Raw genomic sequence first — 57,671 nt, forward strand, 5'->3', positions numbered from 1 at the left:
GCTTGCGGCCGCGCATGCCGTACTCCAGCGAGACGTCCACGACGGTGCCGCGCCCGCCGGGGCCGTCGGTGAAGCTGACCAGGCCCGCGTTGCGGACGCCCTTGCCGGGCACCGAGCGCCAGGCGATCAGGTCGCCGGCCCGCTCGTCGATGATCTCGGCCTCCCATTCCAGGTCGACCACCGGGCCCTTGGCCCGCCAGCGGGAGCGGCCCCCGCCGAGGGTGCGGACGGACTCCAGATGGGTCATGAAGGTCGGCAGGTTCTCCAGGTCGCGCCAGAAGCGGTAGACCTCGGCGCGCGGCTTGTTGATGGTGATGGAGGCGCGTACCTTCAGCGGGCCCTTGGTCTTGGCGGTGCCGCCCCGGGCGCAGGCGGCGTCCAGAGCGGTGAGCCCGGCGACGGCGCCGAGCGCGGCCAGCGCGCGGGTGCGGCGGGCGCCGGTGCGGTTGGCGGCGGCCCTGCCCAGGACGCCGAGGTCCATCGTGTCGCCGGCGACCCTGGTCCACGCCCACCGGGCGGGGTTCTTGGCGCCGAGGAGCAGCGCGGCGTGCAGCAGCTCGCGCCCGCCGACGAGCCTGGCGACGGTCGTGGCCCCTGGCGCGTCGTCGACGCCGCACAGACGGGTCACGGCCCGGGGCGCCGCCAGTTGCGCCGCGCCGAGCGCGAGGCTGGTCCACCCGAGCGCACGGGCGAATCTGTCGGTCATCATGCGTCCTAACGCAGGTTGTGGTGGTGTGTGGGTTCGCTGCGGGCGGTCACGCCGGGTGTTCGGCGGCGGCGGCCTTCGGGCCTTTGGCGAACTCCTGGACGATGCGCTCGCAGAAGGCCGGCAGGTCGTCGGGCGACCGGCTCGTGGTGATGTTGCCGTCGGTGACGACCGGCTCGTCGACCACTTCGGCCCCGGCGTTGCGCAGGTCGGTGCGCACGCTCGGCCACGAGGTCAGCCGACGGCCCCGCGCGACATCGGCCTCGACGAAGTTCCACGGGCCGTGGCAGATCGACGCGACCGGCTTGCCCGACTGGACGAAGTCCCGGACGAACCGCACCGCAGCGGGTTCCATCCGCAACTTGTCCGGGTTCACCGTCCCGCCCGGCAGGAGCAGCGCCTCGTAGTCGTCGACCGACACCTCGCCGACCAGCCGGTCCACCGTGAAGGTGCCGGCGTCTTCGAGGTCATGGTCGCGTGCCTGGATCTCGCCGCTGGTGATGGAGACCACGACGGTGCGGGCGCCGGCGTCGTCCAGCGCCTGCCGCGGCCGCTCCAGTTCGACTCGCTCCACCCCGTCGGCCGCGAGGATGGCGACCCGGCGTCCGTTCAGCTCTCCGGCCATGTCAGGCACCCGCCCCCGCCATCGCCGGGTGCAGGACGACCTTCGTCCAGCCCTCGTCTCGCTTGTCGAAGTGCTCGTACGCCTCCGGCGCGCGGTCGAGGGGCAGCTCGTGGCTGACGATGAAGGACGGTTTGGCCTTGCCCGCGGCGATCAGGTCGCGCAGCTGCCGGTTGTACTTCTTGACCGGGGCCTGGCCGCTGCCGATGTGCTGGCCCTTGAACCAGAACATGCCGTAGTCGAAGGCGAGTTTGCCCTGTTTGGCCAGCTCGTCGCTGGCCCCGGGGTCCTGCGGGGTGAAGACGCCGACATTGCCGATCTTCCCGGTGAAGCGTACCGAGGCGACCAGCCGGTTCATCGTCAGGTTGGGCTGCTCCCGGCCGTCGGGGTCGTGCGCCTGATAGCCGACGCACTCGCAGCCGTTGTCCGCGCCCAGCCCCATCGTCTCGTCCAGAACGGCCTGCACCGGGTCGACCTTGGAGTCGTCGATGGCGATCGCGCCGATCGATTCGGCCAGCCGCAGCCGGTCGGGGTGGCGGTCGACGACCATCACCTTGCTCGCCCCTCTGATGGTCGCCGAGAGGGCGGCCATCAGCCCGACAGGCCCCGCGCCGTAGATGACCGTCTGGTCGCCGGGCTGCACGCCGGCCATCTCGGTGGCGTGGTAGCCCGTCGGGAAGATGTCGGCGAGCATCACGTAGTCGCTCTGGCGCTGCTCGGCGTCCTCGCCCAGCCGCAGGCAGTTGAAGTCGCCCCAGGGCACGCGCAGCAGCTCGGCCTGCCCGCCGCCGTACGGGCCCATGTCGGCGAAGCCGTAGGCGGCGCCGGCCATGTTCGGCTCAGGCTGAGCGGTCAGGCAGTAGTTCGTCAGCTGACGCTCGCAGTTCTTGCAGTGCCCGCACGAGATGTTGAACGGCAGGACGACCCAGTCGCCCATCTGGACCTTGTCGACTCCGTCGCCGACCTCGACCACCTGACCCATGTTCTCGTGCCCGAACCAGCGGCCGGGCTCGAAGTCGGTCCGGCCCTCGTACATGTGCAGGTCGGAGCCGCAGATGTTCGCGGACGTGATCCGTACCAGGACGTCGGTCGGCCGCTCGATCCGCGCGTCCGGTACGTCCTTCACACTGACCTGCCGCGGCCCCTCGTACACCACTGCCTTCATGACGATCCCCCCGTCGCCGGTGCCTCCCACCCCACGGGCAGCCCCCAGACCGATACCCCCCGAAAACCCCCTGAACCCACAGCCGGACGCGTTAAGTGATCTTATGGGCACCAACCGTCACGTAAATAGAGGGTTCGGCCCCCGCCGTCGGCCGGTTGCTGTTCTGCAAGCCGGCCGCCTCGCCCTGTTCGCCCGCATCGACCCGATACAGCCCGCATGTGTCGCGCCACGAAGGGTATTCACTGCCGGGATTCCGCCCGGCTACCGGCGAGGAGCGCCCATGGCCATCAGTCAGCAGCGTCGGCCGGAGATCGTCGTCGGACTCGTGGCGACCCCGCCGGACTATCCGGCGCAGGTGGTCGCGCGGCTCGCCGTCGAGCTGGCCGCCCGGCTCGCCGAGCGGGTGGACCCGGACGTGCGGTGGATCGTCCGGGCAGGCTGGGGCGACGTGGCTCCGCGCCGCGACGGCGGCGTCGAGGCGCTGCTCGACGATCTCGCCCGCCGGCGTGCCGACGCCCGGTGGGACGTCGCGATCTGCCTGACCGACCTGCCGCTGCACACCGATCGGGTGCCGCTGGTCGCGCAGACGTCTGCCCGGCGCCGCGTCGCGCTGGTGTCCTTGCCCGCGCTGGGGCTGCGCCAGCTGCGAGCGCTCCGCGCGGCTGTCCCGGATCTCGTGGGCCGGCTGCTCGCTGACACGTCCGAGGAGCGGGTGCCGCCGGTCGGCCGGGCACCGGCCGAGCTGACCGGCCAGGTCGCCGCCATCCACCGAGTGGTCGGCGAAGCCGGGGCCGGGGAACTGGGCTACGTCGCCTCGCGGCTGGCCGGCCGGGTGCGGCTCCTGATCGGAATGGTCCGGGCCAACCGCCCGGGGCGCGCCCTGCTGGGCCTGTCCAAACTCCTGGCCGGCGCCTTCGCCACGGCCGCGTTCGCGCTCACCACCAACACCATCTGGGAGATGGGAGTCGCGCTCGGCGGACTCCGCCTCACCGTGATCATGCTTCTCGGACTGACCGCGCTGGTGACCTGGCTGATCATCGCGCACGACCTGTGGGAGAAACCGAGCCGGGAGACACCGGCCGAGCTGGCCCGGATGTTCAACCTCGGCACGATCCTCACCCTCACCCTGGCCGCCGTGGCGTCCTATCTGGTGCTGTTCGCCGGAACGACACTCGCCGCGGCGCTGCTGATCGACACCTCCGTGCTGGAGCAGGACCTGCAGCGGCCGGTCGGCCTCACCGACTACCTGACCCTGGCCTGGATCAGCAGCTCGCTGGCAACCGTCGGCGGCACGATCGGCTCCGGGCTGGAGGACGAGGACACGGTGCGGGCCGCCGCCTACGGTTACCATCCCGAACCCGGCGGCTGGCGGGACGAGAAGGACACGTAGCTTCCGCCCCGGGCCAGGGCCCGGGGCTCGTGAAACTCCTGCCCATCGTCGCCGTTCAACCGTACGGTGGACAAGACGAACCGCGTTCTGCGGGAGAGCGAGGATCTGATCAAGAAGGTTTTGGACTCGCCTGCCCTGATCGCCGATTGGCGACACGCCCACCGGGCCCCCGTCAGCGGCAGAGCTCGCCGAGGTTGTTGCGGGCGGCCCATTCGCGCAGCTCGTGGAAGGCCTGCCGGAGGTCCTCGCCGACCGGGGTGAGCCGGTAGAGGACGGCCGTGCTCGGCCCGTCGGCGAGCTGCCGCTCCACCAGGCTCGCCGCCATCAGCTCGCGGAGCCGGTCGGAGAGGATGCCGTCGGTGATGCCGGGGATCATCTTGGCGAGCTCGCCGAACCGCGCGGGCCGCTGCATCAGGGCCACGATGATCATGCCGTTCCAGCGTTTGCCGAGCACCTTGAACACGTCCACGAACTGCACGTCGCACCCGCTGACCTGCGCGTGCTGATCCGCGGCCACGACGGGGGAAGGACGCTCGGTCATGGCCGCCAGCCTACCCGCCCCCGCCGCTCCGGCCCGCCGCTCCGGCCTTTACCGGCCTTGGCCGGTCGTTCACCGGCGCTGGGGGCGGCGGCTGGCAGCCTGGGAGAAGGAGTGGAGGTGGTGGTCATGCCGGGACTCGCCGTCACGGGGTGCGCGCTGCTGCTGGCCGGGACCGCGCAGGTCCCCGCCGCCGCGCCGACGTCTCCGTGCCCCACGCCCGCCGCCGGGCGGCCCACCGTCGTGCTGGTGCACGGCGCCTGGGCCGACACCTCCAGCTGGAACGGCGAGATCAAGGCCCTCCAGCGGGCCGGGTACGACGTGCGGGCCGTGGGCAACCCGCTGCGCGGCCTGACCGAGGACGCGCAGACCGTACGCGACTTCCTCAACGGGCTGAGCGGCCCGGTCGTCCTCGTGGGCCACTCCTACGGCGGCTCGGTGATCACGAACGCCGCCGCGGGCGACCAGGACGTCAAGGCCCTGGTGTACGTGGACGCGGCGGTCCCGGACGTGGGCGAGACCACCGCCCAGCTCAGCGGCGCCGGGTCCGCGCTCGGCGGCGACCCGGCCACGCTCTACGACCGGGTCCCGCGATCCGGCGGGGCGGCCGACCTGTACCTGAAGCGGCAGGTCTTCGTGCGCTCCTTCGCCTCGGACCTGCCCAGGGGCGAGGCCCGGCGGCTCTGGGCGGCGCAGCGGGCCGCCTCCACCGCCGCCTTCCAGACGCCGTCGAAGGCGGCGGCCTGGAAGACGATCCCGTCATGGTCCTTCATCGCCACCGGTGACAAGATCATCGTCCCGGCGTCGCAGCGGGCCATGGCCGAGCGGGCCGGCTCCCGGGTGACACAGTTCGCGGGCGGCTCGCATCTCGCCCTCGTCTCGCAGCCGGCCGCCGTGACCCGGGTGATCCAGGAAGCGATCTGTTCCGTACGCTGACCGCGGGTCAGGCGCCGGCGGCGTGGCGGGCGGCGCGGTAGCCGAAGACGACGGCCGGGCCGATGGTGGAGCCGGGGCCCGGGTAGGTGCGGCCCATGACGGAGGCGGTGGTGTTGCCCGCCGCGTACAGGCCGGGGATGGCGGCGCCGTCCTCGCGCAGCACGCGGGCGTGCTCGTCGGTGAGCAGGCCGCCCTTGGTCCCGAGGTCGCCCGGATAGACGCGGAACGCGCGGAACGGCCCCTTCTCCAGCGGCCCGAGGTTCGGGTTGGGCTTGACCCGCGGGTCGCCGTAGTAGTTGTCGTAGACGGTGCGGCCGCGGCCGAAGTCCGGGTCCACGCCGGTGCGGGCGAAGCCGTTGAAGCGCTCGACGGTCGCGGCGAGGCGTACGGGGTCGACGCCGATCTCGGCGGCCAGCGCCTCCACGGTCGGGGCCTCGGCCAGCAGGCCCGCCCGCTTCCACTTGCCCGCCTGCCCGGCGACGGCGGTGTTGAGGTAGCGGCGGGTGTGCCGGACGTCGGTGATCAGCCACATCGGGCCGGCCTCGCCGTGCTTGAGCATGTCGTGCCCGACGTCGATGTAGGACGCCGACTCGTTGGTGAAACGCTCGGCGGCGGCGTTCACCATGATCGAGAACGGCAGGGAGCGCTCGGCGACGAGGAATCGCGGCTCGCCGTCGGGGCCGAGCAGGGACGCGCCCCACCAGGCGTCGTCCATGAGCGCCAGCGCGCCGCCCGCCTTCGCGCCCATCGCGATGACCGTGCCCTGGTCGCCCTCGGGGGCCGAGGAGTAGCCGGGGATGCCGTGGTGCTCGCGCCGCCAAGCGCCGTTGCTGGCGAACCCGCCGGCGGCCAGGACGACGCCGCGCCGGGCGCGGATCCGGCGGGCGCGGCCGCCCCGTTCCACGACCGCGCCGACGACCGCGCCGTCCTCGATGACGAGGTCGACGATCGGGGCGGACAGCCAGACGGGGGTCTGCTGGGTGCGGACGATGTGCATGAGCGAGGCGGCGAGCGAGCCGCCGATGCCGGTCGGCCGCCTGCCGCCGGCGTACTGGCCGAGCGTGCGGAAGACGAACCGGGCGCCGCGTACGAAACCGCTCGGAGTGGACCAGGCGCGCGACAGCAGCCACACGTCGTCGGTCATGAGCGGCAGCGGGATGCCGCTCTCCTTGGAGCGGGCGCTGTCGTACCAGGCGCCGAGCAGCTTGGTGTCGAACGGCGCGACCTCGAGCGCCCGGCCCACCTTGCCGCCCGGCCGGTCGGGGTAGTAGTCGGGGTAGTCGGGGGACCTGCGCCAGCGCACGCCGAGCCGGCCGAGGAAGGCGACCACCTCGGGGGCGGTCCGCACGTACGCCTTCCTGCGCTCCGGTGAGGAGGCGGGGCCGGTCTCCTCGATGACCTCGTCCATGTACCGCAGCGCCTCCTCGGCGGAGTCGCGGACGCCGGCGCGCAGCATGAGCGGGTTGGCGGGCATCCAGAGGCCGCCGCCGGAGACGGACGTGGTGCCGCCCCAGCGCGGGGTGCTCTCCACGACCAGGGCGTCCAGTCCGCGGTCGGCGGCGGCGATGGCGGCGGTCAGGCCCGCCGCGCCGGAGCCCGCGACGAGCACGTCGACGATGCTGTCCCAGTGGTCGGTCAACTCGGCCCCTCTCGGCTCGCGGAAGTCGCCCTCCTCGAACCGGACGCAATTGTCCGGTTGGGACCGTAGTCTGGGCGATGACCGCCCACCGGGTCAATACGCCTCAGACCGTCTTGACGGCACCGCCGTCGATCACGTAGTCGGCCCCGGTGACGCTGGCGGCGTGGGGCGAGGCCAGCCACGTCACCAGCGCGGCGACCTCCCCGGGCTCGACGAGCCTGCCGGTGGTCATCCCGGTGCCGGCCGGTAGCTGCGCCAGGAGCTGCTCGTGCTCGACGCCGAGCGCGCCGGCCAGCGCCGCGCCGTACCCGTCGGGGGACTCCCACAGCGCGGTGCGGGTGGCGCCGGGCGAGACGGTGTTGACCCGCACGCCCTGCGGCCCGAACTCCTCGGCGAGGGCCTTGCCGAACGCCGTCAGCGCCGCCTTGGCGGTCGTGTACGTGACCGGCCCGGCGTGCGGCAGGCGCGCACCGTTGGACGAGATGTTGATGACCGTGCCGCGGCTGCGCACCAGGCCGGGCATGGCGGCCCTGGTGGCGCGTACAGCGCTCAGGAAGTTCAGCTCGTGGTCGCGCAGCCAGTGGTCGTCGGTGGCGTCGAGGAAGCCGCCGACGGGACGGTCGCTCACGTCGCCCCCTCCCACGTTGTTGACCAGCAGGTCGAGCTCGCCCAGCTCGGCCAGGGCACGCTCGATCAGCGCGGCGGGGCCGTCAGGGGTGGACAGGTCGGCGGCCAGCGCGATCGCCCCGGTCTCCTTGAGCTCGGGCGTGATCGTGCGGGCCGCGGCGACGACCCGCACGCCCTCGTCGCGGAGCGCCCGCACGATGGCGAGCCCGATGCCCCTGCTCGCGCCGGTCACGACGGCGGTCTTGCCCGTGAGTCGCAGATCCATGACGTTCTCCTTCGCAAAGTCGCGTCACTCCAGATGCGATCACCCTAGGACTTGCAACACCTATGATGCAAGTTAGGGTTGAGTGGCGACCATGGCGTAACCTGTACGGATGAGCGGAACGACACGGGCGCTGAGGTCCGACGCCGAGCGGACGGTCAGGACGATCCTCGCCGCGGCCGAGCGCGTGCTCAGCAGGAACCCGGCGGCGAGCATGGAGCAGATCGCGGAGGCCGCCGGGGTGGCGCGCACCACCGTGCACCGCCGTTTCGCCTCCCGCGACGCGCTGGTGGCCGCGCTGGCCTCCTGGGCCACCCGGCAGTTCGCCGAGGCCGTGGACGCCGCCCATCCCGAGACCACGCCGCCGCTCGTCGCGCTCTACCAGGTCACCGCCAACGTGCTGCGCGTCAAGATCGACTGGGGTTTCGCCATGAACCTGGCGTTCACCACCGACGCGGCCGCCCAGGTGCACGCCGACGTGGCCGAGCGCTGCGAGCGGCTGTTCGCCAGGGCCCGCGACACCGGGACGTTCCGCGCCGACGTCGATCTGAGCTGGGCGCGGCGGGTCTACTACGCGCTGCTCCACGAGTCGGCGCAGGACCGCGACGGCGACCCCGAGGCGCTGGCGGCGCGGCTGGTGGACACCCTGCTGCGCGGCATGGGCACCGGGCAGGGGCTCTGACCCCGGGCGGAAAAGCATTGGCGCCGCGGATCGGCGGCTGGCTAGCGTGACGTGCGCGGGGCGGAGACGTGTGCCCGCCCGCGGCCGCCGTTCCGCCAGATGGGAGATCTGATGAGTTCGCAGCTCGCCGCGCTCTGCTTCGGCGCGCACGACCCCGTAGGACTCGGCCGGTTCTGGGCCGGGCTGCTGGGCAGGAAGCTCACCGACGGCCGCCACGACGGCGTCGTGCTCCCGCCGGACGACGAGACCGGCTTCGAGATCCGCTGCCTGCCGACGCTGGAGAAGAAGGTCGGCCAGAACCAGGCGCACTTCGACCTGACCAGCGACTCCCCCGAGCACCAGCAGCGGACGGTGGCGCGGGCCCTGGAGCTCGGCGCGCGGCACATCGACGTCGGGCAGCGCCCGGAGGAGGGCCACGTGGTCCTCGCCGACCCCGAGGGCAACGAGTTCTGCGTGATCGAGGCGGGCAACAAGTTCCTCGCCGGATGCGGGTTCATCGGCGCGCTCGCCAGCGACGGCACCCAGGCGGTCGGCTACTTCTGGAGCCAGGCGCTCGGCTGGCCGCTGGTCTGGGACCAGGACGAGGAGACCGCCATCCAGTCGCCGCGCGGCGGCACGAAGATCACGTGGGGCGGCCCGCCGGTCGCCGCGAAGCACGGCAGGAACCGGCTGCACTTCGACCTCGCTCCCCCGGAGGGCGGCGACCAGCAGGCCGAGATCGAGCGGCTGCTCTCCCTCGGCGCGAGCCTCGCCGGCGGCGACCGGCCCGGCAACCGGCACGGAGGCGGCCTGGTGGAGATGCTCGACCCCGACGGCAACGAGTTCTGCCTGCTCGCCCCCCAAGGATCAGCCCAGTGATCAGCCGAGTGCGTGGTCCAGGTTGAAGGCCGCGCTGATGAGCGCCAGATGGGTGAAGGCCTGCGGGAAGTTGCCGAGCTGCTCGCCGGTCTGCCCGATCTGCTCGGCGTACAGGCCCAGGTGGTTGGCGTAGGTGAGCATCTTCTCGAAGGCCAGGCGGGCCTCGTCGAGGCGGCCGGCCCGCGACAGCGCCTCGACGTACCAGAACGAGCAGATCGAGAACGTGCCCTCGGGGCCCTCCAGCCCGTCCGGGCTCTGCTCGGGGTCGTAGCGGTAGACCAGGGAGTCGGAGACCAGCGCGTCGCCGAGCACGTCCAGCGTGGACAGCCACTTGGGGTCGGTCGGCGAGACGAACTTCGCCAGCGGCATCATCAGCACGGCGGCGTCGAGCACCTCCTCGCCGGCGTGCTGGACGAACCCCTGCAGCCGTTCCGACCAGCCGTGCTCCATGATGTCGCGGTAGATCGCGTCGCGGCTCTCGCGCCAGCGCGGTATGTCGGCGGGCAGGCCCCGCTGGATCGCCATGCGCATGGCGCGCTCGATCGCGACCCAGCACATCAGGCGGGAGTAGGTGAAGTTCTTGCGCCCGCCGCGCGTCTCCCAGACGCCCTCGTCCGGCTGGTCCCAGTGGGCGCAGACCCAGTCGACCAGCGTGCACAGCTCGTCCCAGCGCCGGCTGGAGATGGGCGTGCCCCACTTGTTGTACAGGTAGACCGAGTCGATGAGGGCGCCGTAGATGTCGAGCTGGAGCTGGCCGACCGCGTCGTTGCCGACCCGGACGGGACGCGAGCCGCGGTAGCCCTCCAGGTGCGGCAGCTCCTCCTCGGGCAGCTCGCGGCGGCCGTCGATGCCGTACATGATCTGCAGCGGCCCGGCGGGGCAGCTGCCGTCCAGCCGGACGTGTTTGTCCAGGAAGCCCATGAACGCCTCGGCCTCCTCGGTGAAGCCGAGGCGGAGCAGGGCGTAGACGCAGAACGCGGCGTCGCGCACCCACACGTACCGGTAGTCCCAGTTGCGCCGGCCGCCGATCTGCTCGGGCAGGCTCGTGGTGGGCGCGGCGACGATGCCGCCGGTCGGCGCGTACGTGAGCAGCTTGAGCGTGAGCGCCGAACGGTGCACGATCTCCCGCCAGCGGCCCCGGTAGCGGGAGGCCGACAGCCACTTGCGCCAGAACGCGACCGTGGCGGTGAACAGCTCCTCGGCCTGCTCCAGCGGGCAGCCGCGGGGCTCGACGCCGGGAGCGGCCCGGTCGAGCGCGAACACGGCCCGCTCCCCCTCGCGCAGCACGAACCGGGCGGCGGCGTCGCGGCCGTCGTGCTCGACGGGCACGCTGGAGAACAGCGTCAGGCCGAGCGTCGGTGACGTGAACACGGTCAGGCCGCCGTCCTGGGTGACGGTGTGCGGCAGGCGGCCGTAGTCGAAGCGGGGCGCGACCAGGGCGCGGAAGGGCAGCCGGCCGCGTACGACGGTGACCCGCCGGATCAGCCGGTGCCGGTCGACCTCGGCGTTGTCACGTTCCACGGGCATGAAGTCCTGGATCTCCCCCACGCCGTCGTCGGCGAAGAACCGGGTGATCAGGACGTTGGTGTCGGGGAAGTAGAACTGCTTGGTCGTGTACGGCACGTCGGCGGCCAGCTCGAACGAGCCGCCCCGGTCGGCGTCCAGGATCGAGCCGAACACCGACGGGGCGTCGAAACGGGGGCAGCAGTACCAGTCGATGGTGCCGTTGGTGCCCACGAGCGCGACCGTACGCAGATCGCCGATCAGCCCGTGTTCGCCGATCGGCAGGTAGCGGGGGTCGCCCCGGCGCCCATCTGCCTGCATGTTTCCAACATAAACCGCGAAAAGCCCCAGGTCTCGCCGGACGCGCCCGGTGACGACCCGCCGTCAGGCGCCGGCGAGACGCCAGAGCGAGGTGACCTCCGCGGCCCGGGCGGCATGGAGGGGATCGGCGGTGTCCCGCACCCGTGGATGCCGCGGCCGGATGTCGGTCCTGCCTACCACGCGCAGGCCCGCCGCCTCGACGGCGGCGAGCAGTTCGCCGCGCGTCCTGAGCCCGAGGCGTTCGGCCAGGTCCGACAGGATGAGCCATCCTTCACCGCCCGGTTCGAGATGCGCGCCGAGCCCGGCCAGGAAGTCGCGGAGCATGCCGCCGCCCGGGTCGTAGACGCCTCGCTCCAGGGCGGAGGTGGGCCGGGCCGGGATCCAGGGCGGGTTGCAGACCACGAGGCCCGCCCGCCCGTCAGGGAAGAGGCCGGGCCCGACGACGTCGATCTGCCCGGTGAGACGCAGCCGGCGGATGTTGTCGCGTGCGCAGTCCAGGGCACGCGGGCTGATGTCGGTCGCCACGACGCGGCCGGCCCCCCGGCGGGCCAGGACGGCGGCGAGCACTCCCGTCCCGGTCCCGAGGTCGAACGCGGTACGGCGGCCCGCCGGCGCGGGGAGCGGCGCGCGGGCGACGAGGTCGACGTATTCGCCCCGCACCGGGGAGAACACGCCGTAGTGCGGGTGGATGCGGGCGCCGAGGGCCGGCACCTCCACGCCCTTGGTGCGCCACTGGTGCGCGCCGATCACGCCCAGGAGCTCGGTGAGCGAGACGGCCGTCGGCCCGGACGGCGGACCGTACGCCTCGGCGCACGCCTGCCGCACGTCGGGGGCTCGGCGCAGGTTCAGGCGGTAGTCGTCCTCCAGCAGGACGAGGAGCCTGCCGAGCACGCGGGCCCGGTGGCCGCGTGCCCTGCGGTGCAGGTGGAAGGACTCGGCCGGGCTGCCGCCCCGCCGGGGAGGTCTCCTGTCGACGCGGCGGCCCATCGCCGCCAGCAGGTGACGGGCGCCGGGGAAGTCGCCCCGCCACAGCAGGGCCGTTCCTTCGCAGGCCAGCCGGTGAGCGGTGTCGGCCTTCATGCGGTCGTCGGCGCGGACGACCCGGCGGGGAGGCGGGGTCGCGCTCTCGGAACGCCAGCGGGCGGAACGGGGGGTGTTGGTCTCGGTCCAGTGGATCGTGGACACGTCGTACTCCTCGTGGTCGAACGTGCGGGGACACGAAGAGCACTTCGACGAGGAGCAGCACGAACGGCCCGTGCTACGGCACGGGCGCGTGGGTCAGGGCAGGTGAGGCTACCGCTCCCGCGTCGAAGCGCGGGAGACGGCGTCGCCGAGAACCATGCCGAGCGTCACGACCAGCCCTTTCGGAGAGGTGAGGCGAGGTGGTGAAAGGCTCGCACACCCCGCTCTCCGCGGGCAAACCGGCCTCACGGAGGCAGGCGTTCGAGCTTCGACCAGCCGGTCCAGCCGCGTTCCCTGAGCAGTTCCATCAGCCGGCGGGCCGTGGGGAGCGTGTCGAGCGCCCGCGCGTCCATCAGCGTGATCAGCGGCGGGTCCAGATCGACGTCGCCGAGGTAGTCCTCGCCCTTCTCCTCCGCGAGCCGGGTGAGCCACGCGGCCAGCTCGTCGGCCCGCTCGGCCGTCCCCGGGTCGTCAGGGGCGTGGTCCAGGGCCCGGCCCAGGGTGAGGTAGAAGCCGGCGAGCCGCGGGTCGGCGAGCTGCTCCCGCTTGCGGGCGATCCACTCCGCGACCCGCTCGGGCGCGTGCGCGGCCAGCAGGACCCAGCCGTCGCGCTCGGCCCGTACGAGCCGTTCGCCGACGCCCAGCGCCCGCAGCCGGGCCAGGTATCCCGCCACCTCGGGCGGCAGGGCCAGGCCGTCACCGGCGGTGAGCCCGGCCAGGTGCTCGCGGCGTCGCTGCCGCTGCCGGATCTCGGCCTCCAGCCGCCGGTCGATGTCCGCGACCGCCGCGGCGAACTCCTCCTCGCCGGCCCGCAGCAGTTCGCGCGTCCGCGCCAGCGGCACCCCGGCGCGGGTGAGGGTGCGGATCCTGATCAGCTCGACCACGGCGCCCGCGTCGTACCTGCGGTAGCCGAGGTGGTCCCGCTCCGGCTCCGGCAGCAGCCCCTTGGCGTGGTAGTGCCGGACCGTGCGCACGGACACCCCCGCGTACGACGCCAGCTCCCCGATGGTCAGCACCGTTCCAGCCTCCCACGGATGATCCTGGCGATCTCCGGCGCGTGGGTGTGGACCAGCCCGTGATCGGCGTCGAGCCAGGACACGGCGACCTGCGGCCGCTCGCGGGTCAGCCGCTCGACGCCCGAGCGCCAGTTCCGGTTGAGCCGCGGCATCGGCTCCTCGTCGCCGTCACCGGCCATCGCGGTGGACATGATCATGCTGATCGGGCAGCCGATCCTGCGGTAGCGGTCGAGGACGGTGGAGCGGACCTCGTCGATCTCGGCGTTCAGCGCCTCGATCTCGGGGGCGGTGAGCAGCACCTGGCGCGCGGTGCCCCGCAGTGCCTCCTGCTGTGCCGCCTGGTCCTCCCACATCACGCGCAGCCGTGGCAGGAGGTCATCGGTGAGGAACGGCTCCGGCACCGGGTTCGCCCCGTCGATGAGCACCAGCCCGGCGACAGAGCGGTCGGCGGTGTGGTCGGCCGCGTGGTGGACGGCGAGGTCGGCGCCCATCGAGTAGCCCACGAGCACGGGCGCCACGCCCGGCTCGCGGCGCGCCAGGTCCGCCAGCACGGCGGCGAGGTCGGCGCCGAACGCCGCGAAGGAGTACCGGTCGGCGGGCGAGGCGAGGCCGTGGCCCCGCAGGTCGAAGGTGACCACGTCGTGGTCGAGCCGCAGCAGCCCGGCCAGCTCGCCCAGGTCCGCCTGGGTGGAGCTCAGCCCGGGGCACAGGACCAGCAGTCGTCCCGTGCCGCCGCGCGACACCGGGATGGTGACGCCGTCGTGGTGGATCGTGTGCTGCCGGAGCGTGGGGGTCGTCGTCATGCGCCCATGGTGGGAGGTTGACCCCGCGTCAGGGCCAAATCCGGCGCGCCCCCGCCACGCAGGAAGGCACGGTCACCGCTCAGCGCGGTGGCCGTGCCCTCTCCGTCCGTCCAGGCGGGCGGGTGCCTCACTTGGGCATGAGGACCTTGTCGATGACGTAGAGCGTGGCGTTGCTGGTCGGGATGCCACCGCAGACGATCTTGGCGTCGTTGATGGTCATGTCCTCGCCGGAGCCCTTCACGGACAGCTCGCCGCCCTGGAGCGTCTTGAGCATGTCGCCGTCCTTCAGGTCGGTCGGGTTCACCTTCCCCTCGACCACGTGGTACGAGAGGATCTTGGTGGCGGCGGCCTTGTCGGACATCGCGTCCTGCACGTCCGTCGGGGCCGCGTTGAAGGCCGCGTCGTTGGGCGCGAAGATCGTGATGTCCTTCGCGGAGTTCAGCTTCTCCTCCAGTCCGGCCTGCTTGACCGCCTGCGAGAGCTTCGACAGGTCCGGGATCTTCGTCAGGGCGGTGCCGGCCGGCTGGTCGGCGACGCCGGAGAGGCTGTCCTTCATCGCCGCGCACCCCGGCCCCATCGGGCTGGTGGTCGCGCCGGGCGTCATCTCCCCCGTCGCGGTCGCCTCCGGACCGCCGGGAGCGCCGGGCTCACCGGTCTCGCCGGGTGTGGTCTCCTCCGGCATGCCGCCGTCCGGCGAGGTCTCCTCCGGCATGCTGGTCATCTCCGGTGCCGGTGAGCCCTCGGGCTCAGGAGTGCGGGCGGAGGCCGCGCTGGTCCCGGCGGTGGCCGCGGTCAGCGCGAGCGCCGCCGCGAGAAGCACTCGTTTCACAGTGTCCCCCGAATCTCTCGTGCCGGCGGGGTTGGCCCGCGGCGCGATCGAAGCAGATCTCACGTACGTTCCGAGCGCTTCCAGTCTCTCTGGCAGAAGGAGAAGAAGAAGTACTATCCCCACCAAAGCGGGACAAAAGGTGGATTTCACGCGTCAGTCGGCCGAACGCCTTTACAATGTAGATCATAGAGAAGTGGGAATACCTTTGCGCACGGTCGGAGTAGAGTGTCATACAGCACCCCCGACCCCCGCGTACGCAAAGGATCCAGGATTGGCCAGCCCTCCAGAGCAGGTGGCGCGCCCGGCGACCATCAGGGACGTCGCCGCCGCGGCCGCCGTGTCGATCGGCACCGCCTCCAAGGCGCTGAACGGCCGGGGCAGGATGCGGGACGAGACCCGCGACCGCGTGCTCGCCGCCGCCGAGCGGCTCGGCTTCCGGCCCAACCCGCTCGCGCAGGGGTTGCTGGCCGGCCGCACGTACACCGTCGGCCTGGTCACCGGTGACAGCTACGGCCGCTTCAGCATCCCCGTGATGCTCGGCGCGGAGGACGCGCTGGGCGCCGGGCAGATCTCCGTCTTCCTCTGCGACACCCGCGACGACCCGATCAGGGAGCGGCACTACCTGGAGCGGCTGCTGGCCCGGCGGGTCGAGGGGATCATCGTGACCGGCCGCCGCACCGAGCCGCGCCCCAGCATCGGCCACGACCTGCCGGTCCCGGTGGTGTACGCGATGACGCAGTCCACCGACGAGTCCGACTACTCGATCATCCCCGACGACCGGGGCGGCGGCGTCCTCGCCACCCGCCACCTGCTGGCGACCGGCCGCACGCGCGTCGGGCACGTCACCGGCCCCGAGGGGTTCCAGGCGGCCCGCGAGCGCGCCGCGGGCCTCACGGCGACGCTGGCGGAGGCGGGCCTGGAGCCGGCCGGGGAGATCCTGTTCGGTGAGTGGAGCGAGGAATGGGGGCGGCAGGCCGCCGACATCCTGCTGCACGCCGCCCCCGACGTGGACGCGGTCTTCTGCGGCAGCGACCAGATCGCCCGCGGGGTGGCCGAGACGCTGCGCGAGCGGGGGCGGCGGGTGCCGGACGACGTGGCGCTGGCCGGCTTCGACAACTGGGAGCCGATGGCGCTCGGCTGCCGGCCGCCGCTCACCACGGTCGACATGAACCTCGGGGAGATCGGCCGGCTGGCCGCCCGCCACCTGCTCGACGCGATCGCCGGGAAGCCGGTCCCGTCCGGCGTCCACACCGTCCCGGCCGCGCTCGTGCCGCGCGCCTCGACCCGGCGCAGCATCTGACATGAAGGCCCCTTTGGGAAACGGGTTTCCCAAAGGGGCCTTCAGTCAGTTCTTGATGCCGGTGAGGGTGACGCCCTCGATGAAGTAGCGCTGCAGGAAGAAGAACAGCGCGATGATCGGGGCGATGACGGCGGCCGAGGCGGCCATCAGGTAGCCCCACTGCGTGATGTAGATGCTCTGGAACGACGCCAGCCCCAGCGAGAGCGTGTACTTCTGCTCGTCGTTGAGGTAGAGCAGCGGGCCGAGGAAGTCGTTCCAGGTGCCGATGAAGGTGAAGATGGTGACGACGACGATCGCGGGCTTCGACAGCGGCATGACGACCGTCCAGAACACCCGCCAGGGCGAGGCGCCGTCCATGTAGGCGGCCTCGTCCAGCTCGAACGGGATCGTCAGGAAGAACTGCCGCAGCAGGAACACGTTGAACACCCCGCCGCCCGCCCCGGCGAACCAGCTCGGCACGGTGAGCGGGACGAAGCTGTCGAGCGCCCCGAGCTCCTGCCACATCACGAACGTCGGGATGAGCGTGACCGCGTACGGCAGCATGACGGCGCTCAGCAGCAGCGCGAAGACCACGTTCCGGCCGCGCCAGCGCAGCCGGGAGAAGCTGAACGCGGCCACCGAGCAGGTGATCACCGTCCCCAGCACGCTGATCACCGCGACGATCACGGTGTTGACGAAGTACAGCCCGAACGGCTGCGCGGTCAGCGCCTCCCCGAAGTTCGACCACCGGAACGGCCGCGGGATCCACTCCGGCGGCGCGGTGAACATCTGCGCGTCCTCCATGAGCGCGCTGCGCACCAGCCAGACGAACGGCAGCAGCGTCGGCACCGCCCCGGCGACCAGCGCGAGGTAGAGCAGCGCCTTGCCGTACGGGCGCCGCCGGCGCAGCCCGCCGGTGGGCGCCACCCGTCCGGTGCGGCGCTCGCGGGGCGGCGCGGCCACGGCGGTCACCTCGCGCCCGCCATCTCGTAGTGGACCCAGCGGCGGGCGTTCCTGAACAGCAGGAACGTGATCACCACGATGATCATGAAGAGCACCCACGCGAGCGCGCTGGCATAGCCCATCTCGCTCTCTCTGAACGCCTTGCGGAACAGGTAGTAGACGTAGAAGAGGGTGGCGTTGTTCGGGCCGCCCTCGGTCATCACGTACGCCTGGTTGAACACCTGGAAGGTGCCGACCACGCCGACGACCAGGTTGTAGAAGATGGTCGGCGTCATCATCGGCAGCGTCACGTGCCAGAAGCGCCGCCAGGCGCCGCCGCCGTCGATGGAGACCGCCTCGTACAGGTGGCGCGGCACCCCCTGGAGCCCGGCCAGGAAGATCACCATCGTGTTGCCGAAGCCCCAGGTGCTCATGACGATCAGCGACGGGATCGCCGTCGACTCGTCGTAGATCCACTGCCCGGCCGGCAGCCCGGCCTGGCGCAGCAGCGAGTTGAGCAGCCCGAAGTCGGGGTTGAAGATCCAGATCCAGAGCACCACGTTGGCGATCGAGGGCACCAGCGTCGGCAGGTAGAAGATCGTGCGCCACAGCGCGAGGCCGCGTACGCGCTGGTTGAGCAGCATCGCCACCGCGAAGGACACGATGAGCACCAGCGGCACCGCGCCGAGCGTGTAGTACGTGGTCGCGCCCAGCGACGTCCAGAACAGCTCGTCGCCCGCCATCTTCGTGTAGTTGTCCAGCCCGACGAACGACGGGGTGCCGCCCACCTGCCAGTCGGTGAGGCTGAAGACCAGCGAGGCCACCATCGGCCCCGCCGTGAAGATCAGGAACCCGAGGATGGCGGGCAGCGCCAGGAGCCAGCCCCAGCGCCGCTCCAGGCGGCGCTGACCCGACAGGCCGGCCATGTCAGACCTCCTGAACGTGCTGCCAGCCCTGCAGCATGCCGGTGATCTTCGGGGCGACGGCCTTCAGGATCTCGGCGGCGGGCCGCTTGCCCGACTCGATCTCCTGCAGCGCCGGGGTGAGGACGTCGCTGGAGATCGCCGACAGGTTCTTGACGCGGTTGCGCAGGTCGGGCACGCCGTGGTCGCGGGCGTAGTCCACCACGGCGGTGCGGAACTCCGGCGGGTGGCCGTCGTTCTTCGTCCAGGAGTCGATGGCGGCCTGGTCCTCGTAGTACTTGCGCTCCTGCGGCATCCACAGCCCCTGCCGGTACAGGTCCACGTAGCGCGGGTCGATGTGGAAGGCGAACAGCTCGACCGCCTCCTCGACGTGCTTGCCGCCGGCGAACACCGACGAGGCGCCCGCCACCTGGGAGGTGGTGAACGGCTCCTTGTACGTGGGCAGCACGCCGATGCCGTAGTCGACCTTGCTCTCGTTCATGTCGAGCAGCGCCCAGTGGCCGTCCACGACCATCGCCACCCGCTTGGTCTTCAGCAGGATGTTGGTGCCGGGAACGTCGTCGCCGGTCGCGGCGAGCTGGCCGGGACCGGGCGCGACGCGGTGCTTGTGGATGAGGTCCTGCAGGTTCTGGAACACCTGAACGGCCTCGGGGGTGTCCAGCAGGCAGCGCTTGCCGGCCTCGTCGGCGAAGTCGGCGCCGTTGCTGCGCAGGAAGCCGTACCAGGCGGCGGCGTAGGTGATGCTGACGGAGACGCCGAACTGGCGGACCTGCTTGGGGTCGAAGCCGGACTCGTCGGGGTGCTTGCCGTTCTGGTCGACGGTGAGCTTGTAGGCGTTCTCGACGAACTGGTCCCAGGTCCAGGCGGAGGAGGCGACGGCGGGCGGCGCGGTGATGCCGGCCTCGGCGACTGCGGCCTTGCTGTACCACAGCAGCTCGATCTCGTTGGCGGTGGCGACGCCGTGCAGCTTGTCGGGGCCGTACCAGAGGTAGGCGTCCGGCAGGTAGCCGGCGAGCTGGGGGTACTTCTTCAGGTACGGGAACAGGTTGACGAGCTTGCCCTGCTCGGCCAGGCGGAACGACATCGACATCGGCACGTATCCGAGGTCGGGCACGTTGCCGCCGGCGATGAGGCTGTTGAGCTTGACGTCGTACTCGTCGGGCGTGAACAGCGGCTTGACCTCGACGCCGGGGTTCTTCTCGGCGAAGGAGCGGAGCATCTTCTCCACGGCCGTCTTCTCGAACGTCGAGCCCCAGTACATGAACTGCAGCCGCTTGTCCCCCGCGCCGGCCGCCCCGCCCCCCGATCCGCAGGCCGCGGCGGCGGCGCCGAGGGCGGCCAGGCCGCCCATCCTGAACAGGTCTCTTCTCTTCATGGGGTGCTTCCTTACAGGTGGGGGGTCCAGACCCGCATGACGCCGCCGTCCCTGTTGTCCCACTGGTAGTAGGGAACGGCGGTCGCGGTGACAGGGGCGGGCGCCGGCCGGTCGGCGGCGGCGCCGGTCGAGGGGAAGTAGGGCAGTCCTTCGGCCGGGGCGGGCGGCAGCCGGACGGCGTCCGCCTCGATCACCACGGTCGGGCCGAGGCCGGGCACGTCGCGCTCGACGGCGCGGAGGCGCGGCTCGGCGGCGAGCGCCAGGTCCTCGAGGTCGGCCTCCTGGTCGATCTGCTCGAAGCAGTAGACCAGCGGGCCGCGCTCGACGGCGGCGCAGCCGCGCAGCGCGTCGATCCTGCGGTGCGGCAGGACCAGCAGGGGCGTCAGGTCCAGGTCGAGGTCGAACACGTCGCCGGGCTTCCAGTCGCGCCGGACGCGGGCGTAGCCGTCGGCGTCGGGGACGAGCCCGCCCTCGCTCCAGGAGGGGATGCGGAGTTTGAGGGTCCACGGGCCGCCGGGGGTCTCCCTGACGGTGAACCGGACCCGGCCGTCCCACGGGTAGCGGGTCTCGACCTCCAGCGTGACCGCGCCAGCGCGGATCTGGCCGGGCACGTACTGGTGGACCGACAGGCCCTCGTCGTCGGTGCTGGCGACGTAGTGGCCGAGCGAGGCGACCAGGCGCATGATGTTCGGCGGGCAGCAGGCGCAGGCGAACCACTCCCTGCGCCGCCCCAGGTAGCGGTCCTCGAACAGGTCGGCGCGGCGCTGCAGCGGATTGACGTAGAAGAAGCGGACGCCGTCGGCCGAGGTGGAGGCGGCGAAGGCGTTGTAGAGGGTGCGCTCGATGAGGTCGGCGTAGCGGCCCTGGCCGGTGGCCAGCAGCAGCCGCCAGTTCCAATGGACGCTCGCGATGGCGGCGCAGCTCTCGCTGTAGGCGCGGTCGGAGGGCAGCTCCCAGCGCTCGCCGAACGCCTCGCCGTCGTGGCGGGAGCCGAGGCCGCCGGTGAGGTAGGTCTTGGTGGCGACCATGTCCTCCCAGCGCCGCACCGAGCACTCCAGCAGCGACTCGTCGCCCGTCTCCAGGTAGAGGTCGACGACGGCGGCCTCCAGGTAGAGCTGGCGCACCGCGTGGCCGACGGCGGTGTCGGCCTCACGGACCGGCAGGTGGTCCTGCGAGTAGAGCGGGCCCATGCCGCTGTCGGCGATCAGGCCCTTGCCCCGGTTGTCGACGAGCTTGCGCGCCAGCTCCAGGTAGGCGCTCTCGCCCGTGTGCCGGTAGAGCTCGACCAGGGCCGTCTCGACCTCGGCGTGCCCGTCGATGCCGTCGTCGCCGCCGGTCAGGAACCGCTCCACCAGCAGGTCGGCGAAGCGGCGGGCGACCGCGAGCAGGTCGTCGCCGCACCCGGCGCGGGAGGCGGCGACCGCCGCCTGGAACAGGTGGCCGGCGCAGTACATCTCGTGGCTGTACTCCAGCTCGGCGAAGATCTTGCCGGGCTTGACCACCTGGTAGTGCGAGTTGAGATAGCCGTCGGGGCGCTGCGCGCGGGCCAGCAGCGCGGCCGAGCCGGCGACGAACTCCGGGTAGGCGGCGTCGGGAGCGCGCAGGTGCTCCCAGGCGATCGCTTCGAGCTGTTTGTACAGGTCGGAGTCCTGAAAACGGTAACCGCGGAAGTCGCCCTCGCCCTCCCCCGCCGCCAGGCGCAGGTTGGGCAGCGCGCCGGACGCCTCCATCTGCTCCAGGCCGAGCGGGATGCTGGCCGATCGGTTGATCTCCTGCCAGCGGGCGAACGGGCCGCCGGTGATCGTGACGTCGTGCACGCCCAACGGCCGCAGGACTCCGGTGCTGGGGGCGAGCGGCCCGCGGACAGGGTCGGGGAAGCCGGACATCGAGCTCCTCGTCGAACTGAGAATAGGTTTTCTCGCAGGCAATGTAAGGTGTGATACAGCACTCGTCAATAGAGGCACCGGTGCAGACCGCCCACTTCCGGGGCGGTGAGGCACGAAGAGAAAACGGTTGCGCTGCACCGTGAGGCAGAGGTAGGCCCGGGCGGGGGCGAGGTGGACCGAAAACCTTTGTGCTGGAGTTGCAGTCGGCTCTTGACAGCGTGGTTGACGGTGCGGTTCGCTGCCGAAAACCTTTCAGTCATTTTCGAGTACACCGGCGTCCGCACGCGCACCCGGGCGCCACCCGCAGGACCTGTTCCCCCCGCTCGTCCCGCCGCGCTATTTGTTAGCGCTAACACAGAGAGGTGCCGCCGATGAGACGACCGGCCGTGCTGGCCACCCTTCTCACCGTCCTTCTCGCGTCCTTCCTCACCGCCGCGCCGCCCGCCGCGCACGCCGCGCCCACCGCGCAGGTCGTGGACATGTTCGGCCGGGTCGTCAACGACTACGGCGTCAAGCTCGTCGACTGGCAGGGCTACCTGGCCAACCCGTACGTCGAGCTGACCGTCCGCCCGCCCGCCGACGTGCGCTACCCGATCACCGTCGACCTCAAGGCCGAGGGCACCTCCCGGCTGATGATGGACCTGCCGAGCCAGCTCACCGCCACCGGCGCGACCAAGACCCTGACCTTCGCCTCCGCCTCGGAGGAGAAGCTGTTCCGGCTGGCCATCCACTCCAAGCGGGGGCCCGGCGCCGACGAGCTGCACACGCTGCGCCTGACGATCAGGGACGCGGGCGGGGCGACGTACCAGCAGTCGATGCCCATCCGGGTCCAGCAGGACGAGAAGACCGCGCTGGAGCCCTCGCTGCCGCTCACGTTCGACTACCGCTACGACACCATCACCGGCTACTTCAACGCCCCGGCCTTCCGGACGGCGGCCGAGGAGGCGGTCAAGGACTGGTTCCGCTTCTTCGACATGGCGCCCTTCGACACCGTGGCGGCCGGCGCGGAGACCAACCACCTGCCCGGCAACGACTGGCAGAACTCCGTCACGGTCACGAACAACGCCGCCTACAACGGCATGTACGTGTTCTTCCGCGGGATCCAGACCCCGTACTCGACCGGCTACCCCGCCGCCAACGGCCGCTACAGCACCCGGGGCGGCCAGCAGCTCGCCGGCCCGCTGCACCGCTCGACCGCGATGATCTTCGAGTACGACGAGGCGGGCAAGCAGCTGTTCACCTCCCTGGCCGACGAGGACTGGTACAAGACCGACATCGCCGGCTCCGTGCTCGACGTGCACGGCCTGGTCATGCACGAGTACGGCCACGCGGTCGCCTTCCACAGCGACTGGGCCGGCATGCGCGCCTACGTCGCCTCCGGCGGCACCGATCCCGACGTGGTCGCCTACCAGGGGCGCGCGGTCCCCCTGGACTCCAGCTACCACATCCCCGGCGACCAGCCCAACTGGGACCGCCTCAGCGGCCAGAGCGGCGGCTGGACGCACCTGTTCCCGACCCGGCGGTGGATGCTGACCAAGCTGGCGCTGCTCGTCGCCGAGAACGCCGGCTGGAAGCTCAACCGCAACCTCACCCCGTTCCTGCCGCCGTCGATCACCACCACCTCGCTCCCCCAGGCCGCGGCCGGGACCGCCTACCAGCAGACCCTCCAGGCCAAGGGCGGCGTGCCGTTCTACGACTGGCAGGTCACCAGCGGGTCGCTGCCGGCCGGGCTGAGCCTCGACCGCTTCACCGGCGCGATCACCGGCACCCCGACGGCGGCCGGGACGTCCACCTTCACCGTCAGGCTGCGTGACTACGACAAGCTCAGCACGCCGGTGACCAGGACGTACACGCTGACGGTCACCGGCACCGCCCCGTCGAACCTGGCCCGCTCGGCCACCCCGTCGGCCTCCTACACCTCGGCGTGGGAGAGCGTGGCGGCGATCAACGACGGCATCGACCCGCCTCGCTCGAACGACACCGTCAACCGCCGCTGGGGCACCTGGCCCCAGACCGGCACGCAGTGGGCCGAACTGACTTGGCCGGCCACGCAGACGATCAGCTCCGCCGACGTGTACTTCTTCGACGACGGCGGCGGCGTGCGTGTCCCTGCGTCGTGGAAGCTCCAGTACTGGACCGGCAGCGGCTACGCCGACGTGCCGGGGACGTACCCGGTGGCGGCCGACGCCTACAACCGGGTGAGCTTCCCCTCCGTCAGCACCACGCGGCTGCGGGTGGTGCTGCAGAGCGGCCAGGGGTCGGTCGGGCTGCTGGAGGTGAAGGCGTACGCCTGACCCCGCCCCTGTGCGCCCCGGACGCACGGCGGCGTCCGGGGCGCGCGGCCTTTTGTGCGGGGTGACACCTTTTGTGAGGTGAGGCACACTACTGGCATGCGGACCCCTGCCGTGGCGGTGTTGTCGGCTCTGGCTCTCGCCGCGGCGGTGGCGTGCGCGCCCGCCCCGGCCTCGCCGCCCCCCAAGCCCTCCCCCACGACCCCGCAGGGAATCCTCCGGCAGACGGCCGACGAGATCGCCCGCACGTCGGCGAGCATGCGCCTCCTCGACGACCTGCCGCTGTACGAGATGACCTACCACGGCACTTACGACGCCGAGGCGCCGCTCACGGACGCGGAGCTGGCGCGCAAGGGCGACGGCTGGGCCTGCTCGCTGTTCCACCGCCCCGGCGAGTTCGGCAGGAACTTCGACTGGCAGCCCAACCCGGCGATGGTCGTCCACAACCGCCCGCCGGGCGGCTACGCCTCGATCTCGCTGGTGGACGTCTCCTACCTGTTCTACCCGCGGATCAAGCCGAAGCTGACCAAGGCCGAGGACCGGCGGCGGCTCGCGCACGCGGTGCTGATCCCGTTCGACGGCATGAACGAGAAGGGGCTCGTCGTCGGCCTGGCCCAGGCCCCGGACGCCGAGCTGCCCGCGCCCGGCGCGGGCCGCGTCACGGTGAGCGGGGTGCGGATCATCCGGCTGATGCTGGACAGGGCCGCGACCGTGCCGGAGGCGATCGAGCTGATGCGCCGCTACGACCTCGACTTCACCGGCGGCCCGCAGCTCCACTACCTGATCGCGGACCGCGCCGGCAGGTCGGCGGTCGTCGAGTACGCCGAGGGCCGCATGAACGTCATCGACGACCGCTACCTCACCAACATCACCATGACCGGCACGGACCGGGCCGCCAGAATGGCCGACCGCCGCTACCGGCTCCTCGCCGAGGGCGGCGGCACGGAGGCGATGAAACTGCTCCGGAAGGTCGCCCAGCCGCACACCCAATGGTCGATCGTTTACGACCTCGACGATTTGACCGCGAGAATCGTCACGGGGCAGCGGTGGAACCGCGTGCGCGATTTACGCCTTTCCGCGGCCGGTTGAGTGGCGCGACTTTTGTCTTGACTTCTCCGGCGGACAGATTCGCCTTTCGTCGGTTGATCGTGAATCGAACTCATTTCCCGATGAATAATCAACCGCGCACGTCGAGCCGGGAGTTTCGGCGCGTCACGAGCGCGGATTAGGGTGATCAGGCAAACGGCCGGGCCGATACTTGAAAGTTTCATGGCATCTTGACAAAGTCCGCGACAAGAGAGTCCGGAGGTGAGTGGACGCGCCGCCGGGCTCTCGCGCCGCAGGGCGGGGGCGGCTTTTGGCGAATGGCCGCCGGAGAACGGCGGCGGGCGGCGCCGGGCACCGGCCGGCGCGCATCTTTTCCCTCCGTCGCCGGCAGGCGCGACGGGCGGTTTCGGACGTCCGGAACTTGGTTACGGTCCTCAGGTGAGCCCTCCCATCTATCACCGCTCGACCCGCTGTGCAAGAGGCTCTTCGGGCGAATGACGGCTGACGTGGGCCGGCGAATCACTCATTGACGCCACCCTGCCGCGTCGATATAAGGTTCATGTCGTGCAACGGCGTGAGATCACACGCATTGTCCGACATTTCGCACCCCCTCACATTTCGGTGTTGTTTCGCGGCATTTGTCGAGGAGCGCCGTAACATGGCGGTTGACGACCTCCGTATTCAGCGACGAAACCCCCAGCCCACCCCCCTGTCCAGACCGCGTGCGCCGCGGACGGCGACTCCCGGCAAGGGAGGTGCTGGGCGATCAGTGGCCAGCTAGCCGCGGCGACGCGGGACCCCCACCCCACCGGTCCGTGCGCCGCCCGTACGATGATCTGCCTGCCCTACGCCGGAGGAGGCGCGAGCGCCTACGCCGGGCTCCTCCGCCGGCTCACCGGCCTCACCGTGGTCCCCCTCCAGCTTCCCGGCAGGGAGAACCGCATCGGCGAGCCGCCCGCCTTCACGATCAGCGACATCGCCGACGAGGTCGCGCCCGCCACCGGCGAGCCGTACGTCCTGTACGGCCACAGCATGGGCGCCCGGCTGGCCTTCGAGGTGGCCCGCGAGCTGCGCAGGCGCGGCCTGCCCGAGCCGTCGAGACTGTACGTCGGCGGCGCGCACCCCCCGGACCGCCGGGTGCCGCTGGCGGCCGCCGCCGATCTACCCGACGACGCCTTCATCGACCAGCTCATCCGCAGGTCGGGGGCGCTGCCCGAGCTCAGGGACCTGCCGGAGCTGCGGGAGCTGATGCTGCCCGTGCTGCGCTCGGACTTCGCCTGGATCAAGAACTACGCCTTCGCCCCCGAGCCGCCGCTCGCCACCCCGATCGTGGCCTTCGCCGGGCTCGACGACGGGGAGGCCGGGGTGGCGGAGATGCTCGGCTGGGCCCGGCACACCAGCGCGGGCTTCCGGCTGCGGACGGTCCGTGGCGGCCATCTGTTCGTCAAGGACCGGCCGGACGAGCTGGCCGGGCTCATCACCGCCGACCTCACGGCCGGGCAGGCTCCCGCCGAGGCGGACGAGGTGCACCTCTGGGCAGGTCCGGCGGCCGGTCGCGACGCGGTGCTGCGCCGGCACGCGGGGCGGGAGGCGGTGGCCACGAGTGACGCCGGCGACCTGGCCGCCGTGGCCGCCGGGAGCGGGCCGGGGATCGGGGTGTGCGTGCTGCGCGCGCGGGACCTCGGCGAGCCGGTCGAGATGAGCGCGGACGAGCGGGAGCAGGTCGAGGAGGCCGCCGAGGAGGACCGGGGGTGGCTCGCGCTGCGCGCCGTCACCGCGAAGCGGGCGCTGATGGCCGCCGACGGCGGGACCGCCGACCCCGCGGCGATCGGGTTTCCCGACCTCGCCGATCCCGGCCCCTGGCGCGTCCAGCCCGGCCAGGAGCCGGACCGGCTGTCGCGGTGGCGGATCACGCACCTGGCGCTGCACACCTTCCGGGGTGAGGCGCTGGCCGCGGTCGCCGTACCCCGCGACGGGGTGCGGCTGAGCGTCGACCTGCCGCCGGAACGAGCAAGGTGACGGGGAGCGGGCGAGGAGACAGCGGGGAGACACGAGTGACCAACGGGGCGCTTCTTCATGACCTCGTCGTGGCGCAGGCCGGGCGCACTCCGGACGCGACGGCCGTGCGGCAGGGCGAGCGGAGCCTGACCTACCGCGAGCTGGTCTCGGCGGCGGCGGTGCTGGCACACCGGCTGCGCGAGCTCGGCGCGGGCCCCGAGACGCGGATCGGCATCTGCCACCGCCGCACGCCCGGCCTGCTGGTCCGCGTGCTCGGGGTGCTGATGTCCGGGGCCGCGTACGTGCCGCTGGACCCCGCGCACCCGCGCCGGCGGCTCGCCGGCGTCATCGAGGACGCCGGCATCACCACGGTCGTCGCGGACGAGACCGGCGCGGACCTGCTGGCCGGTCTGCCCGTGCACCTGGAGACCGGGCCACTGGAGACCCAGCCGGCGGAGACCGGGCCGCTGGGGGCCGGGGTGGTCGCGCGGGTCGTGCCGGCGGGTGCGGCGGCCTACGTGCTCTACACCTCCGGCTCGACGGGGCGGCCCAAGGGGGTCGTGGTGAGCCATGCCTCGGCGGTGTCCTTCGTGACGATGGCGGGTGAGGTGTTCGGGCTCGACGCCGGGTGCCGGTCCATCGGGTTCGCCGCGCTCGGGTTCGACGTGTCGGTGCTGGACGTCTTCGCGCCGCTTGCGCGCGGCGGGTCGGTGATGCTGATCCCCGAGGAGGACCGGGTGGACGCCGCCCGGCTCCAGCGCTTCCTCGAACGGCACCAGGTGACCTGGGGCACGATCCCGCCCGCGCTGCTCCCGCTGCTGGAGCCGGAGCGGCTGCCGTGGCTGCGCGACCTGCTCACCGCGGGCGAGCCGGCCGGGCCCGAGCAGGTGGCCCGCTGGACGGCGGGCGGGCGGCGCTTCCACAACTGGTACGGCCCCACCGAGACCACGGTGTGCGTCGTCGGCACCGAGCTGTCGGGCGTCTGGGACCGGCCGCTGCCGATCGGGCACGCGCTGCCGGGCTGCCGGGCGTACATCCTCGACGACCTGCTGCGGCCCTGCCCGCCCGGCACGCCCGGCGAGCTGTGCATCGGCGGCCCGCAACTGGCCCGCGGCTACCTCGGCCGGCCGGGGCTGTCGGCCGAGCGGTTCGTGCCGGACCCGTACGGCGGGCCGGGGGCGCGCATGTACCGCACCGGCGACCAGGTCGTGCTGGAGGACGACGGCCGGATCGGCTTCATCGGGCGGCTGGACCGGCAGGTGAAGGTCCAGGGCCAGCGCGTCGAGATCGGCGAGGTCGAGGCGGTGCTGCGGGCGCATCCCGGCGTGCGCCAGGCGGTCGCGGACGTGACCGGCGGGGCCACGGGGCTGAAGGAGCTGACCGCGTACCTGACGCCCGAGGACGCGCCCGGCATCGAGGAGGTGCGGGTGCACTGCCTGGAGAGCATGCCGGCGTACATGGCGCCGACCCGGGTGGTGCGGCTGGCGGCGCTGCCGCTGACCGTGGCGGGCAAGATCGACATGGCGGCCCTGCGCGCCCGGCGGGACGAGTCCCCAGCGGACGGCGCGGCCCCGGAGGCCGGCGGGAGCGGGGTGGAGCGCAGGGTCGCGGCGGCGTGGGCGGAGGCGTTCGGGGCCGGGGCCGAGCCGGGGCCGGACGACGACTTCTTCGCGTGCGGCGGTCACTCGCTGGTGGCCATGCGCCTGGCCGCGCTGCTGCGGGCCAGGCTCGGCAAGGAGATCGAGGTCAGGGACGTGCTCGCGGGCCGTACCGTCGCCGGCATCGCCCGCCTGGCCGAGCTGGCCCCGCCCGCGCGGGACGAACCGCTCGCCACGGCGCCGGCCGCGCTGTCGGCGGTGCAGCGCCGGATGTGGTTCGTGGAGCGGCTGGCGCCCGGCACGCCCGCGCACAACATCGCGATGGCGCAGCGACTGTCCGGGCCGCTGGACGTCGCCGCCCTGCGGGCCGCCCTGGCGACGGTGGCCGAGCGGCACGAGGTGCTGCGGTGGCGCGTCCCGGAGTCCGGCGGCGTGCCGGCCGTCGCCGTGTCGCCGCCCGGCCCGGTGCCGCTGCCCGTGGAGGACGTGACGGAGGCGGAGGTCGGCGAGCGGCTGGCGGAGGAGGCCCGGATCGCCTTCGACCTGGCGGCGGGGCCGCTGTGGCGGGCCCGGCTGCTGCGCGTCGCCGCCGAGGAGCACGTGCTGGCGATCACGGCGCACCACCTGGTGTTCGACGGCTGGTCGCAGCGGGTGCTCTACGACGACCTCGGGCGCGCCTACCGTGAGGCGGCGTTCGCGCCGCTGCGCACCTCGTTCGGCGGGTACACCGCCTACCTCGGCGGGCGGGACGGCGAGGCGAGCCTGGAGTGGTGGCGGCGGCACCTGGAGGGCGCGCCCGCCGTGCTCGACCTGCCGCGCGACCATCCGCGCCCGGCGGTGCAGACGTTCGAGGGGGCCGGCGCGGCGGCCGAGGCCGGGGCGGCCGTCAGCGACGGCGTGCGGGCGCTGGCCGCGCGGCTCGGCAGCACGCCGTACGCGGTGCTGCTGGCGGCGTTCGGGCAGGTGCTGCGGCGGCTCACCGGGCAGCACGACCTGATCGTCGGCGCCCCCGTCGCCGATCGGCGCGACCCGGCCTTCCACCCGCTGGTCGGGTGCCTGGTGCAGGTGCTGCCGGTACGGCTGCGCGTCGAGGACGGCGCGAGCTTCGCGGCGCACGTGACGCGCTGCCAGGAGACGCTGTCCGGCGCGCTCGCCCATCTCGACGTGCACCTGGAGCGGCTGGTCGACCGGCTCGGGCCCGGCCGTGACCTGTCCAGGAACCCGCTGGTCCAGGTGCTGTTCAACATGTACGACTTCGCCGAGCCGCGGCTGGAGCTGCCCGGCGTCACGGCCGTCCCGCTGCCGCCGGGGCTGCCGGGTGCGCTGTTCGACCTGACCCTGTACGTCGGGGAACGCGACGGGCGGTACGTGCTGCAGGCCGCGTACAACCCGCGGCTGTTCCGCCGGGAGCGGATCGAGGAGCTGCTGGCCGGCTACCTGCGGCTGCTCGGCGACCTGGTCGCCGCTCCTGAGCTGCCGGTGCGACGCGCGTCCCTCCGCCCTCCGCCCGGATCGGAGCGCGTCCGCCTCCCGGACGGCACCCGTCCCCTTCCCGGCTGGAACGGGCCCGGCGTGGTGGAACGGGTCCTCGGCCACGCCGGGAGCGGCCGGGTGGCGGTCGCCGGTGAGGATCGTGCGCTCAGTTACGCCGGGCTGGTCCGGCTCTCGGGCGCGGTCGCGGAGTCCGTGGCCACCGCAGTGGGGTCGGGGGCGGTGGTGGCGATCCTGGCCGCCCGGACGTGCGAGCTGCCCGCGCTGATGCTGGGCGTCCTGGGGGCCGGGGGGCGCTGGGCCGTGCTGGACCCCGCCCTGCCGGCCGCGCGCCTCGCGGCCCAGGCGCGAGCCGCCGGGGCCCGCGCGCTGATCACCTGCCCCGGCGTCACCGTCCCGGCCGAGCTGGCCTGGCTGCCCGAGCTGGCGTGGCCGCCCCAGCCGGCCGGGTCCCCCGAACTGGCCGTCTCGCCCGAACCAACCCGGTCCCCCGACCTGGCCAGCTCGTCCGGGCCGGACCGGTCCCCCGAACCGACCCCGCCTCCCGAACTGGCCCAGTCGCCCGAGCCGGACCGATACCCCCGGCCCACCACCGAGTCCTCCGGCACTGACGGTTCGGCCGGTGAGGGGGTCGGGAGGGTGACGCTCGCGGAGCGGGGGTATCTGGCGTTCACGTCCGGGACCACCGGTGAGCCGAAGCCGGTGGTGGCGGCTGAGGAGCCGTTGGCCCGGTTCCTGGACTGGTACGCGGCCGAGTTCGCGTTGACCGCCGACGACCGGTTCGCGCTGCTGGCCGGGCTGGCGCACGATCCGCTGCTGCGGGACGTCTGGACGCCGCTCACCCTCGGGGCGACGCTGCACGTGCCGGCGCAGGACCGGGTGCGGGACCCGGCGCGGCTCGCGGCGTGGCTACGGGAGCGGGCGATCACGGTGGCGCACGTGACGCCGCAGCTCGCCACGCTGATCGCCGCGGCCGGGGTGGAGCTGCCCGACCTGCGGCTGGTGGTGTTCGGCGGGGACCGGCTGACGTTCGCGGACGTGGCCAGGTTCGCGGCGGTCGCGCCGAAGGCCCGCCTGGTGAACGCCTACGGCACCACCGAGACGCCTCAGGCGCAGGCCGTCCACGAGCTCACCGGACAGGTGGGCGCGAGCGGCGACCCGGTCCCGGTCGGTCACGGGGTGGACGGGGCGGAGCTGCTGGTGCTCGACGCCGGCGGCGCGCCCGCGGCCGTGGGGGAACTCGGCGAGGTGGTGGTGCGCAGCCGCCGCCTGGCGCAGGCGTACGCGGGCGACGACGAGCTGACCAGGAGCCGCTTCAGCGGGGAGCCCGGCGGCGGGCCCGCCCGCTACCGCACCGGCGACCTCGGCCGCTACGACCCCGACGGCCGGGTGGTGCCGGCTGGGCGGGCCGACGGGCAGGTGAAGATCCGCGGCCACCGGGTCGAGCTGGGCGAGGTGGAGGCGGCGCTGGCCGCGCACCCCGGCGTCCTGGCGGCGGCGGCGCGGGCGGCCGAGCAGCCCGGCGGGCCGGTGCTGCACGCCTACGCGGTGCCCGCCGGCGCGGCCGTGCAGGCCGGGGAGCTGCGCCGGCATCTCGCGGCCCGCCTGCCCGACTACGCCGTGCCGGCCGAGCTGGTGCTGCTGCCGGCGCTGCCGCTGACGCCGAACGGGAAGGTGGACCGGGCCGCCCTGCCCGCCCCTCCCCCGCGCGCCGCGGCCGGGCCGGGGCAGGAGCCGGCCACCGCGACCGAGCGGCTGGTCGCCGGCGTCTGGCGGGAGGTCCTGGGCCTGCCGCGGGTGGCGGCCGACGCGAACTTCTTCGAGATCGGCGGGCATTCGCTCGCCACCGCTCAGGTCCAGGCCCGCCTCGCCGCCGCACTCGGCCGCGAGGTGCCGATCGTGGACCTGTTCCGCTTCCCGACCGTACGGACGCTCGCCGCGCACCTCGACGGCGAGCGGCGTACGCCGGGTGCGGAGCGCGCCGCGCGGCGGGTCGCGGCGCGCAGGGCACGCCCCTCAACTCGGCCCCACCGGGCCAGACGGGAGAGTGACTGATGACCGCTGAGCTGAACCACGACGACGAGGGGCCAGGGGTCGAGCCGATCGCGGTCGTCGGCCTGGCCTGCCGTCTCCCGGGCGCCGAGGACGTGCCCGCGTACTGGCGCAACCTGGTCGGCGGCGTCGAGTCGGTGCGTTTCTACACCCGCGAGGAGCAGGCGGCGCTCGGCGTGCCCGACTACCTGCTGGACGATCCGACGTTCGTCAGGGCGTGCTCGATCGCCGACGGCTACGGCGCGCTCGACGCGGCCTTCTTCGGCATGTCGCCGCGCGAGGCGGAGTTGCGCGACCCGCAGCAGCGCATGTTCCTGGAGCTGGCCAGCAGCGCGCTGGACGACGCGGGCTACGATCCGGCCCGCTATCCGGGCGAGATCGGCGTGTACGGGGCGATCGGCTCCGACGAGTACCAGTGGATGTACATCCGGCCGAACAAGAAGGTGTTCGCCTCCGTCGGCAACCTCGCCGTCTACACCGGCAACCACCCCGACTACCTGGCCACCATGGTGTCGTACAAGCTGGACCTGCGCGGCCCCAGCGTGACCCTGCACACGGCGTGCTCCTCGTCGCTGGTCGCGCTGCACGTGGCGTGCGAGGCGCTGCGCACCGGCGAGTGCGACATGGCGCTGACCGGCGGCGCCTCGCTGGAGCTGCCCGCCGAGTGGGGGTACCAGTTCCACCAGGACGGCATCTACGCGCCCGACGGGCACTGCCGGGCGTTCGACGCCGCCGCGGCCGGCACGATCTGGGGCGGGGGCGGCGGCATGGCGGTGCTGAAGCGCCTGTCGGACGCCCTCGCCGACGGCGACCACATCCGGGCCGTGGTGATCGGCAACGCGATCAACAACGACGGCGCCACCAAGATGGGCTTCTCCGCGCCGAGCGCCGAGGGCCAGGCGGCCGCGGTCGCGCAGGCGCTCGGCGTCGCGCGGATCGACCCGCGCACCATCACCTACGTGGAGGCGCACGGCACCGGCACCTCGCTGGGCGACCCGATCGAGGTGTCGGCCCTGTCCAGCGTGCTCGGCGCCGGCACCGACGAGGCGGGCTGGTGCGGCCTCGGCTCGGTCAAGACCAACATCGGCCACCTGGGCCCGGCGGCGGGCATCGCGGGCTTCATCAAGACGGTGCTCGCGCTGGAGCACGGCCTGATCCCGCCGAGCCTCAACTTCGAGACGCCGAACCCGCGCATCGACTTCGGCTCCAACCCGTTCCGGGTGGTCTCGTCGCTGACGAAGTGGGAGACGAACGGCTTCCCGCGCCGGGCGGGCGTCAGCTCGTTCGGGATCGGCGGCACCAACGCGCACGTGCTGGTCGAGCAGGCGCCGCCCGCGCCGCTGCCCACGGCGCAGCCGCGCCCGGCCCACCTGCTGCTGCTGTCGGCGCGGACCCCGTCGGCGCTGGAGGCCACGGCGGCCCGGCTGGCCGGCCATCTGGAGGGGCGGGAGCTCGACCTGGCCGACGTGGCGCACACGCTGCGGTCCCGCCGCCGGTACGCGCACCGCGCCGCCGTGGTGGCCACCGACACGGCCGACGCGGTCGCGGCGCTGACCACGCCGCGCCGGGTGGTGAAGGGCCGGGCGGGCACGCCGAAGGTGGCCTGGCTGTTCTCCGGCCAGGGCGCGCAGTACGCGGGCATGGGGGCGGGCCTCTACCGCACCGAGCCGGCCTTCGCCGCCGCCGTGGACGAGTGCGCCGCGATCCTGCGCGAGGAGCTGGGCCTGGACCTGCGCACCCTGCTGTTCCCGGGCGACGACGAGCGGGAGGCCGCCGACGAGCGGCTGCGGCAGACGGAGCTCACCCAGCCGGCGCTGTTCACGCTGGAGTGGGCGCTGGCGTCCCTGTGGCGCTCGTGGGGCGTGGAGCCGGCCGCGATGATCGGGCACAGCATCGGCGAGTACGTCGCCGCGACCGTCGCAGGCGTCTTCTCCCTGCCGGACGCGCTGCGCCTGGTCGCCGTCCGTGGCCGGCTCATGCAGAGCGTGCCTTCGGGCGCGATGCTCGCGGTGCGCCTCGACGAGGCGGAGGTGCGCGGGGATCTGCCGGACGGCCTGTCGATCGCCACCGTCAACGGCCCCGGCACGTGCGTCGTCGCCGGTCCCGGCGAGCTGGTCGCCGCCTACGCCGCCCGGCTCGACGAGGCCGGCGTCCAGCACACCGCGCTGCGCACCTCGCACGCCTTCCACTCGGCGATGATGGACCCGATACTCGGCGACTTCCACGAGGCGGTCGCCGCCGCGGCCCGGCACGCGCCCGCGCTGCCGTTCCTGTCGAACGTCACCGGCGCCTGGATCACCGCCGAGCAGGCCACGGACCCCGCCTACTGGACGCGGCACGTGCGCGAGGCCGTCCGGTTCGGCGACTGCGTGGCGACGCTCGCCGCCGAGGGCGAGTGGCGGCTGGTGGAGTGCGGCCCGGGACGGCAGCTCGCCGGGCTGGCGCGCAACCAGCTCCCCAAGACGGCGCCGCGCCCGCTGGCCAGCCTGCCGGGCCCCGCCGACGGCAAGTCCGACCTGGAGGTGCTGTACGCGACGGCCGGGGCGCTGTGGACGGCGGGCGTGCCGCTGGACACCGACGCGCTGGCCGAGCCCGCCCGCCGGGTGCCGCTGCCTGCGTACCCGTACGAGCGGGCCGAGCACTGGGTGCGCACCGACTTCGATCCCGAGCTGGTCTTCCCCCGGCCGCCGCGCGCGGGGGCGCTGCCGCTGGAGGAGTGGTTCTCGGTGCCGGCCTGGCGGCAGGAGCCGGTCGCCCCGGCCGGGACGGCGGCGCTCGCCGGGCTGCGCTGCCTGGTGTTCGCGGGACCGGCCGCCGGGCCGCTGCTGGACGGGCTGCGGGCGGCCGGCGCGGACGCGGTCCGGGTGGTGCCGGGCGAGGCGTACGGCGTCGGCCCCGACGGGACGGTCACCGTCCGGCCGGCCGAGCGTGACGACTACGAGGCGCTGCTGGCCGCGACCGGCGTGCCGGCCCGCGTCGTGCACGCCTGGGCGCTGGACGGCGCTCCGGCCGCGACCGCCGAGCAGGTCACCGCGGCCCAGGAGCTCGGCTTCCACAGCCTGCTGGCGCTGGTGCAGGCGATGGCGGGGGCCGAGCGGGAGACGCCGGTCCACCTGGACATCGTGACCGCCGGCACGCAGGGCGTCATCGGCGGGGACGTGTCGCGGCCGGAGCACGCCACGGTCGCCGGGATCACGGGCGTGGTCCCGCTGGAGGCCCGCTGGCTGACGGCCCGGCATGTCGATCTGGAGCCGGGGCCGTACGACGCCGCGAAGCTGCTGGCGGAGCTGGCCGCCGAGCCCGGCGAGCCGGAGGAGGGCGTGCCGCCGTCCCCGGTCGCGCTGCGCGCCGGCCGCCGCTGGGTGCGCGCGTTCGCGCCGGTGCCGCTGCCGCCGCAGGACGACCCGCTGCGCCGGCACGGCGTGTACGTGATCACCGGCGGCCTCGGCGGCATCGGCCTGACCCTGGCCGAGGACCTGGCCCGGCGCACCGCGGCCAGGCTGGTGCTGCTCGGCAGGACCGGGCTGCCGCCCCGCGAGGAGTGGGACGCGCTCGACGGCGCGCCGGAGCGGACCAGGCGCGCGGTGGCCGCCGTCCGCCGGATGGAGCGGGCGGGCGCCGAGGTGGTCGTGCTGTCCGCCGACGTGACCGACCCCGCGTCGCTGCGCCGGGTCCGGGACGACGCCCTCGCCAGGTTCGGCCGGATCGACGGGATCGTGCACGCGGCCGGGGTGCCCGGCGGCGGCATGGCCGAGGTCAAGGAGCGGGGGGCCGCCGACGCCGTCATGGGGCCCAAGCTCGCGGGGACGGCGGCGCTGCGCGAGGTGTTCGGCGACCTGCCGCTCGACTTCGTGCTGCTCTGCTCCTCGGTGACCGCCGTGGCGGGCGGGTTCGGCCAGGTGGACTACTGCGGGGCCAACGCGTTCATGGACGCGTACGCGCACGTCTGGCCGGGCCGGGTCGTGTCGGTGAACTGGGGGGCCTGGCTGGAGGTCGGCATGGCCGCCGAGGTGGCCGCGCCGGTGGCGTTCCGCGCCCTGCAACGCGGCGACCGGGTCACCCGGCTGGAGCACCCGATTCTCGGGCACCGGCACGAGAGCGCCGGCCGCCGCCCCTGGTACGCCGCCACCCTGTCGCCGGAGACGCACTGGGTGCTCGGCGAGCACCGGGTGGCCGGGGTGCCGGTGATGCCGGGCACCGGCTACCTGGAGACGGCGCGGGCGGCGTTCGAGGCGGCCGTGCCGAGCCCCGGGCCCGGTCACGCGATCGAGCTGCGCGACGTCGCCTTCGTCGCGCCGCTGCCGGTCGCCGAGGGCACCAGCGCGGAGCTGCGGGTGCTGCTCACCCCGGCGGGCGACGGCATGGACTTCGAGGTGGTCAGCTCCGCCGGCGGCGAGCCGGTGACGCACGCGCGCGGCTCGGCGGCGTGGGTGGCGGCCGGCGAGCCCGCCGCGGACCTGGCCGAGGTGCGGGCCCGCTGCACGTACGGCTCCGGCGCGGCCGACCCGTTCGCCTCGGCGTCCGGGCTGGTCACGTTCGGGCCGCGCTGGCGCAGCCTGCGCGAGGTGCGGCTCGGCGGCGACGAGCAGCTCGCCCACCTGGTGGCCGTCCCCGACGTGGCCGCCGAGCTGGCCGCGCTGCCGCTGCACCCGGCGCTGCTGGACGAGGCGACCGCGTTCGTGGCCGTCTCCGGCGAGCACAGCTACCTGCCGCTCGGCTACGGCCGCATCACCGTGCGCGGCCCGCTGCCCGCCACGCTGTGGAGCCACGCGCGGCTGCGCGACACCGGCGGCGGCGAGGTGCTGGCCGCCGACCTCACCCTGTACGACGACGCCGGCGAGCCCGTGGTGGACATCTCCGACTTCGTGCTGCGGCGCGTGGACCGGCAGTCGATGACCAGGACCGTCGGCGAGGGCGCCAGGAACGCCGCCGAGGCCGTGCCGGTCAAGGAGGAGTCCGCGACCGCGGGCGTCGCCCTCGACCTCGACGGGGCCAGGCGCGGCATCCCGCCCGCCGACGGCGCCGAGGCGTTCCGCCGGCTGCTCGCCGCCGGGCTCGGCAGCCAGGTCGTGGTGAACGCCACCGCGCTGCCCGAGTTCGTGGCCGGGGTGCGCGAGCTGACCCAGGACACCGTGGCCGACGAGCTGGACGCCGCCGCCGCGACCGGCGACGGCGGCGCCGCGGGCGACGACCACGTGGCCCCGCGCAACGACCTGGAGAGCACGCTCGCCGGGCTGTGGGGCGAGGTGCTCGGCGCCCGCCGGGTCAGCGTCGAGCAGGACTTCTTCGAGCTGGGCGGCAACTCGCTGGTGGCGGTCCAGCTCATCGCGCTCATCAGGAAGAAGATCGGCGTCCGGCTGCCGATGCGCAGCCTCTTCCAGGTGCCCACCGTGGCCGGGATGGCCGCGCTGGTGGAGGAGCTGCGCGGCGAGGACGCCCCCGCACGGCCCGCGACGATCACCAGGCTGCCCCGAGAGGAAAGGCGCTGACATGACGGACGGCACGTACAAGGTCGTGGTCAACGACGAGGAGCAGTACTCCATCTGGTTCGCCGACCGCCCGCTGCCCGCGGGCTGGCGGGAGGAAGGCTTCTCGGGGGCGAAGCAGGACTGCCTCGACCACGTCGAACGGGTCTGGACCGACATGCGCCCGCGCAGCCTGCGCGAGGCCCTGGGGCAGTAGAGGAGCGGCCCAGGTGACCGGCACGTACGCCTTTCCCGCCTCGTTCGCCCAGGAACGGCTGTGGTTCCTGGCGCGGCTCGATCCCGGCGCGCCCGCGTACCACATCAACGCCGTGATCGAGCTGCCCGAACGGGACGATCCGGACCGCTGCGAGCGGATGCTGCGCGAGCTGGTCCGGCGGCACGAGACGCTGCGCACCGCCCTCGCGGTCGAGGACGGGGAGCTCGTCCAGGTCGTCCAGGTCGAGCTGCCGGTCACACTCCCCCGGACCGACCTGCGCGGACTGCCGCCCGAGCGGGCCGAGCGCGAGTTCGGCGCGCTGGCGCGGGAGCTGGCGCGGCGGCCGTTCGCGCTGGAGCGGGCGCCGCTGTGGCGGGCGCACCTGGTGCGGATGCCGGGCGGGGCCGCGCAGCGGCTGGTGTTCGTGGTGCACCACGCCGTGTTCGACGCCCGCTCGGCCACGAACTTCGCGGCCGAGCTGGAGGAGCTGGACGCGGCCTGGGCCGAGGGCAGGCCGCCCCGGCTGCCCGAGCTGCCCGTCCAGTACGCCGACTACGCCGCCTGGCAGCGCGAGCACCTGGCGGGCGGGGTGCTCGCCGCCCAGCTCGGCCACTGGCGGGACCGGCTCGCCGGCCTGCCGGCCGACCTCGGGCTGCCCACGGACCGGCCCCGCCCGGCGGTGCGCGGGCACGCCGGGGCCGAGCACCACCTGGCGCTGCCCGCCGGCCTGACCGGCGCGCTCGAAGCGCTGGCCAGGCGGCGCGGGGCGACGCTGTTCATGGTGCTGCTCGCGGGGCTGAAGGCGGTGCTGTCCCGGTACGCCGGCCAGCACGACGTCGTGGTCGGCACGCCCGTCGCCGGGCGCGAGCTGCCGGAGTTCGAGCCGCTGCTCGGCATGTTCGTCAACACGCTGGTGCTGCGTACCGACCTCGGCGGCGACCCGGAGTTCGGCGAGCTGCTGGATCGGGTGCGCGAGACCGTGCTGGACGCGCTCGACCACGCCGAGGCGCCGTTCGACCGGCTGGTGGAGGCGCTCCAGCCGGTACGCGACACCAGCCGCACGCCGCTCTACCAGGTGGGGTTCAACCTGCTGCCGATGAGCACGCGCGGCCAGTTCCCGAACGGCACCGCCCAGCTCGACCTGAACGTGGACGTCGTCAGGACCGCCGACGGCGCCGGCGTCTACTTCGAGTACAGCACCGAGCTGTTCGACGCCGCCACGATCGCCCGCCTGGCGGAGGCGTACCTGCTGGTGCTGGAGGCCGCCGCCGATCCCGGCACTCGGCTGTCGGAGCTGCCGCTGATGACGGCGGCGCAGCGGCACGAGCTGCTGACCCGCTGGAACGGCACGGCGGCGGCGTACCCGGAGCGGACCCTGCACGAGCTGGTCGCCGAGCAGGCGGCCCGCACCCCCGGCGCGGTGGCGGTGCGCGGGCCGGACGGCGAGGAGCTGACCTACGCCGAGCTGGACGCCCGCGCCGCAGCGCTGGCCGGGCGGCTCGCGGCGGCGGGCGTGCGGGCCGAGACGTGCGTGGCGCTGTGCCTGCCGCGCGGGGTGCCCCAGGTCGTCGCGCTGCTCGCGGTGCTGCGGGCGGGCGGGTGCTACCTGCCGCTGGACGCGGCGTACCCGGCGGAGCGGCTGGCGTACCTGCTGGCCGACTCCGGCGCGGCGCTGCTGGTCACGGAGTCGGCGCAGCTCGACCGGCTGCCGGTGGAGCGGCCGCCGGCGCTGCTGCTGGACGGGCCGGAGCCGGCGCGGCCCACGGCTCCGGTGTCGTCGGTGGGGCCCGATCACCTCGCTTACCTGATCTACACCTCCGGCTCCACCGGGCGGCCCAAAGGGGTGCAGGTGCCGCATCGGGGCGTGGTCAACCTGGTCACGGACGTGATCCGGCGGCTGGGCGGCGGCAGCGCGCTGTATCTGACGTCGCTGTCGTTCGACATCGCGGCGCTGGAGATCTTCACGCCGCTGCTGTCCGGCGGCACGCTCGTGATCGCGCCCGAGGACGCCGCCCGCACCCCCAAGGAGCTCCGCCGGGCCGCCGAGGACGCGGACCTGGTGCAGCTCACCCCGTCGGTGGCGAGCCTGGCGGTGGAGCACCTGCCGCCGGGGGTGCCGCGCGTCATCCTGGGCGGCGAGCCGCTGCCCGTCGCACTGGCGGCGCGGCTGCTGGAGGTCGCCGGGGAGCTGTGGAACTTCTACGGGCCCACGGAGACGACCATCTGGTCCACGGCGTACCGGGTGCCGCGCTCCCCTGACGTGATGCTGATCGGGGAGGCGCTGGCGAACACGACGGCGTACGTGGTGGACCGGGAGCTGCGGCCGGTGCCGGTCGGGGTGCCCGGCGAGCTGCTGCTCGGCGGGGCCGGGGTCACCCGCGGCTACCACCGGCGGGCCGCGCTCACCGCCGAACGGTTCGTCCCCGACCCGTTCGGGCCGCCGGGCGGACGGCTCTACCGCACAGGCGATCTCGTCCGCCGTCATGCGGACGGTCAGCTGGAGTACGTCGGGCGGCTCGACCACCAGGTCAAGATCCGCGGCGTCCGCATCGAACCCGACGAGATCGCCGCCGTCCTCACCGAACACCCCGCCGTCCACCGCGCCGTCGTCACCGTACGAGACGACGCCCCCGGCGGACGCGGACTCGTCGCCTACACCACCGGTGCCGGTGAAGAGGCCGATCTGCGCGCGCATCTGCGCGCCCGCCTCCCCGACGCCATGATCCCCGCCGCGTTCGTCACCCTCACCGAGCTTCCCGTCCTGCCCAGCGGCAAGCTCGACCGCGACGCGCTCCCCCCACCGCAGGCCACGGCGGAGAGCGCAGGATTCGTGGCGCCGCGCACGCCGATGGAGGAGACGCTGGCCGGCATCTGGGCCGAGCTGCTGGGGCGGGAGCGGGTCGGGGTGACGGACGACTTCTTCGCGCTGGGCGGGCACTCGCTGCTCGTGGTGCGGCTCATCGGGCGGATCGACGCGGCGTTCGGGGTGGAGCTGCCGCTGCGGCGCTGCTTCGACGCGACGACCGTCGAGGAGCAGGCGCTGGCGGTGCTCGAAGAAGGGCTGAGCGAGGCCGGCCTGCTGGAACTGCTGGAGGAGGAGCGGTGAGCGACGCGAACGGGGTACGGGCGCGGCTGGCCGGGCTCAGCCCGGAACAGCGCGCCGCACTGGAGGCCCGCCTCGCGCGCGCCCGCGCGGGCAAGCGACCCGGCCCGGACGCCGAGTCCCCTGCCGAGGCGCCGGCGGGCGGAGCACTGGCATCGCCGGGCGGGACGCTCCCCGACGGGGCTCCAGCAGACGGGGCGCTGTCTGATGCGCAGCGGCGGCTCTGGGTGGTCGATCAGCTTGATCCGGGCAATCCGGCCTACACCCTGTCGTGGGCTTACCGGATCGTGGGCGATCTGGACGCGGCCGCGCTGGCGGCGGCGTTCGACGCGCTCGTGGAGCGGCACCCGATCCTGGCCCACGTCGTCGGGACCCGTGACGGCGAGCCCCGGCAGGGCCCCGGCCCGGTGCGGCCCGTGCTGCGGGTCGAGGAGATGTCGGCCGCCGAGGCCGACGCCGCCGCCCGCGAGGAGGCCCGGTTCGCCTTCGACCTGAGCGCCGGCCCGCTGACCCGGGCCCGTCTGCTGCGCGTCGCACCCGGCGAGCACCGGCTGATCCTGACCCTGCACCACATCCTGGCCGACCGCTGGTCGGTGGCGATCCTGTTCCGCGACCTGTTCCGGCTCTACAGCGGCGAGCCGATGCCTCCGCCGCCCGCGCCGTACGCCGGTTACGTGGCCTGGCAGCGCGACCGCCCGTCGCGGGAGCGCGACCTGGCCTACTGGCGGGCGGCGCTCGGCGGCCTGCCCGACGCGCTCGACCTGCCCGCCGACCGGCCGCGCCCGCCGATGCAGTCGAACCGGGGCCGCCGCCTGCTGTTCGAGCTGGACGCCGAGCTCACCGCCGGCCTGCGCGCCCTGGCCGCCGGGCAGCGCGCCACGCCGTTCATGGTGCTGCTCGCCGGGTTGCAGGCGCTGCTCGCCCGCTACACCGGGCAGCCCGACATCCCGATCGGCACGCCGGTCTCCACCCGGCCGGACGCCTCCCTGGACCAGACCGTCGGCCTGTTCCTCAACACGGTGGTGCTGCGCGGCGACCTGTCCGGCGACCCGGCCTTCACCGAGCTGGTACGCCGCGCCAGGGAGCGGACGCTGGACGCGTTCGACCATGCGGGGCTGCCGTTCGAGACGCTGGTGGAGGAGCTGTCGAGCGGCCGGGACCTGTCCCGCAACCCGCTCTTCCAGGTCATGCTCGCCTACCAGAACACGCCCGCGCCGCCGGCCGAGCTGCCCGGCCTGCGCCTGGAACGCCTGGACGTGCGGCCCGGCACCGCCATGTTCGACCTGGACCTGATCGTGGAGGAGCGCCAGGACGGCTCGCTGCTGTGCGTGCTCGACTACGCGACGGACCTGTTCGACGACGACCGGGCCGGCCGCCTGGCCGCGCACCTGCGCACGCTGCTGGGGGCCGCCGTCGCCGCGCCGGACCTGCGGCTGTCGGAGCTGCCGCTCATGGACGCGGCCGAGCTCCACGACACCCTGCACGCCTGGAACGGCGCCACCGTCCCCTACCCGGAGCGCGGCATCCACCACCTGGTCGCCGAGCAGGCCGCCCGCTCGCCCGGCGCGTGCGCCGTCGAGGGCGAGGACGGGGCCGTGCTCACGTACGCGGAGCTGGAGTCCCGCGCGAACGGCCTGGCCGCCGAGCTGCGGGCGCTCGGCGTCGGCGGGGAGACGCGGGTCGGCGTGTGCCTGCCGCGCGACCCTGACCTGGTGGTGGCGCTGCTGGCCGTGCTGAAGGCGGGCGGCTGCTACGTGCCGCTGGACCCCGGGTACCCGCCCGGCCGCCTGGAGGAGCTCGTCGCCGACTCGGGCGCCGCCCTGGTGCTCACCGTCGCGGCGCTGCGGGACCGCCTGCCGGGCACCGCGCGGGTACTTCTCCTGGACCAGGCGACCTGGGAGGCCGGTCCGGGGCCCGAGCCGGCGTTCCATCCTGATCAGGCCGCGTACCTGATCTACACCTCCGGCTCCACCGGCCGGGCCAAAGGCGTCGTGGTGCCGCACCGGGGGCTGGTGAGCCTGCTCGGCGACGTGCGCGAGCGGCCCGGGCTGGAGCCCGGCGCGCGGTTCCTGTTCCTGACGTCGGTGTCGTTCGACATCGCGATGATCGAGCTCTTCGGCCCGCTGGTCACCGGCGGGACGGTCGTGCTCGCCTCGGCGACCGAGGTCGAGCGGGTGCACGAGCTGATCCGGCGCGGCGGGCTGCACACCGTGCAGGCCACGCCGTCGGTCCTGGAGGGGCTGCTGCCCGCGCTCGCCCACGGGGTGCCGCGCGTGATCAGCACCGGCGAGGCGCTGCCCGGCCCGCTCGCCGACCGCCTGCTCGGCGTCGCCGGCGAGGTGTGGGACCTGTACGGCCCCACCGAGACCACCGTGTGGTCCACCAGGCGGCGGGTCACCGACGGGCGGGGCGGCTCGATCGGCCGGCCGGTCGCCAACACCACGGCGTACGTGGTGGACCGGGAGCTGCGGCCGGTGCCGGTCGGGGTGCCCGGCGAGCTGCTGCTCGGCGGGGCCGGGGTCACCCGCGGCTACCACCGGCGGGCCGCGCTCACCGCCGAGCGGTTCGTCCCCGACCCGTTCGGGCCGCCCGGCGGGCGGCTCTACCGCACCGGTGACCTCGTCCGCCGTCATGCGGACGGCCACCTCGAATACCTCGGGCGGCTCGACCACCAGGTCAAGATCCGCGGCGTCCGCATCGAACCCGACGAGATCGCCGCCGTCCTCACCGAACACCCCGCCGTCCACCGCGCCGTCGTCACCGTACGCGACGACGCCCCCGGCGGACGCGGACTCGTCGCCTACACCACCGGCGCCACCGACGAGAACGATTTACGCGCCCACCTGCGCGCCCGCCTCCCCGACAGCATGATCCCCGCCGCCTTCGTCACCCTCACCGACCTCCCCGTCCTGCCCAGCGGCAAGCTCGACCGCAACGCGCTCCCCCCGCCACGGGCCACGACGGAGAGCGGAGGGTTCGTGGCGCCGCGCACGCCCGGCGAGCGCGTCCTGCACGGCGTCTGGGCCGAGCTGCTCGGCCGCGACGACTTCGGGGTGGAGGACGACTTCTTCGCCCTCGGCGGGCACTCGCTGCTGGCCATGCGGCTGGTGGTGCGGCTGCGGGAGGCGTACGGGGCCGAGGTGACGCTGCGGCGCTGCTTCGCGACCCCGACCGTCGCGGCCCTCGCCCCGCTCCTCGGCGGCGCGGGCGGCAAGCCGGAGCCGATCCCGCCCGCGCCCGCCGGGCCGGTACGGCCCTCGCACGCGCAGGCCCGCCTGTGGTTCCTCGACCAGCTCGACCCCGGCAACCCGGCCTACAACGTCGCCTGGGCGGAGCGGCTGACCGGCCCGCTGGACGTGGCCGCGCTGACGGCCGCGTTCGACGACCTGGTGGACCGGCACGACGCCCTGCGTCTGGTCGTCGCGGACGAGGACGGCGAGCCCGTCCTGCGCGAGGGCGACCGCAGGCCCCGGCTGGCCGTCCTCACCGGCGAGGACGTGGGCCGGGAGGAGGCGCGGCACCGTTTCGACCTGACCGCCGGGCCCCTGGCGCGGGCCGCGCTGGTCCGGCGCGGCACGCACGAGCACAACCTGTACCTCACCCTGCACCACGTCGTCGCCGACCGGTGGAGCCTGTCGATCCTGCTGCGCGACCTGATGGAGCTCTACCGCGCCCGGGTCACCGGCTCCCCCGCCGAGCTGCCGGCGTTGCCCGCCCGCTACCTGGACTTCGCCGCCTGGCACCGGGAGCGGGTCGCGGAGCGGTCGGCGGACCTGGCGTACTGGAAGGACGCGCTCGACGGGCTGCCCGGCGGCCTGGACCTGCCCGCCGACCGGCAGCGGCAGGGGCGGGCGAGCGGGGACGGGCGGCGGCTGACGTTCCCGATCGACGCGGAGACGACGGCGGCGGCGCACGCGCTGGCGCTGGAGCGGCAGGTGACGCCGTTCATGGTGGTGCTGGCCGCGTTCCAGGCGGTGCTGGCCCGCTACACCGGCCGGACCGACATCCCCGTCGGCACGCCGGTCTCGGGCCGGTCCCATCCGGACGTCGAGGAGCTGGCCGGGCTCTTCCTCAACACGCTGGTGCTGCGCGGCGACCTGTCCGGCGATCCGAGCTTCGCCGAGCTGCTGGCGCGCGTGCGCGAGCGCGTGCTGGACGGGCACGAGCACGCCGAGCTGCCGTTCGAGGTGCTGGTGCAGGAGCTGGCCGAGGAGCGTGACCTGGCCCGCAACCCGCTGTTCCAGGTGATGCTCGCCTACCAGAACGTGCCGCCCGCGCCGCCGGACGTCGCCGGGATCGCCCTGCGCACCCTCGACGTCGATCCGGGGGTGACGCAGGCGGACCTGCACTTGGTGATCGAGGAGGCCGGCGACCGGCTCACGGGCGTGCTGCACTACGCGACGGACCTGTTCGACCACGACCGGATGGAGCGCTTCGCCGACCACTTCCGCGCCCTGCTCGCCGCCGCGCTCGCCGAGCCGGACCGGCCGGTCGCCGACCTGCCGCTGCTCACCCCGGCCGAGCTGGACCTCATCCGGCGGGCCAACGACACCGGCGCGGCCGTCCCTGACGCGACCCTGCCGGAGCTGCTGGCCGCGCAGGCCGCCCGCACCCCGGACGCGCCCGCCGTCGGCTGCGACGGCGGCTGGACCAGCTACGCCGAGTTCGCCGGCCGGGTGAACCGGCTGGCCAGGCGGCTGCGGGCGCTCGGCGCGGGCCCCGGGGAGGTCGTCGGGGTGTGCCTGGAGCGCGGGGCGGACCTCGTGGTCGCCGTGCACGCGGTGGTCGCGGCCGGGGCGGCGTACCTGCCGCTGGAGCCGGACCATCCGGCCGGGCGGCTGGCGGGCATGCTGGCCGACGCGGGCGCGCGGCTGACCGTCACGACCGGGGCCCTCGCCCACCGGCTGCCGGACCCGGCGGTGCTGCTCGACCGGGACGCCGGGGCGATCGCCGCCGAGGACGGCGGGCCGCTCGGCGTCCGGCCGCATCCGGACGACCTGGCGTACGTGATCTTCACCTCGGGGTCCACGGGCCGGCCCAAGGGCGTCGGCGTCTCGCACCGGGCGATCGTCAACCGGCTGCGCTGGATGCAGGACGCCTTCCGGCTCACCGGGGACGACCGGGTGGCGCTGAAGACGCCGTACTCGTTCGACGTGTCGGTGTGGGAGCTGTTCTGGCCGCTGATGACCGGGGCGGGGCTCGTGGTCGCCAGGCCCGGCGGGCACGCCGACCCCGCCTACCTGGCGGACCTGCTGGAGCGCGAGTCGGTCAGCACGGTGCACTTCGTGCCGTCGATGCTGGACGCCTTCCTCGCCGAGCCCGGCCTGGGCGCGCGGCTCGGCGCGCTGCGCACCGTGGTCTGCTCGGGCGAGGCGCTGGGCGCCGGCCTCGCCGCCCGCTTCGCCGCCGCGCTGCCCGGCGCCTCGCTGCACAACCTGTACGGGCCGACGGAGGCGGCCGTGGACGTCACCTGGCATCCGTACGAGCCGGGCGAGCGGGCGGTCCCGATCGGGCGGCCGGTGCCGAACACCCGGCTGGAGATCCTCGACGAGCGCATGAACCGGGTTCCCGTCGGGGTGCCGGGCACCCTGTGGATCGGCGGCGTGCAGCTCGCCCGCGGCTATGTGGGCCGACCGGCGCTGACGGCCGAGCGGTTCGTCCCCGACCCGTACGGCCCGCCGGGCAGGCGGCTCTACGACACCGGCGACCTGGCCCGGTGGCGGCCCGACGGCGAGATCGAATACCTCGGCCGCGCCGACCACCAGGTGAAGATCCGCGGCATGCGGGTCGAGCTCGGCGAGATCGAGGCGGCGCTGGCGGCGTTGCCGGGCGTGCGCGCCGCCGCCGTCCGCGCCGTCGCCGACCCCGCCGGATTGCGCCTGGCCGGGTACGTGGTGCCCGCCGACCCGGCCGATCCCGGCGGCGGATGGGAGGCGCCGCTGCGGGACACGCTGCCCGACCACCTGATCCCGAGGACGTGGACGGTGCTCGCCGAGCTGCCGCTCAACCGCAGCGGCAAGCTCGACAGGAACGCGCTCCCCGACCCGCGCGCCGCCGGGTCCGCCGGGCACGCCGAACCGGAGGGGGAAGCCGAGCGGGCGGTCGCCGCCGCCTGGCGCGGTGTGCTCGGGCTGGAGCGGGTCTCGGCCCACGACAACTTCTTCGCCGTCGGCGGCGACTCCATCCGCAGCCTCAAGGTGGTCGCCCGCCTGCGCGAGGCCGGGTACGCGGTCCGGCTGGAGCAGCTCTTCCGCCACCAGACCGTCAGGGAGCTGGCCGGGCGGCTGGGCACCGCACCGGCGAGTGAGCCCGCGCAAGCCCCACCGGAGCGGCCGTTCGGCCTGCTCAACCCCGAGGACCTGGCACGACTGCTGGAAGGCGAGGCGCGATGACCGTGACGACGGGAGCCGCGCGCGGCCTGGAGGACGCCTACCCTCTGGCCGCGCTGCAGGCGGGGATGCTCTACCACAGCGCGTACGAGCCGGACGCCGCCACCTACCACGACCTGACCACGATCACGCTGCGCGGCCGGTTCGACGCCGGGGCGTTCCGCGCGGCGCTCGCCGAGGTGACCGCCCGCCATCCCGTGCTGCGCACCTCGTTCGACCTGACCGGGTTCAGCGAGCCGTTGCAGCTCGTGCACCGCGCGGCCACGCTGCCGCTGGAGGTGACGGACCTGTCCGGCGACCCGGAGGCCGGGCGGCGGCTGGCGGCGTGGTCGGAGGCGGAGAAGCGGCGGCCGTTCGACTGGGCGTCGCCGCCGCTGGCCCGCGCGCACGTGCACGTGCTGGCCGCGGAGCTGTTCGCGTTCAGCCTGAGCTTCCACCACGCCATCCTGGACGGGTGGAGTGTCGCGGCCCTGGTCACCGAGCTGCTGCGGCGCTACCACGGGCACCTGACCGGCGAGCCGCTGCCGGTCGCCCCGCCCGGCGCGGCCTTCCGCGAGCTGGTGGCCGACGAGCGCGCCGCCGTGGCCGCGCCGGAGACGCGCGCGTTCTGGCGGGAGCGGGTGGCGGACGCGCCGGACACGCGGCTGCCGCGCCTGCCGGGCTCACCGGGCTCGCACCGCTCGCACGGCCCGCACGGCGAGCCGGGGGCCGAGGTGCTGCGGCTGCCGCTGCCCGCGGAGCTGCTGGAGCGGCTCGGCGCGGCGGCCAGGGAGCTGGCGGTGCCGCTGCGCACCCTGCTGCTGGCCGCCCACCTGCGGGTGCTCGCGCTGGTGACGGGCGCGAGCGAGGTGATGACCGGCCTGGTCACGCACAGCCGGCCGGAGCGCGAGGCCGGCGAGGAGGTGCTCGGGCTGTTCCTCAACACCGTGCCGCTGCGCCTGGACGTGACCGCGCCGACGTGGGCGGCGCTGGCGCGGCAGGTGTTCGAGGCGGAGGTGGCGCTGCTGCCGCACCGGCGCTACCCGCTGTTCGAGATCCAGCGGGACGCGGGCCGGTCCCCGCTGCTGGACGTGCTGTTCGACTTCCGCGACTTCCACGTCTACCAGGGCCTGCCGGGGGCCGGTCCCGGCGTCGAAATCGTGGGACAGGACTTCTTCGAGCAGACCGACGTGCCGTTCGCCGCCGCGTTCAGCCGCTCGCGCGAGCACGGCGGCTTCGACCTCACCCTCACCTACGACCGGGGGCAGTTCGGGGCCGGGCAGATCGCGCGGATCGGCGAGCACTACCTGACCGCGCTCGGCCAGGCCGCCGATCCGGCCGCGGATCCGCGGCCCGCCGAGCCGTACCTGGGGCGGGACGCCGCGGCGATCGACGGCTGGAACGCCACCGCCCGCGACTGGCCGGAGGCGACGCTGCACGAGCTGATCGCCGAGCAGGCGGCGCGCACCCCCGGCGCGCCCGCCGTCTGCTACGACGGCACGTGGATCAGCTACCGGGAGCTGGCCGGGCGGGCCGGGGCCGTCTCCGCGCGGCTGGCGGCGGCCGGGGTCCGGCCCGGCGACGTCGTCGGCGTCCATCTCGAACGCGGCCCCCTCCTGCTGCCCGCCCTGCTCGGCGTGCTCGGGGCCGGGGCCGCCTACCTGCCGCTGGAGCCGGGGCTGCCGGCGGAGCGGGTGGCGTACATAATCGAGGACGCGGGGGCGCGCACAGTGCTGACCGGCGGCGCGGCGGGCCTTCCCGAGGGGGTCGCCCTGTCCCTCGACGGCCTCGGGGAGGAGGACCGGCCGCCGGTGCGGGTGCCTCCCGACGCGCTCGCGTACGTGATCTTCACCTCGGGGTCCACGGGCCGGCCCAAGGGCGTCGGTGTGTCCCACCGGGCGATCGTCAACCGGCTGCGCTGGATGCAGGAGGCGTTCGGGCTGGGCGCGGACGAGCGCGTGCTGCACAAGACGCCGCTGTCGTTCGACGTGTCGGTGTGGGAGCTGTTCTGGCCGCTGATGACCGGGGCGGGGCTGGTGGTCGCCGAGCCGGACGCGCACCGCGACGGCGCCAGGCTGGCCGGGCTCGCCGCCGCCCACGGCGTCACCACCATGCACTTCGTGCCGTCCATGCTGGAGCTGTTCCTGGACGAGCCCGAGCTGCCGCCGCTGCGCAGGCTCATCTGCTCCGGCGAGGCCCTGGGCGCGGAGCTGGCCGCGCGCTGCCACGACCGGCTGCCGGGCACCGGGCTGCACAACCTGTACGGGCCCACCGAGGCGGCCGTGGACGTCACCTGGCATCCGTACGAGCCGGGCGAGCCGCTGGTGCCCATCGGCCGGCCCGTCGCCAACACCCGCCTGGAGGTGCTCGGCCCCGACGGCCGCCGCGTGCCCGTCGGCACCCCGGGCGAGCTCTGCCTGGGCGGCGTGCAGCTCGCCCGCGGCTACGTGAGCCGGCCCGCGCTCACCGCCGAACGGTTCGTCCCTGACCCGTACGGGCCGCCCGGCGCCCGCCTCTACCGGACCGGCGACGTGGCCCGCTGGCTGCCTTCGGGCGAGGTCCAGTACCTCGGCAGGACCGACTTCCAGGTCAAGATCCGCGGCCAGCGGGTCGAGCTCGGCGAGATCGAGGCGCTGCTGGCCGCCGACCCCGCCGTCCGCGCGGCCGTCGTCGTGCTGCGCGGCGACCGGCTCGTCGGCTACGTCGTCCCCGAGGGCGACGGGCCGGTCGATCCCGCCCCGGCGCTGCGCAGGCGGCTGCCCGAGCACATGGTCCCCTCCACCTGGGTACGGCTGGACGCGCTGCCCGTCACCGCCAACGGCAAGCTCGACCGGGCCGCGCTGCCCGATCCCGGCGAGAGCGGGCGGGCGCCGTACCTGCCGCCGCGCGACCCGTTCGAGGCCCGGCTCGCCACCCTGTGGGAGGAGACGCTCGGCGTGGACGCGATCGGCGTGCACGACGACTTCTTCGCCCTCGGCGGCCACTCCCTGCTGGCCCTGCGCCTCACCATGCGGCTGCGCAAGGAGCTGGGCCGTGAGGTGCCGCTGTCGGCGGTGCTCACCGCGCCGACCGTCGCCCTGCTGGCCGCCGAGCTGCGCCGCCCGCAGGACAACGACGGCGCGCCGCGGCGGATCGTGCCGCTGCGGCCGACCGGCGAGCGTGACCCGGTGTTCCTGTTCCACGCGCTCGGCGGGCAGGTCTTCCGTTACCTGCCGCTGACCCGGCACCTCGGCCCCGACCAGCCCGTGTACGCGGTGCAGGCGGCCGGGCTCGCCCCCGGCGAGCGGCCGCACGCCACGCTGGCGGAGATGGTGGACGACTACACCGCCCACCTGCTGGAGGTCCGGCCGCACGGGCCGTACGTGCTGGGCGGCTACTGCATCGGCGGCAACATCGCCCTGGAGACCGCCCGCCGGCTGCGTAAGCTGGGCGAGGAGGTGCCGCTCGTCGTGCTGTTCTACTCCGACGCCGACGAGCCGGTGCTGCGCGCCTCGCTGGAGGACGACGCCGTCCTGCTCACCCACGCCCTGGCCGGCGGCAACGTCCAGGTCGACCTGGACGAGCTGCACCGGATGAACCCCGACGAGCGGCTGCTGGCCGTGATCGACGCCGCCTCCCGGGCCGGCACCCTGCAGCCCGACACCGCCGACCTGCGCCAGGCCCGCCGGTTCGTCGAGGTCTTCCGCGCCAACGCGCACGCCGTCGGCCACTACCGGCACGCCCCCTACGACGGGGACGTGCTGCTGTTCTCCCCCGCCGCCGAGGGCGTGCCGCCCGACGACATGGGCTGGCGGGACGTCGTCACCGGCCGCCTGCGCATCTCGCCCATCCACGGCGAGCGCTTCACCGTCATGTACGAGCCCCGGGTCGCCCTCGCGGCCGCCGAACTGAGGAGCAGCATCGACCATGGCCTCACCCCCCACGACTGAGCCAGCCACGCTGTGGCGCGACCGCGACTTCCTCAAGCTGTGGAGCGGCGAGAGCCTGTCGCTGGTCGGCTCCCAGGTGACCGTGCTCGCCATGCCGGTCGTCGCCTACCTGTGGCTGCACGCCTCCGTCGCCGAGATGGGCGTGCTCGGCGCGCTGGCCAGGCTGCCGATGGTGCTGTTCTTCGTCGTCGGCGTCTGGGTGGACCGGATGCGGCGGCGGCCGGTGCTGATCTGGAGCGACGTCATCCGCGCGTTCATGCTGGCCACGGTGCCGGTGCTGTTCGTCATGGACCTGCTGACGCTGTGGTGGCTGTACGTCGTCGTGCTCGTGATGGGCGTCTTCGGGGTGCTGTTCGAGATCGCCTACCGGTCGTACCTGCCGGCGCTGGTGGCTCCCGAGCACCTCGGTGACGGCAACAGCAAGCTGCAGCTCAGCGACTCGGTGTCCAAGGCGGTCGGGCCGAGCCTCGCCGGGTTCCTCATCGCCACCCGGTCGGCGCCGCTGGTCATCATCGTGGACGCGGTCAGCTACGTCCTGTCGGCGCTGTTCCTTGTCTCCATCCGCAAGCGCGAGGACCCGCCGCCGCCCGACGACGGCGGCTCCATGATCGCGGCCATCCGGGCCGGGTTCGGCTGGGTGATGGCCCATCCCGTGGTCCGGCCACTCGCCATCGCCAGCGCCGTGTACTCCTTCTTCGACATCGGCATCCTGCAGACGCTGCTCATCCCGTACCTGATCGAGGGTCCCGGCGTGCCGGCCGGCTGGGTCGGCGGGGTGCTCGCGGTCGGCGGGGTCGGGGCCATCGCCGGGGCGTGGCTGTCGGTGCGGCTGATGAAGCGGGCCGGGCCCGGGCCCACCATGTTCTGGTCCACGGTGATCGGCAACAGCGCGCTCATCCTGGTGCCGCTGGCGGGCGGGCCGCTCTGGCTGGCGATCGGCGTGCTGGCTCTCTCCCAGTTGCTCGTCGGGCTGTGCACGCAGGTGTTCGTGGTGAACAACATCACCGTGCTGCAGTCGGCGACGCCGCGCGAGCTGGTCGGCCGGGTCATCGCCACCATCTGGGCGATGGGGCTGGTGCCCGCGCCGGTCGGCGCGCTGGTCGCCGGGCTGCTCGGCGAGGCCGTGGGGATGCGGCCGGTGGTGCTGGCCGCCGCGCTGATCGGCGCGATCGTGCCGATGATCGTGCTGGCGATGTCGCCGATCCCCCGGATGAAGGAGATGCCGCAGGCCCCCGCCCCGGCATGAGGCAGGGCGTGACCCTGGTCGGCCGGGCTCAGGCGTTGAGCTCGGCCAGCCACCCGAGCTGGTCGGCGCGGTCGTCCACGGTGGGCGCGTTCAGTCCGACGATGAGCCGGGTCGCGCCCGCCTTGCGGTAGTCCTCCAGGCGCTCGCGCACCCGCGCGGGCGTCCCGCACAGCGTCAGGGCGTCGACCAGGTCGTCCGGGACCTCCTCCATCGCCTCGCCGAGGTCGCCGTCGAGGTAGGCGTCGCGTACGCGGGCCGCCGCCGGGCCGAACCCGAGCCGGTGCGCGAGCCGGTTGTAGAAGTTGACCTGCCGGGTGCCCATGCCGCCGAGGTAGAGCGCGAGCATCGGGCGGATCAGGTCGCGGGCGTAGTCGGCGTCGTCGTCGACCATGGCCATGACCATCGGCGAGACCTCCACCTCGGAGGCGTTGCGGCCGGCGCGGGCCGCTCCGGCGCGCAGGTGCTCCATCGTCTCGGCGAGGTGCTCGGGCGGGAAGTGGATGGGCAGCCAGCCGTCGGCGATCTCCCCGGCCAGCGCGATCGCCTTCGGCCCCATGGCGGCCAGGTGGACGGGCAGCGGCTGCCGGACGGGCGAGACCGTCATGCTCAGCGCCTTGCCCCGGCTGTCCGGCAGCGGCAGCACGATCTCCGGGCCGGCGTGCTCGACCGGGCGGCCCGCGAGCGCGGTGCGGACGACGGCCACGTAGTCGCGCAGGTGGGCCAGGGGCCGCTCGTAGCGCTGGCCGTGCCAGCCCTCGGCCACCTGCGGGCCCGACGCGCCGAGCCCGAGCAGGAACCGGCCGCCCGAGACCCGGTCGACCGTGGTCGCGGCCATCGCCGCCGCGATCGCGGTGCGGCCGGTCACCTGGAGCACGCCGGTGCCGAGGCCGATGCGCTCGGTGCCGGCCGCCAGCCAGGCCATCGTGGTCACCGGGTCGACGCCGTACCCTTCCGACGCCCACACCGAGTCGTAGCCGAGCCGTTCGGCCTCGCGTACCAGCGTGAGCTGGGCGTCGTGGCCGGCCGCCACGGGGCCGAGGGTGCCGATGCTGAATCCGAGCCGCACTGCCGCCTCCTCTTGCGCCGATCTTGCTCTACTCTCCCCCAGAAGCCCCGCGGGAGCCAGGGCCGCATCGCCACCTCGCCCCTGATCCCCCGAAGGCCCCGGCTATTCCATGCGTGCGTCACGGCTGGTCGCCGGCCGCTGTTCGCGGATCAGCGCGAGAAACCCGGCCGTCAGAGCGTGCATGTGCTCACGGTTCCACACCGCTGAGATCTGCCACGCGGCGGCCGGATGCCCGATCGGCGTGATCGTGACCGGTGCCGGCGCGATGCGGGCGGCGCTGGCCGGCACGAACGCGGCGCCCGCCTCCGCCGCCACCAGCGCCAGGACGGTCTGCAGGTCATGCGCCTCCTGGATGACGGTGGGACGGATCCCGGTGGCGTCGCAGAAGCGGTCGATCTGCTCTGCCAACCCCGGCCCTTTCACCTGCGCCAACTGCAGGAAGTCGTGGCGGGCGACCCATCCGGGAAGGTCCGCGGGCCGTGGCGGAGGCTCGCCGGCATGGGCGAGGGCGAGGCGGTCGGTGCCCACGGGCAGGTGCTCCCAGCCGGCTTCGCGGGGCGGACGGACGAAGCCGACGTCGAGCCGGCCCGCCCTGATGTCGTCGAGCTGCCGCTGGGAGGACATGTCGTCGAGGGTGACGTGCGCGCCGGGACAGCGTTGCCGGAAGGCGGCGACCAGGCGGGGAACCAGGTCGATGCTCGACAGCCCGAAGCCGACCGTCAGGGTGCCGGCCTCGCCGCGTGCCATCCTCGTCATCCGCTGGGTGAGCGCGTCGGCGTGCCGGACGAGGGACTGCGCCTCGGGCAGCAGCAGGGCGCCCAGCCGCGTGGGCGTGGCGCCGTGCCGTCCACGGTCGAACAGCCGGCCGCCCACCTGCGCCTCCAGGGTCTGGATCTGCTTGGTGAGTGTCGGCTGGGTGATGTTGAGCCGGTCGGCGGCGCGGCCGTAGTGACGGTGCTCGGTGACGGCGAGGAAGGCGCGGAGCAGGCCGAGGTCCATTCGTCCAATCTATCGAATGCCACAAATGATTCATTGGACGCATGGGAGGGCGATGCGGTCTGCTGGTGCACTGGACGCGAGAATGGGAGAGTCTTCATGAGACGGAGCGACGACATGGGCGGCGGTTCCGCGGCGGCCCTGCGCTGCGCGAGCGTGCAGTTCGAGCCTCGGCCCGACGACAAGGCGTACAACCTGGCCCAGATCGAGCAGCACCTGCGGGCCGCGGCGGAGCAGGGGGCCCAGGTCGTGGCCTTTCCCGAGATGTGCCTGCTGGGGTACTGGCATCTGCGCAGGCATCCGGCCGAGCGGCTGCGGGCGCTGGCCGAGCCGGTGGACGGTCCGTCCGTCGCCGCGGTCCGCGAACTGGCACTCGCGCGGGGGGTCGCCGCGGGGGTGGGCTTCCTGGAGGTCGGCGAGGAGGGCCGGCTGTTCAACAGCTACGCCGTCTGCCTGCCGGACGGGCGGGTGCACCGGCACCGCAAGCTGCACGCCTTCGAGCACCCGGCCATCGACAGCGGCGACGCCTACACCGTCTTCGACACGCCCTGGGGCGTACGCATGGGTGTCCTCATCTGCTGGGACAACAACCTGGTCGAGAACGTCAGGGCCACGGCGCTGATGGGCGCCTCGGTGCTGCTGGCGCCCCACCAGACCGGTGGCACCGACTCCCGCAGCCCGCACGGGATGCGGCCGATCCCCGTACCGCTCTGGCGCGGCCGGCACCAGGACCCGCAGGCCATCGAGGCCGAGCTGCGCGGCCCCAGCGGGCGCGAGTGGCTGATGCGCTGGCTGCCCTCCCGGGCCCACGACAACGGGCTGTTCGTCGTGTTCAGCAACGGCGTCGGGGAGGACGACGGCGAGATCCGCACCGGGAACGCCATGATCATCGACCCTTACGGCCGCATCCTCGCCGAGACCTGGAAGGCGGGCGACGACCTGGTCGTCGCCGACCTCGATCTCACCCTGCTGCCGCTCTCGACGGGCCGGCGCTGGATGCAGGGACGGCGCCCGGAGCTGTACGACATCCTCACCCGCCGCTTCGGGGACGAACGCGCGCCCCGCGCCGCGCGCTTCGCCACCGACCCGGTGCCCCTTCGCCGCCGCGCCCTCGATGAGTGACGTGCCCGAACCGTCAGGCCTCTGCGGTGAGCCGCGTCACCGATCGGCAGCGGCAGGACCGAACGGTCGCTGGTCTCGACTGCGGGCAAACATGCAGAATCGTGCACGACCTGCGGCCGGGCCGTCAGCCTGGATGAGCGGCGCGCCGAATGAGCTTACGGCGGCGTTCTCGCCGCCGGTATCGGCGACCATCCCAGCGACGCCCGCCAACGGCAGAACGGCGAAACCGGAGGCTGCGCCGATCTTCTCCGTGCCGGCCACGGTGGGACTGTGGGTGACGACGGTGGCGCGCAGGTCGAGCGGGAGCGCGCGGACGGCCGCGATAAGGGTGGTGCCAGGTGCGATCACCGCCGCCACGGTGATTCCGCACGATTTCCCTTGATTTTTCCGAATATTTCCTGTTATAGTTCCACAACGTGATGATTCTTATCGCTGGAGCCTGCCATTCAGGCATGAACGATGAACCCGAGCTGATGGCGAGCGACCCGGCCCGGCTGGAGGAGGCTCGGCCTGGCCAATGCGCGGGCGGCACCGGACCGGCCGACCCGGTGGCCGAGCAGATCATGCACCCCACCGCAGAGCGCCTGCTGCGACGCGGTCCTGCGGCTGGCGGGCGAGTCCACCGGCGCCGACGAGGACGTACGGATCGCCACCGAGCGCGGCCTGCCCGTCTACCACCGGGTGGAGGATGTTCAGCTCGACGACCTCGATGCCCGGGTCGCCACCGCGGTCGAGGTGCCCGCCCTGCGGGCCGCACGGCCATGGTGATCGTCGGCTTGTCTGCGCGCGGCGCCATAAACGGTTTTACGTTCTCGCATCTAATCGGTTAGATAGTGCCTGCGCAGCGATCTAAACGATTAGATGAGGTTGATCGTGCCGCCTCTTCCCCTGGTCGTCGACATCGACACCGTCTCCGACGACGCCGTGGCCCTGCTGCTGGCCGCCGGCGAGCTGAGCGCCGTGACCACGGTCGCAGGCACGGTGACGCGGCAACCAACACAGGTGGAGAAGGGCACAGGCCACCAATGCGCGCGGCGGCGGAGAGTCACGGCGGCCGGCATCCCGCCGTCGGCACCCGGGTCGACATGGCCGAGGGCGAGCCGACGCTGAGCTCCCCTGGCCTCATCGGATCTGCTGACCCCCCGGCCGCGCGCGTCTGTTCGCTGTATGGAATCAGAAGGAAGAAAGAACATGTCACGAGATCAGCTATGTCTGGACGTCCCGTCCTCCTACTCACGTTTGCTGGAGGATCACCTGGCGGAATGGTCGGAGCGGACCGGGATCACGGTGGAGCTGTGGGCGCTGCCGAAAACGCACCTCGCCGGGCACCCTCGCACCATCGTCCATCGTGTGATCCGCGAGGTTCTGCGGGAGATCGAAGGTCACGCGCAGGCCCGTACCGTCGGCTTTGCTCTCACCACGGCCCGCACCGGGCTGCGCTTGACGATCAGTGATGACGGCGGCGGCATGACGGTGAGAGCTCGCGAAGCGCTGGAGGCGCGCCTGCTGACGAGCCGAGCCGATCTCGGTGCGCTGGGCGGCGGCCTCAGCGTCAACAGCGTGCCCGGCGAGGGCACCACCGTCAGCGCCGCCCTGCCTCCGCAGGCGCTCGAACACGCCTCTGAGGAGAACGACCTCGTACCGGCCGGTCTGGCGGAATTGTAGACAATAGGTTGCCGTGCCGGACGTCACTGGCCGGTTAGCAGGCTCCGGCGCCAGTGGCATCTGCGGGGGTGTCGTGGGGCGCGCCGGCACGCGGAGACGATGATGGGGGAAGATCGGCGATGGGGGCAGCGCGCGTGAGGTTCCGGGTGCTCGGGGCACTGGAGGCCTGCGACGATGACCGGGGCCGGGTGGAGCTGCGCGGCCGGCGCCAGCGTGCGGTGCTGGCCCGGCTTCTGCTGGCACGGGGCGCCGTGGTCTCCACGGATGCGCTCATCGCGGACGTGTACGACGGATCGCCGCCGGCCACCGCCCTGCCGACGCTGCATTCGTACATCAGTAATCTGCGCCGCGTCCTGGAGCCGGAGCGGCCGCGCGGCGCGCCGCCACAGCTCCTCGTCGCGCGGCAGCCCGGCTACCTGCTCGCCACCGGGGACGTGGACGCGATCGAGTTCGCCGGGCTGGTGGAGCGGGCCGAGGTGCAGTCGGCCGAGGACAGGCTCGACCACCTGGACAGGGCGCTGCGGTTGTGGCGC

37 protein-coding genes (1 of these 37 running past the window's edge) are annotated in these 57,671 nt (G+C 73.7%); 19 read left to right on the plus strand and 18 right to left on the minus strand.

All coding sequences use genetic code 11. From position 1 onward, the window contains the following. The 3 genes from ABD292_RS46380 to ABD292_RS46390 form a co-directional block, all read right to left on the minus strand. The coding region (locus tag ABD292_RS46380) for an SRPBCC family protein (RefSeq protein WP_344219391.1) at positions 1–709 on the minus strand (709 nt) is incomplete at its 3' end. Positions 710–755: 46 nt separating this feature from the next. Beyond that, the gene (locus tag ABD292_RS46385; RefSeq protein WP_344219393.1) at positions 756–1,331 is read right to left on the minus strand and encodes a type 1 glutamine amidotransferase domain-containing protein; all 576 of its coding nucleotides are present in this window, start codon (positions 1,329–1,331) and stop codon (positions 756–758) included. 1 nt (position 1,332) lies between these two features. Continuing rightward, positions 1,333–2,493, minus strand: coding sequence for a glutathione-independent formaldehyde dehydrogenase (locus ABD292_RS46390; RefSeq protein WP_344219395.1), 1,161 nt, complete (start codon positions 2,491–2,493; stop codon positions 1,333–1,335). A 280-nt stretch (positions 2,494–2,773) separates the two neighbouring features. Between ABD292_RS46390 and ABD292_RS46395 the strand changes: the two genes are divergently transcribed. Next, positions 2,774–3,883: a DUF2267 domain-containing protein gene (locus ABD292_RS46395; protein ID WP_344219397.1), complete on the plus strand. Its 1,110-nt coding sequence runs from the start codon at positions 2,774–2,776 to the stop codon at positions 3,881–3,883. Between the two features lie 172 nt (positions 3,884–4,055). On the opposite strand, the gene ABD292_RS46400 is transcribed toward ABD292_RS46395, so the two are convergent. After that, a complete protein-coding gene (locus ABD292_RS46400; protein WP_344219399.1) occupies positions 4,056–4,424 on the minus strand; it encodes a winged helix-turn-helix transcriptional regulator in 369 nt (122 codons plus the stop codon). 126 nt (positions 4,425–4,550) lie between these two features. On the opposite strand from ABD292_RS46400, the gene ABD292_RS46405 reads away from it, so the two are divergent. Next, positions 4,551–5,357, plus strand: coding sequence for an alpha/beta fold hydrolase (locus ABD292_RS46405; RefSeq protein ID WP_344219401.1), 807 nt, complete (start codon positions 4,551–4,553; stop codon positions 5,355–5,357). A 7-nt stretch (positions 5,358–5,364) separates the two neighbouring features. Here ABD292_RS46405 and ABD292_RS46410 read toward each other — a convergent pair whose 3' ends face one another. Then, entirely contained in the window at positions 5,365–6,996 is a 1,632-nt protein-coding gene (locus ABD292_RS46410) for an FAD-dependent oxidoreductase (protein WP_344219403.1), read from the minus strand. 103 nt (positions 6,997–7,099) lie between these two features. Next, positions 7,100–7,888, minus strand: coding sequence for an oxidoreductase (locus ABD292_RS46415; protein ID WP_344219405.1), 789 nt, complete (start codon positions 7,886–7,888; stop codon positions 7,100–7,102). Positions 7,889–7,997: 109 nt separating this feature from the next. Between ABD292_RS46415 and ABD292_RS46420 the strand changes: the two genes are divergently transcribed. Then, positions 7,998–8,567: a TetR/AcrR family transcriptional regulator gene (locus ABD292_RS46420; RefSeq protein ID WP_344219407.1), complete on the plus strand. Its 570-nt coding sequence runs from the start codon at positions 7,998–8,000 to the stop codon at positions 8,565–8,567. 111 nt (positions 8,568–8,678) lie between these two features. Further along, positions 8,679–9,425, plus strand: a complete 747-nt coding sequence (locus tag ABD292_RS46425) for a VOC family protein (protein WP_344219409.1) — start codon at positions 8,679–8,681, stop codon at positions 9,423–9,425. On the opposite strand, the gene ABD292_RS46430 is transcribed toward ABD292_RS46425, so the two are convergent. The 5 genes from ABD292_RS46430 to ABD292_RS46450 form a co-directional block, all read right to left on the minus strand. Next, positions 9,426–11,249, minus strand: a complete 1,824-nt coding sequence (locus ABD292_RS46430; protein WP_344219411.1) for a glycoside hydrolase family 15 protein — start codon at positions 11,247–11,249, stop codon at positions 9,426–9,428. Positions 11,250–11,312: 63 nt separating this feature from the next. After that, a complete protein-coding gene (locus ABD292_RS46435; protein WP_344219413.1) occupies positions 11,313–12,434 on the minus strand; it encodes a methyltransferase in 1,122 nt (373 codons plus the stop codon). Positions 12,435–12,676: 242 nt separating this feature from the next. Next, positions 12,677–13,447: a MerR family transcriptional regulator gene (locus ABD292_RS46440; RefSeq protein ID WP_344219415.1), complete on the minus strand. Its 771-nt coding sequence runs from the start codon at positions 13,445–13,447 to the stop codon at positions 12,677–12,679. Next, a complete protein-coding gene (locus tag ABD292_RS46445) occupies positions 13,441–14,250 on the minus strand; it encodes an alpha/beta fold hydrolase (protein ID WP_344219417.1) in 810 nt (269 codons plus the stop codon). The genes ABD292_RS46440 and ABD292_RS46445 overlap by 7 nt, the downstream gene beginning before the upstream one ends. 127 nt (positions 14,251–14,377) lie before the next feature. Continuing rightward, positions 14,378–15,079 (minus strand): fasciclin domain-containing protein, encoded by a 702-nt coding sequence (locus ABD292_RS46450; protein WP_344219419.1) that lies wholly within the window; start codon positions 15,077–15,079, stop codon positions 14,378–14,380. Between the two features lie 271 nt (positions 15,080–15,350). Here ABD292_RS46450 and ABD292_RS46455 point away from each other — a divergent pair, with 271 nt between their 5' ends. Next, positions 15,351–16,379, plus strand: coding sequence for a LacI family DNA-binding transcriptional regulator (locus ABD292_RS46455; protein WP_344219421.1), 1,029 nt, complete (start codon positions 15,351–15,353; stop codon positions 16,377–16,379). 45 nt (positions 16,380–16,424) lie between these two features. Here the strand turns inward: ABD292_RS46455 and ABD292_RS46460 are convergent, their stop codons facing one another. Genes ABD292_RS46460 through ABD292_RS46475 form a run of 4 tightly spaced genes read right to left on the minus strand, consistent with a single transcriptional unit; the run spans position 16,425 to position 21,484 of the window. Further along, positions 16,425–17,321, minus strand: a complete 897-nt coding sequence (locus ABD292_RS46460; RefSeq protein ID WP_344219424.1) for a carbohydrate ABC transporter permease — start codon at positions 17,319–17,321, stop codon at positions 16,425–16,427. 5 nt (positions 17,322–17,326) lie between these two features. Further along, on the minus strand, positions 17,327–18,226 hold the full coding sequence (locus ABD292_RS46465; RefSeq protein ID WP_344219426.1) for a carbohydrate ABC transporter permease: 900 nt from the start codon (positions 18,224–18,226) through the stop codon (positions 17,327–17,329). A 1-nt stretch (position 18,227) separates the two neighbouring features. Further along, positions 18,228–19,598 carry an ABC transporter substrate-binding protein gene (locus tag ABD292_RS46470; protein WP_344219428.1) on the minus strand — a complete coding sequence of 457 codons (1,371 nt, stop codon included), beginning with the start codon at positions 19,596–19,598 and terminating at the stop codon, positions 18,228–18,230. An 11-nt stretch (positions 19,599–19,609) separates the two neighbouring features. Then, the gene (locus tag ABD292_RS46475; RefSeq protein ID WP_344219430.1) at positions 19,610–21,484 is read right to left on the minus strand and encodes a glycoside hydrolase family 127 protein; all 1,875 of its coding nucleotides are present in this window, start codon (positions 21,482–21,484) and stop codon (positions 19,610–19,612) included. A 371-nt stretch (positions 21,485–21,855) separates the two neighbouring features. On the opposite strand from ABD292_RS46475, the gene ABD292_RS46480 reads away from it, so the two are divergent. The 10 genes from ABD292_RS46480 to ABD292_RS46525 all read left to right on the plus strand — a co-directional run bounded on the left by ABD292_RS46480 (position 21,856) and on the right by ABD292_RS46525 (position 52,289). Then, positions 21,856–23,778: an Ig domain-containing protein gene (locus ABD292_RS46480; RefSeq protein WP_344219432.1), complete on the plus strand. Its 1,923-nt coding sequence runs from the start codon at positions 21,856–21,858 to the stop codon at positions 23,776–23,778. Positions 23,779–23,874: 96 nt separating this feature from the next. Beyond that, positions 23,875–24,864, plus strand: coding sequence for a linear amide C-N hydrolase (locus ABD292_RS46485; protein ID WP_344219434.1), 990 nt, complete (start codon positions 23,875–23,877; stop codon positions 24,862–24,864). A gap of 789 nt (positions 24,865–25,653) precedes the next feature. Next, the gene (locus ABD292_RS46490; protein ID WP_344219436.1) at positions 25,654–26,841 is read left to right on the plus strand and encodes a thioesterase domain-containing protein; all 1,188 of its coding nucleotides are present in this window, start codon (positions 25,654–25,656) and stop codon (positions 26,839–26,841) included. A gap of 35 nt (positions 26,842–26,876) precedes the next feature. Beyond that, complete coding sequence (locus tag ABD292_RS46495; RefSeq protein WP_344219438.1) at positions 26,877–31,964, plus strand: amino acid adenylation domain-containing protein; 5,088 nt, start codon at positions 26,877–26,879, stop codon at positions 31,962–31,964. Then, on the plus strand, positions 31,964–37,450 hold the full coding sequence (locus ABD292_RS46500; protein ID WP_344219440.1) for a type I polyketide synthase: 5,487 nt from the start codon (positions 31,964–31,966) through the stop codon (positions 37,448–37,450). The genes ABD292_RS46495 and ABD292_RS46500 overlap by 1 nt, the downstream gene beginning before the upstream one ends. A 1-nt stretch (position 37,451) precedes the next feature. Then, entirely contained in the window at positions 37,452–37,643 is a 192-nt protein-coding gene (locus tag ABD292_RS46505; protein WP_344219442.1) for an MbtH family protein, read from the plus strand. Positions 37,644–37,656: 13 nt separating this feature from the next. After that, complete coding sequence (locus ABD292_RS46510) at positions 37,657–40,749, plus strand: amino acid adenylation domain-containing protein (protein ID WP_344219444.1); 3,093 nt, start codon at positions 37,657–37,659, stop codon at positions 40,747–40,749. Then, positions 40,746–47,138 carry an amino acid adenylation domain-containing protein gene (locus ABD292_RS46515; RefSeq protein ID WP_344219446.1) on the plus strand — a complete coding sequence of 2,131 codons (6,393 nt, stop codon included), beginning with the start codon at positions 40,746–40,748 and terminating at the stop codon, positions 47,136–47,138. Before ABD292_RS46510 ends, ABD292_RS46515 begins: the two co-directional genes overlap by 4 nt. Continuing rightward, positions 47,135–51,043: an amino acid adenylation domain-containing protein gene (locus ABD292_RS46520; RefSeq protein ID WP_344219448.1), complete on the plus strand. Its 3,909-nt coding sequence runs from the start codon at positions 47,135–47,137 to the stop codon at positions 51,041–51,043. Before ABD292_RS46515 ends, ABD292_RS46520 begins: the two co-directional genes overlap by 4 nt. After that, the gene (locus ABD292_RS46525) at positions 51,021–52,289 is read left to right on the plus strand and encodes an MFS transporter (RefSeq protein ID WP_344219450.1); all 1,269 of its coding nucleotides are present in this window, start codon (positions 51,021–51,023) and stop codon (positions 52,287–52,289) included. Before ABD292_RS46520 ends, ABD292_RS46525 begins: the two co-directional genes overlap by 23 nt. A gap of 28 nt (positions 52,290–52,317) precedes the next feature. On the opposite strand, the gene ABD292_RS46530 is transcribed toward ABD292_RS46525, so the two are convergent. Further along, positions 52,318–53,355 (minus strand): LLM class F420-dependent oxidoreductase, encoded by a 1,038-nt coding sequence (locus ABD292_RS46530; RefSeq protein WP_344219452.1) that lies wholly within the window; start codon positions 53,353–53,355, stop codon positions 52,318–52,320. A gap of 102 nt (positions 53,356–53,457) precedes the next feature. After that, positions 53,458–54,354 (minus strand): LysR family transcriptional regulator, encoded by an 897-nt coding sequence (locus tag ABD292_RS46535; RefSeq protein WP_344219454.1) that lies wholly within the window; start codon positions 54,352–54,354, stop codon positions 53,458–53,460. A gap of 96 nt (positions 54,355–54,450) precedes the next feature. On the opposite strand from ABD292_RS46535, the gene ABD292_RS46540 reads away from it, so the two are divergent. After that, a complete protein-coding gene (locus ABD292_RS46540) occupies positions 54,451–55,473 on the plus strand; it encodes a nitrilase family protein (RefSeq protein ID WP_344219456.1) in 1,023 nt (340 codons plus the stop codon). Positions 55,474–55,509: 36 nt separating this feature from the next. On the opposite strand, the gene ABD292_RS46545 is transcribed toward ABD292_RS46540, so the two are convergent. Further along, positions 55,510–55,830 (minus strand): hypothetical protein, encoded by a 321-nt coding sequence (locus tag ABD292_RS46545; RefSeq protein WP_344219458.1) that lies wholly within the window; start codon positions 55,828–55,830, stop codon positions 55,510–55,512. 516 nt (positions 55,831–56,346) lie between these two features. Here ABD292_RS46545 and ABD292_RS46550 point away from each other — a divergent pair. The 3 genes from ABD292_RS46550 to ABD292_RS46560 all read left to right on the plus strand — a co-directional run. After that, a complete protein-coding gene (locus ABD292_RS46550) occupies positions 56,347–56,583 on the plus strand; it encodes a hypothetical protein (RefSeq protein ID WP_344219460.1) in 237 nt (78 codons plus the stop codon). Positions 56,584–56,664: 81 nt separating this feature from the next. Then, positions 56,665–57,138: a sensor histidine kinase gene (locus tag ABD292_RS46555; protein WP_344219462.1), complete on the plus strand. Its 474-nt coding sequence runs from the start codon at positions 56,665–56,667 to the stop codon at positions 57,136–57,138. 119 nt (positions 57,139–57,257) lie between these two features. Beyond that, positions 57,258–57,671: the beginning of an ATP-binding protein gene (locus tag ABD292_RS46560; protein WP_344219464.1), read on the plus strand. Its footprint extends 2,958 nt past the window's final position; 414 of the gene's 3,372 nt are visible here — the first part of the coding sequence; it begins with the start codon at positions 57,258–57,260; its stop codon lies beyond the right edge, outside the window.

Origin of the sequence: Nonomuraea bangladeshensis, from assembly GCF_039529455.1 — a bacterium.
Classification (GTDB): Bacteria; Actinomycetota; Actinomycetes; order Streptosporangiales; family Streptosporangiaceae; genus Nonomuraea; species Nonomuraea bangladeshensis.

What these genes read in the sequence shown, in the direction of transcription:
- ABD292_RS46430 (WP_344219411.1), bottom strand. Translation starts at nt 11,249, where the DNA reads ATGCAGGCAGATGGGCGCCGGGGCGACCCCCGCTACCTGCCGATCGGC.
- ABD292_RS46475 (WP_344219430.1), bottom strand. Translation starts at nt 21,484, where the DNA reads ATGTCCGGCTTCCCCGACCCTGTCCGCGGGCCGCTCGCCCCCAGCACC.
- ABD292_RS46505 (WP_344219442.1), top strand. Translation starts at nt 37,452, where the DNA reads ATGACGGACGGCACGTACAAGGTCGTGGTCAACGACGAGGAGCAGTAC.
- ABD292_RS46385 (WP_344219393.1), bottom strand. Translation starts at nt 1,331, where the DNA reads ATGGCCGGAGAGCTGAACGGACGCCGGGTCGCCATCCTCGCGGCCGAC.
- ABD292_RS46540 (WP_344219456.1), top strand. Translation starts at nt 54,451, where the DNA reads ATGAGACGGAGCGACGACATGGGCGGCGGTTCCGCGGCGGCCCTGCGC.
- ABD292_RS46500 (WP_344219440.1), top strand. Translation starts at nt 31,964, where the DNA reads ATGACCGCTGAGCTGAACCACGACGACGAGGGGCCAGGGGTCGAGCCG.
- ABD292_RS46470 (WP_344219428.1), bottom strand. Translation starts at nt 19,598, where the DNA reads ATGAAGAGAAGAGACCTGTTCAGGATGGGCGGCCTGGCCGCCCTCGGC.
- ABD292_RS46400 (WP_344219399.1), bottom strand. Translation starts at nt 4,424, where the DNA reads ATGACCGAGCGTCCTTCCCCCGTCGTGGCCGCGGATCAGCACGCGCAG.
- ABD292_RS46445 (WP_344219417.1), bottom strand. Translation starts at nt 14,250, where the DNA reads ATGACGACGACCCCCACGCTCCGGCAGCACACGATCCACCACGACGGC.
- ABD292_RS46490 (WP_344219436.1), top strand. Translation starts at nt 25,654, where the DNA reads ATGATCTGCCTGCCCTACGCCGGAGGAGGCGCGAGCGCCTACGCCGGG.
- ABD292_RS46555 (WP_344219462.1), top strand. Translation starts at nt 56,665, where the DNA reads ATGTCACGAGATCAGCTATGTCTGGACGTCCCGTCCTCCTACTCACGT.
- ABD292_RS46425 (WP_344219409.1), top strand. Translation starts at nt 8,679, where the DNA reads ATGAGTTCGCAGCTCGCCGCGCTCTGCTTCGGCGCGCACGACCCCGTA.
- ABD292_RS46420 (WP_344219407.1), top strand. Translation starts at nt 7,998, where the DNA reads ATGAGCGGAACGACACGGGCGCTGAGGTCCGACGCCGAGCGGACGGTC.
- ABD292_RS46390 (WP_344219395.1), bottom strand. Translation starts at nt 2,493, where the DNA reads ATGAAGGCAGTGGTGTACGAGGGGCCGCGGCAGGTCAGTGTGAAGGAC.
- ABD292_RS46525 (WP_344219450.1), top strand. Translation starts at nt 51,021, where the DNA reads ATGGCCTCACCCCCCACGACTGAGCCAGCCACGCTGTGGCGCGACCGC.
- ABD292_RS46405 (WP_344219401.1), top strand. Translation starts at nt 4,551, where the DNA reads ATGCCGGGACTCGCCGTCACGGGGTGCGCGCTGCTGCTGGCCGGGACC.
- ABD292_RS46465 (WP_344219426.1), bottom strand. Translation starts at nt 18,226, where the DNA reads ATGGCCGGCCTGTCGGGTCAGCGCCGCCTGGAGCGGCGCTGGGGCTGG.
- ABD292_RS46535 (WP_344219454.1), bottom strand. Translation starts at nt 54,354, where the DNA reads ATGGACCTCGGCCTGCTCCGCGCCTTCCTCGCCGTCACCGAGCACCGT.
- ABD292_RS46485 (WP_344219434.1), top strand. Translation starts at nt 23,875, where the DNA reads ATGCGGACCCCTGCCGTGGCGGTGTTGTCGGCTCTGGCTCTCGCCGCG.
- ABD292_RS46415 (WP_344219405.1), bottom strand. Translation starts at nt 7,888, where the DNA reads ATGGATCTGCGACTCACGGGCAAGACCGCCGTCGTGACCGGCGCGAGC.
- ABD292_RS46395 (WP_344219397.1), top strand. Translation starts at nt 2,774, where the DNA reads ATGGCCATCAGTCAGCAGCGTCGGCCGGAGATCGTCGTCGGACTCGTG.
- ABD292_RS46520 (WP_344219448.1), top strand. Translation starts at nt 47,135, where the DNA reads ATGACCGTGACGACGGGAGCCGCGCGCGGCCTGGAGGACGCCTACCCT.
- ABD292_RS46480 (WP_344219432.1), top strand. Translation starts at nt 21,856, where the DNA reads ATGAGACGACCGGCCGTGCTGGCCACCCTTCTCACCGTCCTTCTCGCG.